At 64.8% G+C, this 55,960-nt stretch carries 53 protein-coding genes (2 of these 53 only partly in view); 32 read left to right on the top strand and 21 right to left on the bottom strand.

The features are described from left to right. From E3T51_RS08715 to E3T51_RS08705, 3 genes are all read left to right on the top strand, one after another. Positions 1-1,227, top strand: the 3' portion of a protein-coding gene (locus E3T51_RS08715; RefSeq protein WP_134529509.1) for an FAD-binding oxidoreductase. It extends 165 nt beyond the left edge of the window; only the last 1,227 of its 1,392 coding nucleotides appear in the window; its start codon lies beyond the left edge, outside the window; its stop codon occupies positions 1,225-1,227. A gap of 39 nt (positions 1,228-1,266) precedes the next feature. Then, positions 1,267-2,496 carry a PrsW family intramembrane metalloprotease gene (locus tag E3T51_RS08710; protein WP_134529508.1) on the top strand — a complete coding sequence of 410 codons (1,230 nt, stop codon included), beginning with the start codon at positions 1,267-1,269 and terminating at the stop codon, positions 2,494-2,496. Between the two features lie 197 nt (positions 2,497-2,693). After that, positions 2,694-3,065, top strand: coding sequence for an FKBP-type peptidyl-prolyl cis-trans isomerase (locus E3T51_RS08705; RefSeq protein ID WP_104192302.1), 372 nt, complete (start codon positions 2,694-2,696; stop codon positions 3,063-3,065). A gap of 83 nt (positions 3,066-3,148) precedes the next feature. On the opposite strand, the gene E3T51_RS08700 is transcribed toward E3T51_RS08705, so the two are convergent. Continuing rightward, a complete protein-coding gene (locus tag E3T51_RS08700) occupies positions 3,149-3,592 on the bottom strand; it encodes a pyridoxamine 5'-phosphate oxidase family protein (RefSeq protein ID WP_134529507.1) in 444 nt (147 codons plus the stop codon). 256 nt (positions 3,593-3,848) lie between these two features. On the opposite strand from E3T51_RS08700, the gene E3T51_RS08695 reads away from it, so the two are divergent. Beyond that, positions 3,849-5,600 (top strand): BCCT family transporter, encoded by a 1,752-nt coding sequence (locus E3T51_RS08695; protein ID WP_241989236.1) that lies wholly within the window; start codon positions 3,849-3,851, stop codon positions 5,598-5,600. Positions 5,601-5,622: 22 nt separating this feature from the next. Here E3T51_RS08695 and E3T51_RS08690 read toward each other — a convergent pair whose 3' ends face one another. Together E3T51_RS08690 and E3T51_RS08685 are read right to left on the bottom strand one after the other, a co-directional pair. Further along, the gene (locus tag E3T51_RS08690) at positions 5,623-5,889 is read right to left on the bottom strand and encodes a protealysin inhibitor emfourin (protein ID WP_104192305.1); all 267 of its coding nucleotides are present in this window, start codon (positions 5,887-5,889) and stop codon (positions 5,623-5,625) included. A 9-nt stretch (positions 5,890-5,898) separates the two neighbouring features. Further along, positions 5,899-7,053: a M4 family metallopeptidase gene (locus E3T51_RS08685; protein ID WP_134529506.1), complete on the bottom strand. Its 1,155-nt coding sequence runs from the start codon at positions 7,051-7,053 to the stop codon at positions 5,899-5,901. A gap of 68 nt (positions 7,054-7,121) precedes the next feature. Here E3T51_RS08685 and E3T51_RS08680 point away from each other — a divergent pair, with 68 nt between their 5' ends. From E3T51_RS08680 to E3T51_RS08670, 3 genes are read left to right on the top strand one after another with little or no spacing between them, the layout of a single operon-like run. Further along, positions 7,122-8,018: an LLM class flavin-dependent oxidoreductase gene (locus E3T51_RS08680; RefSeq protein WP_134529505.1), complete on the top strand. Its 897-nt coding sequence runs from the start codon at positions 7,122-7,124 to the stop codon at positions 8,016-8,018. 59 nt (positions 8,019-8,077) lie between these two features. Beyond that, positions 8,078-9,199, top strand: coding sequence for an AI-2E family transporter (locus tag E3T51_RS08675; RefSeq protein ID WP_134529504.1), 1,122 nt, complete (start codon positions 8,078-8,080; stop codon positions 9,197-9,199). Positions 9,200-9,245: 46 nt separating this feature from the next. After that, positions 9,246-12,131: an aminotransferase gene (locus E3T51_RS08670; protein WP_174844577.1), complete on the top strand. Its 2,886-nt coding sequence runs from the start codon at positions 9,246-9,248 to the stop codon at positions 12,129-12,131. Between the two features lie 37 nt (positions 12,132-12,168). Here the strand turns inward: E3T51_RS08670 and E3T51_RS08665 are convergent, their stop codons facing one another. Further along, complete coding sequence (locus tag E3T51_RS08665; protein ID WP_134529502.1) at positions 12,169-12,465, bottom strand: DUF7882 family protein; 297 nt, start codon at positions 12,463-12,465, stop codon at positions 12,169-12,171. A gap of 204 nt (positions 12,466-12,669) precedes the next feature. On the opposite strand from E3T51_RS08665, the gene rpsO reads away from it, so the two are divergent. Beyond that, positions 12,670-12,939 (top strand): 30S ribosomal protein S15, encoded by a 270-nt coding sequence (rpsO, locus tag E3T51_RS08660; RefSeq protein ID WP_092112143.1) that lies wholly within the window; start codon positions 12,670-12,672, stop codon positions 12,937-12,939. Positions 12,940-13,110: 171 nt separating this feature from the next. Further along, entirely contained in the window at positions 13,111-14,637 is a 1,527-nt protein-coding gene (locus E3T51_RS08655; RefSeq protein ID WP_134529501.1) for an amino acid permease, read from the top strand. A gap of 115 nt (positions 14,638-14,752) precedes the next feature. Here E3T51_RS08655 and E3T51_RS08650 read toward each other — a convergent pair whose 3' ends face one another. Beyond that, positions 14,753-16,513 (bottom strand): glycoside hydrolase family 88 protein, encoded by a 1,761-nt coding sequence (locus tag E3T51_RS08650; RefSeq protein ID WP_134529500.1) that lies wholly within the window; start codon positions 16,511-16,513, stop codon positions 14,753-14,755. A 155-nt stretch (positions 16,514-16,668) separates the two neighbouring features. On the opposite strand from E3T51_RS08650, the gene E3T51_RS08645 reads away from it, so the two are divergent. The 3 genes from E3T51_RS08645 (at position 16,669) to E3T51_RS08635 (ending at position 20,383) form a co-directional block, all read left to right on the top strand. Then, positions 16,669-18,957 carry a polyribonucleotide nucleotidyltransferase gene (locus E3T51_RS08645; RefSeq protein ID WP_134529499.1) on the top strand — a complete coding sequence of 763 codons (2,289 nt, stop codon included), beginning with the start codon at positions 16,669-16,671 and terminating at the stop codon, positions 18,955-18,957. Positions 18,958-19,126: 169 nt separating this feature from the next. Next, a complete protein-coding gene (locus E3T51_RS08640; RefSeq protein WP_166806421.1) occupies positions 19,127-19,966 on the top strand; it encodes an SGNH/GDSL hydrolase family protein in 840 nt (279 codons plus the stop codon). Between the two features lie 60 nt (positions 19,967-20,026). Then, a complete protein-coding gene (locus E3T51_RS08635; protein WP_134529497.1) occupies positions 20,027-20,383 on the top strand; it encodes an ArsR/SmtB family transcription factor in 357 nt (118 codons plus the stop codon). A gap of 15 nt (positions 20,384-20,398) precedes the next feature. Here the strand turns inward: E3T51_RS08635 and E3T51_RS08630 are convergent, their stop codons facing one another. From E3T51_RS08630 to E3T51_RS08600, 7 genes are all read right to left on the bottom strand, one after another. Continuing rightward, entirely contained in the window at positions 20,399-21,928 is a 1,530-nt protein-coding gene (locus E3T51_RS08630; RefSeq protein ID WP_134529496.1) for a hydrogenase large subunit, read from the bottom strand. Further along, entirely contained in the window at positions 21,928-23,376 is a 1,449-nt protein-coding gene (locus E3T51_RS08625; protein WP_134529495.1) for a proton-conducting transporter transmembrane domain-containing protein, read from the bottom strand. The genes E3T51_RS08630 and E3T51_RS08625 overlap by 1 nt, the downstream gene beginning before the upstream one ends. Beyond that, a complete protein-coding gene (locus tag E3T51_RS08620) occupies positions 23,376-24,035 on the bottom strand; it encodes a hypothetical protein (protein ID WP_134529494.1) in 660 nt (219 codons plus the stop codon). Before E3T51_RS08620 ends, E3T51_RS08625 begins: the two co-directional genes overlap by 1 nt. 9 nt (positions 24,036-24,044) lie before the next feature. Next, entirely contained in the window at positions 24,045-24,986 is a 942-nt protein-coding gene (locus E3T51_RS08615) for a respiratory chain complex I subunit 1 family protein (RefSeq protein WP_134529493.1), read from the bottom strand. Beyond that, a complete protein-coding gene (locus E3T51_RS08610; RefSeq protein WP_134529492.1) occupies positions 24,983-26,995 on the bottom strand; it encodes a proton-conducting transporter transmembrane domain-containing protein in 2,013 nt (670 codons plus the stop codon). The genes E3T51_RS08615 and E3T51_RS08610 overlap by 4 nt, the downstream gene beginning before the upstream one ends. Next, complete coding sequence (locus E3T51_RS08605) at positions 26,992-27,477, bottom strand: NADH-quinone oxidoreductase subunit B family protein (RefSeq protein ID WP_134529491.1); 486 nt, start codon at positions 27,475-27,477, stop codon at positions 26,992-26,994. Before E3T51_RS08605 ends, E3T51_RS08610 begins: the two co-directional genes overlap by 4 nt. 192 nt (positions 27,478-27,669) lie before the next feature. Next, complete coding sequence (locus E3T51_RS08600; RefSeq protein WP_134529490.1) at positions 27,670-28,134, bottom strand: Lrp/AsnC family transcriptional regulator; 465 nt, start codon at positions 28,132-28,134, stop codon at positions 27,670-27,672. A gap of 131 nt (positions 28,135-28,265) precedes the next feature. Between E3T51_RS08600 and pdhA the strand changes: the two genes are divergently transcribed. The 4 genes from pdhA to E3T51_RS08580 all read left to right on the top strand — a co-directional run bounded on the left by pdhA (position 28,266) and on the right by E3T51_RS08580 (position 32,676). Then, positions 28,266-29,378: a pyruvate dehydrogenase (acetyl-transferring) E1 component subunit alpha gene (gene pdhA / locus E3T51_RS08595; RefSeq protein WP_134529489.1), complete on the top strand. Its 1,113-nt coding sequence runs from the start codon at positions 28,266-28,268 to the stop codon at positions 29,376-29,378. Between the two features lie 98 nt (positions 29,379-29,476). Further along, positions 29,477-30,436 (top strand): alpha-ketoacid dehydrogenase subunit beta, encoded by a 960-nt coding sequence (locus E3T51_RS08590; protein WP_241989242.1) that lies wholly within the window; start codon positions 29,477-29,479, stop codon positions 30,434-30,436. Further along, on the top strand, positions 30,433-31,809 hold the full coding sequence (locus E3T51_RS08585; protein WP_134529488.1) for a dihydrolipoamide acetyltransferase family protein: 1,377 nt from the start codon (positions 30,433-30,435) through the stop codon (positions 31,807-31,809). Before E3T51_RS08590 ends, E3T51_RS08585 begins: the two co-directional genes overlap by 4 nt. Before the next feature lie 204 nt (positions 31,810-32,013). Beyond that, positions 32,014-32,676: a 4a-hydroxytetrahydrobiopterin dehydratase gene (locus E3T51_RS08580; protein WP_134529487.1), complete on the top strand. Its 663-nt coding sequence runs from the start codon at positions 32,014-32,016 to the stop codon at positions 32,674-32,676. A gap of 16 nt (positions 32,677-32,692) precedes the next feature. Here E3T51_RS08580 and E3T51_RS08575 read toward each other — a convergent pair whose 3' ends face one another. Next, on the bottom strand, positions 32,693-33,292 hold the full coding sequence (locus E3T51_RS08575) for an SACE_7040 family transcriptional regulator (protein WP_134529486.1): 600 nt from the start codon (positions 33,290-33,292) through the stop codon (positions 32,693-32,695). Positions 33,293-33,403: 111 nt separating this feature from the next. Between E3T51_RS08575 and E3T51_RS08570 the strand changes: the two genes are divergently transcribed. Genes E3T51_RS08570 through E3T51_RS08550 form a run of 5 tightly spaced genes read left to right on the top strand, consistent with a single transcriptional unit; the run spans position 33,404 to position 39,667 of the window. Continuing rightward, on the top strand, positions 33,404-35,011 hold the full coding sequence (locus E3T51_RS08570; protein ID WP_134529485.1) for a carboxyl transferase domain-containing protein: 1,608 nt from the start codon (positions 33,404-33,406) through the stop codon (positions 35,009-35,011). A 14-nt stretch (positions 35,012-35,025) separates the two neighbouring features. Continuing rightward, positions 35,026-37,065 (top strand): ATP-binding protein, encoded by a 2,040-nt coding sequence (locus E3T51_RS08565; RefSeq protein WP_134529484.1) that lies wholly within the window; start codon positions 35,026-35,028, stop codon positions 37,063-37,065. After that, the gene (locus E3T51_RS08560) at positions 37,062-38,228 is read left to right on the top strand and encodes an acyl-CoA dehydrogenase family protein (RefSeq protein ID WP_134529483.1); all 1,167 of its coding nucleotides are present in this window, start codon (positions 37,062-37,064) and stop codon (positions 38,226-38,228) included. Before E3T51_RS08565 ends, E3T51_RS08560 begins: the two co-directional genes overlap by 4 nt. Positions 38,229-38,249: 21 nt before the next feature. Further along, positions 38,250-38,747, top strand: a complete 498-nt coding sequence (locus E3T51_RS08555) for a MaoC family dehydratase (RefSeq protein ID WP_134529482.1) — start codon at positions 38,250-38,252, stop codon at positions 38,745-38,747. Further along, the gene (locus E3T51_RS08550; RefSeq protein ID WP_134529481.1) at positions 38,744-39,667 is read left to right on the top strand and encodes an HpcH/HpaI aldolase/citrate lyase family protein; all 924 of its coding nucleotides are present in this window, start codon (positions 38,744-38,746) and stop codon (positions 39,665-39,667) included. The genes E3T51_RS08555 and E3T51_RS08550 overlap by 4 nt, the downstream gene beginning before the upstream one ends. 102 nt (positions 39,668-39,769) lie before the next feature. Here E3T51_RS08550 and E3T51_RS08545 read toward each other — a convergent pair whose 3' ends face one another. Next, a complete protein-coding gene (locus E3T51_RS08545; RefSeq protein WP_134529480.1) occupies positions 39,770-40,270 on the bottom strand; it encodes a glutathione peroxidase in 501 nt (166 codons plus the stop codon). Between the two features lie 296 nt (positions 40,271-40,566). Here E3T51_RS08545 and E3T51_RS08540 point away from each other — a divergent pair, with 296 nt between their 5' ends. Then, a complete protein-coding gene (locus E3T51_RS08540) occupies positions 40,567-40,785 on the top strand; it encodes a hypothetical protein (RefSeq protein ID WP_134529479.1) in 219 nt (72 codons plus the stop codon). 275 nt (positions 40,786-41,060) lie between these two features. Further along, entirely contained in the window at positions 41,061-42,746 is a 1,686-nt protein-coding gene (locus tag E3T51_RS08535; protein ID WP_104192331.1) for a ribonuclease J, read from the top strand. 69 nt (positions 42,747-42,815) lie between these two features. Here the strand turns inward: E3T51_RS08535 and E3T51_RS08530 are convergent, their stop codons facing one another. After that, positions 42,816-44,429 (bottom strand): peptide chain release factor 3, encoded by a 1,614-nt coding sequence (locus tag E3T51_RS08530; RefSeq protein WP_134529478.1) that lies wholly within the window; start codon positions 44,427-44,429, stop codon positions 42,816-42,818. A 328-nt stretch (positions 44,430-44,757) separates the two neighbouring features. Between E3T51_RS08530 and E3T51_RS08525 the strand changes: the two genes are divergently transcribed. Beyond that, positions 44,758-45,777: an aldo/keto reductase gene (locus E3T51_RS08525; protein WP_241989235.1), complete on the top strand. Its 1,020-nt coding sequence runs from the start codon at positions 44,758-44,760 to the stop codon at positions 45,775-45,777. A 7-nt stretch (positions 45,778-45,784) separates the two neighbouring features. Here E3T51_RS08525 and E3T51_RS08520 read toward each other — a convergent pair whose 3' ends face one another. Beyond that, entirely contained in the window at positions 45,785-46,375 is a 591-nt protein-coding gene (locus tag E3T51_RS08520; protein WP_104192333.1) for a TetR/AcrR family transcriptional regulator, read from the bottom strand. A gap of 211 nt (positions 46,376-46,586) precedes the next feature. Between E3T51_RS08520 and E3T51_RS08515 the strand changes: the two genes are divergently transcribed. Together E3T51_RS08515 and E3T51_RS08510 are read left to right on the top strand one after the other, a co-directional pair. After that, a complete protein-coding gene (locus E3T51_RS08515; RefSeq protein WP_134529477.1) occupies positions 46,587-47,930 on the top strand; it encodes a M16 family metallopeptidase in 1,344 nt (447 codons plus the stop codon). Positions 47,931-47,997: 67 nt separating this feature from the next. After that, positions 47,998-48,600 carry a histidine phosphatase family protein gene (locus E3T51_RS08510; RefSeq protein WP_134529476.1) on the top strand — a complete coding sequence of 201 codons (603 nt, stop codon included), beginning with the start codon at positions 47,998-48,000 and terminating at the stop codon, positions 48,598-48,600. Here E3T51_RS08510 and E3T51_RS08505 read toward each other — a convergent pair. Then, positions 48,597-49,124 (bottom strand): GNAT family N-acetyltransferase, encoded by a 528-nt coding sequence (locus E3T51_RS08505; protein WP_134529475.1) that lies wholly within the window; start codon positions 49,122-49,124, stop codon positions 48,597-48,599. The two genes, E3T51_RS08510 and E3T51_RS08505, sit on opposite strands and share 4 nt — an antisense overlap. 56 nt (positions 49,125-49,180) lie before the next feature. Between E3T51_RS08505 and dapB the strand changes: the two genes are divergently transcribed. After that, a complete protein-coding gene (dapB, locus tag E3T51_RS08500) occupies positions 49,181-49,945 on the top strand; it encodes a 4-hydroxy-tetrahydrodipicolinate reductase (protein ID WP_134529474.1) in 765 nt (254 codons plus the stop codon). After that, positions 49,942-50,385 carry a tetratricopeptide repeat protein gene (locus E3T51_RS08495; protein ID WP_134529473.1) on the top strand — a complete coding sequence of 148 codons (444 nt, stop codon included), beginning with the start codon at positions 49,942-49,944 and terminating at the stop codon, positions 50,383-50,385. The genes dapB and E3T51_RS08495 overlap by 4 nt, the downstream gene beginning before the upstream one ends. A gap of 7 nt (positions 50,386-50,392) precedes the next feature. Here the strand turns inward: E3T51_RS08495 and E3T51_RS08490 are convergent, their stop codons facing one another. From E3T51_RS08490 to E3T51_RS08475, 4 genes are all read right to left on the bottom strand, one after another. Next, positions 50,393-51,283, bottom strand: a complete 891-nt coding sequence (locus E3T51_RS08490) for a TIGR01777 family oxidoreductase (RefSeq protein ID WP_134529472.1) — start codon at positions 51,281-51,283, stop codon at positions 50,393-50,395. A gap of 9 nt (positions 51,284-51,292) precedes the next feature. Beyond that, entirely contained in the window at positions 51,293-51,724 is a 432-nt protein-coding gene (locus E3T51_RS08485) for an OsmC family peroxiredoxin (protein ID WP_134529471.1), read from the bottom strand. A gap of 143 nt (positions 51,725-51,867) precedes the next feature. Beyond that, positions 51,868-52,347 carry a DUF4395 domain-containing protein gene (locus E3T51_RS08480; protein ID WP_134529470.1) on the bottom strand — a complete coding sequence of 160 codons (480 nt, stop codon included), beginning with the start codon at positions 52,345-52,347 and terminating at the stop codon, positions 51,868-51,870. Then, positions 52,340-52,801 carry a TlpA family protein disulfide reductase gene (locus E3T51_RS08475; protein WP_134529469.1) on the bottom strand — a complete coding sequence of 154 codons (462 nt, stop codon included), beginning with the start codon at positions 52,799-52,801 and terminating at the stop codon, positions 52,340-52,342. The genes E3T51_RS08480 and E3T51_RS08475 overlap by 8 nt, the downstream gene beginning before the upstream one ends. Before the next feature lie 128 nt (positions 52,802-52,929). Between E3T51_RS08475 and thyX the strand changes: the two genes are divergently transcribed. From thyX to E3T51_RS08455, 4 genes are all read left to right on the top strand, one after another. After that, the gene (thyX, locus tag E3T51_RS08470; RefSeq protein WP_233205892.1) at positions 52,930-53,640 is read left to right on the top strand and encodes an FAD-dependent thymidylate synthase; all 711 of its coding nucleotides are present in this window, start codon (positions 52,930-52,932) and stop codon (positions 53,638-53,640) included. A 35-nt stretch (positions 53,641-53,675) separates the two neighbouring features. After that, positions 53,676-54,653 (top strand): 4-hydroxy-tetrahydrodipicolinate synthase, encoded by a 978-nt coding sequence (gene dapA, locus E3T51_RS08465; RefSeq protein ID WP_104192343.1) that lies wholly within the window; start codon positions 53,676-53,678, stop codon positions 54,651-54,653. Positions 54,654-54,837: 184 nt separating this feature from the next. After that, entirely contained in the window at positions 54,838-55,902 is a 1,065-nt protein-coding gene (locus E3T51_RS08460; RefSeq protein ID WP_174844576.1) for a permuted SH3 domain-containing protein, read from the top strand. Continuing rightward, positions 55,899-55,960: the start of an ABC transporter ATP-binding protein gene (locus E3T51_RS08455; protein ID WP_104192344.1), read on the top strand. It continues 634 nt past the right edge of the window; 62 of the gene's 696 nt are visible here — the first part of the coding sequence; its start codon is at positions 55,899-55,901; its stop codon lies off the right edge, out of view. The genes E3T51_RS08460 and E3T51_RS08455 overlap by 4 nt, the downstream gene beginning before the upstream one ends.

Here is a 55,960-nt window from a genome sequence, read left to right as displayed (position 1 = left end):
ATTGCAACCGAATTCCGGGTGCCGGTGGTCACGCGCGGCGCGGGAACCGGCCTGTCGGGCGGAGCCTGCGGCACCGACGGGTCCATCGTGCTGAGCGTGGCTGGACTGTCCCGCATTGTCGAAATCAACCCCGACGACGAACTCGCTGTCGTCGAAGCCGGAGTGATCAATCAACACCTAAACGATGCGCTCTTCGACCACAACCTGTGGTTTGCGCCCGATCCGGCGAGCAAGGCCATCTCGACGATCGGCGGCAACATCGCCACCAACGCGGGCGGGCTGCTCTGTGCCAAGTACGGCGTTACCCGTGAGGCCGTACTCGGCTTGACCGTCGCTCTCGCCGACGGCAGCCTGCTGCGCACCGGCCATCGCACGGTAAAGGGGGTCACCGGGTACGACCTCACCGCCCTGCTGACCGGGTCAGAGGGCACACTCGGCGTCATCGTCGAGGCCACGGTGCGGGTGCGCGCACTGACCCCCGGCACGGTCGCCACGATCGGTGCGGTCTTTGACACGGTCATGGCGGCAGCTGCAGCCAGCGCGGCGATCACGGCCGCCCGCATTCGCCCAGCCGTCATGGAACTCATCGACCCGATCGCCCTTGGCCACATTGCGACCTACCTCGGCCCGGAGGGGGCGGCCGGGCTGCCGCTTCGCGGCGGCGCGTTCCTGCTCGTGCAGACCGACGGTCCGGCCGCGCTCGCCGAAGCCGAGGCCGCCCTCATCGTGCTGCGCGCGGCGGGCGGCGAAGCCACCCTCTCAACAGATGCCGTCTCCGGCGACCGTCTGCTGGCCATCCGCCGGGCCATGCACCCGGCCCTCGAGCAGCTGGGCCGGGTGCTCATTGAAGACGTGTCGGTGCCGCGCTCGCGCATGGCCGAGATGTTCGCCGCGATCGCCGAGATCAGTGCGCGTACGGGAATTCCCATACCCACCGTCGCCCACGCCGGCGACGGCAACCTGCACCCCAACTTCGTGATCGCCCGCAGACCCGGTGAAGCAGCGGATGCCCCGGTGCCAGACAACATCTGGGCGGCGGCCGATGAAATGTTCCGGGCAGCACTCCACCTCGGTGGCACCCTCACCGGCGAGCACGGCGTCGGCGTGCTCAAGCGCCGCTGGTTGCGGGACGAGATCGGCGACACCAGCCTCGACCTGCAGCGCCAGCTCAAGGCGGTGTTCGATCCGCTCGGCATCCTGAACCCGGGCATCATGTTCGACGCCTGAGACGAGCGTTCCCGGCGTACCGGCCGGTATTCTCGAGGAATGAGTCTCGACCAGCCGCCAGGCCAGCCGCCCCATCAGCAGCATCCCGTGCAGGCGAGCCCAACCCCGGTGGAACCGGTCTGGAGCGGCCAGGTGCGCCCATCCCGCACCGGCCCGATCGTTCTCGGTATCGTCGGGATCGTACTCGCCGGGCTGGCCCTGCTCGCCGTGTTTCTCTACCTGGCGACTTTACTCGGCACGGGGGCACTGCTGGTCGGGCTGCTCCTGGCCCTGCTGCCGCTCGCGGTCGTGCTGCTGTCGGTGCGCTGGATCGATCGCTGGGATCCGGAGCCGCGGCCGGCCCTCATCTTCGCGTTGCTCTGGGGCGCCGGAATTTCCATCGTCAGCGCCCTCATCGTCGACCTCGGGGTACAGATCACGATTGCGGCGAGCGCGGGCGCGCTGGCCGGAAGCGATTTCGCATCCGCTGTCATCCAGGCCCCCATCGTCGAAGAAGTCGCCAAGGGCTTCGGTGTGCTGGTGCTGTTCTGGGCGGTGCGCCGGCACTTCCACGGCCCGCTCGACGGTGTCGTCTACGCCGCAACGATCGCGGCTGGATTCGCGTTCTCCGAGAACATTCAGTATTTCGGCCTGGCCATGGCCGAGGGCAACGCCCAGACCCTCGGCATCACCTTTCTCCTGCGGGGGGTCTTCTCACCGTTTGCGCACGTGACCTTCACGATCTGCACCGGCCTCGCCCTCGGTCTGGCGGCACGGCGCAGCGCCACCAAAAGCGGTGCGGTCGCATTCTTCCTCCTTGGCCTCGTGCCGGCGATCGGACTGCACGCACTGTGGAACGGCGCCACTTTCCTGCTGGCCGGGGACGCATCCGTTCTCTTCTACTACGTCGTCGTGCAGGCGCCGCTGTTCATCGTCGCGATTCTTGTGGTCGTCTTTCTGCGCCGCCAAGAGGCCCGAATGACCCTGCGACGGCTGCACGAATACTCCCAGGCCGGCTGGTTCACCGCGGCCGAGGTCTCCATGCTCGGCACCGACTCGGGACGTAGGCAGGCCCTCGCCTGGGGTGCGCGTCAACCGCGTCCGAAGCAACTCGCCATGCGCCTGTTCATAGCGGATGCAACGCGCCTCGCCTTCGTGCGCGATCAGCTTGTGCGCGGCCAGAGCTCCCCGGCACTGAACGCCCGGGAGGCGCGATTGCTCACCCGGCTGATGCACCACCGGGCCGATGTGCTCGGGCAGGCGCTGCCGGGACCGACGCCAGCGGCGTAGTAGGGGTGCCGGGGTTGCGCAACCCGCCAGCGGCAACAGAAACTCGTCGCCTCGGTGGTGTGGCGGTGCCGACGACTCTCCCGATGCGACGAGTTACTGTGTAATCAGAGTGCACCCACTCGCGGCTAGACGCAAGCATTATTTTCTGAGGTTCCGCCCGGTGTGCATTCCGGCGCGGAATCCGGTTGGATGGGTCTATGACTGATTTGAATTCCAAGCCCGAAATCGATTTTCCAGAGGGCGCTGCGCCCGAACAACTCGAGATCACTGATGTCGTCGTCGGCGACGGTGTCGAGGCGACCGCCGGAGCGACCGTCGACGTGCATTACCTCGGCGTCGAGTTTGCGTCCGGCGATGAGTTCGACTCGTCCTGGAACCGCGGCCAGTCGATCAACTTTCCTCTGCGCTCACTCATCGCGGGTTGGCAGGAAGGCATCCCCGGTATGAAGGTCGGCGGACGTCGCAAGCTTGTAGTGCCCCCGCACCTCGCCTACGGACCGGCCGGCTCTGGCCACCGTCTCTCCGGACAGACCCTGATTTTCGTGATCGACCTGCTCGGCGTGAGCTAAGCCGGCGCCAAACCACACTGAACGGGATATGGCTGCTGCAGCTGTATCCCGTTTTGTTTGCGCGCTGACCTGATCAGGGACGATTAGATCAGGGCCGCCGTCGGCTCCGGGCCGAGTATGAACCGCCGTCCGGTGATCGACTCCGGCACGATCTCGACGAAGACCGGCTTGAACGTGGGAATCAGCGGCCGCAACGGTAAAGCGGCGGCGTCGTCGACGTCCCGCTGGGTGTCGAGCGCGCGAGCCGTTCCGTGCACGACGACACTCCACGCCTCGTCGCGACCCACGCCATCCGTTTCGAAAGCGACCCGGTTGTTGACCGTGAGCTCAATGAGCTTGGTGCCCGACGCGGTGCGAAACAGCAGGCGCCGGTCGGCGGCGACAAAATTGACCGGAAAAATGTCGGGGATGCCGCCGACGGAAACGGCCAGACGGCCCAGACTGGCCGAGAGCAAGGCGTTCCAGCATTCCTCTTCGCTGAGATTCTGCACGGCCGATGCAGCCTCGTTGACGTCGTTGAAGTTCATGGTCCATCGTCACACGCCCCGAGGTCGTGGGCGAATGGCGCCGATCTGAATTCTGTGCTGTACGGACCAATTGGACGTCGAGTTTTCGGCTGACGTCGAGTTTTTGGCTGATGTCGAAATTTTTGGCCTCGAAATAGGAGTGAGGCCTGTAAGCTGGAAATTTGCCTAGCGCGGAAGGCACCTGGCGGTGTACCGCGATCTACACCCCTGGTGGTTTCGCAAAGCGCCGCAATCTACTCTTCAAGAAGGTCTTAACGTGAGTGCACTACCCGAAGTACCGGCGAAAACGCCGAGCAGCAGTCCTCCCAAAACCCGCCGCTTCGCTGTTGCAGCACCTCGGGTGTTCTATCCGGCGCTTGGCATCATTCTGGCCGTCGTCATCATCGCCATCGCCTTTCCGGTTCGTACCGGCAGCGTGCTTGCCCTTCTCCAGGGCTGGGTGGTCGCCGGCCTCGGCCCGTACTACGTCATCGTAGTGGCGGCGTTCGTCGTGTTCGCCATCTGGATGGGCCTCAGCCGCTTCGGCGACATCAAGCTCGGCAAGGACGACGACGAACCTGAGTTCGGCATCATGAGCTGGTTCGCGATGCTCTTCGCCGCTGGCATGGGAATCGGCCTCGTCTTCTGGGGTGCCTCCGAGCCGCTGACCTTCTTCACCAACCCGAAGCCGGGCGTCGAGGGCGACAGCGCCGAGCTCGCCTCCGCGGCCATGTCGCAGACCTTCCTGCACTGGGGATTCCACGCCTGGGCGATCTACGCCGTCGTCGGTCTCTCGTTGGCCTACTCGATCCACCGCAAGGGCCGCCCGGTCTCCATCCGCTGGGCGCTCGAGCCGCTGCTCGGCACCCGCCGGGTGAAGGGACGACTCGGTGACGCGATCGACGTGATCGCCATCGTCGGTACCCTGTTCGGTGTAGCGACCTCGCTCGGCCTCGGTGTGCAGCAGATCGCCGCAGGCCTGAGCTATCTCGGAGTCGTCGGCGACGTCACCAACACGCTCCTGGTGATTCTCATCGTGGTCATCACCATCATCGCGACGGCCTCGGTCGTCAGCGGTGTCGGCAAGGGCATCAAGTGGCTCTCCAACATCAACCTCAGCATGGCCGGGCTGCTGCTCGTCGCTGTGCTGCTGCTCGGCCCGACGATGTACCTGCTGCGCGTTCTCGTGCAGTCCCTCGGCGGCTACTTCCAGGATGTCGTCGGTCTCACCTTCGCGACCAGCGCATACACCGGCCAGGCCGGTCTCGACTGGCAGGGCGGCTGGACCGTCTTCTACTGGGGCTGGTGGATCTCCTGGGCCCCGTTCGTGGGCGTGTTCATCGCACGAATCTCGCGTGGCCGCACCGTCCGACAGTTCATCGCCGGAGTGCTCCTCGTTCCCACGTTCGTGACCTTCGTCTGGTTCGCCGTGATGGGCGGCAGCGCCATCCGTCAGGCCTGGGAGGGCGACGGCGGCGGTCTCTTCGACCCCGAAGTCGGCATCGTGCCCGAGAACGTGCTGTTCAACCTGCTGGGCAACCTGCCGTTCGGCGTGATCCTCTCGGTGATCGCGGTCATCGTCATTGCGATCTTCTTCATCACATCAGCCGATTCGGGTTCGCTCGTCATTGACATGCTCGCCTCCGGCGGAGACACCAATCCACCCAAGTGGAGCCGCATCATGTGGGCCAGCCTCGGCGGGCTCGTCGCCATTGCCCTGCTGCTGGCCGGCGGACTGGCCGCCCTGCAGACGGGTGCCATTTTGACCGCTATCCCGGTGAGCGTCGTCATGATCGGTATGTGTATCGCCACCTACCGGGCCTTCCGCATCGAACACGAGGTTCTGGTGGCTGCCGAGCGGCGCCAGCGGCGTGAAGAGATGGCTCGTCGCATCGGCAAGAGTGTCACGGCGCACCTCGAGGAGAACTTCGACGACCACTTCGGTGAGCAGGTCGACGGACACATCGAAGCGGCCCTGACCGACGATCTGGACCGTCGGCCACGCTGGGGCCGTCGTCAAAAGAACTAACGGCTGAATCGGGTCAGGGTCGCTACATGCCGTTGGCGGCCCTGACCCGATTGACCAGATCGCGCCACGGACCGCTCACCTGGGGTTCGGCGAGTACCACCTCGTGTGGGGCGCACCGAATGCGGTAGGCGAATCGGTCGGGGGTGGCCTCGCTGTCGGTGACGTCATCCCAAGGTAGAGAATTCAAGAACTCCGCCCACGTGCTCGGGTCGGGCTGTTCTTCGACCCGAACTTCCCAGGTCAGGCGGATTCCCGCCATCCCGCCGCTGCGCGAGACGATGACTTTCATATCGTGATGCTACTCCGGTGGCAGCGGTGCCGTTGGCTGGGTCTGCGGTTTTGGCGGTGCCGGCTGGGTGGGGGGACGAGGGGCGGGAATCGCCGCCACCACGCCCACTGTCGCCCACGCTTGCAGTACCGCGTTGTGGGCGGCACCTCCGATGCCGTACAGTCGCGCCGCGGTGTCGGCCGTCGCCCGAGCGAAAGCAGCAAAGTCGCTCTGGCGGTTCAGCGCGGTACCCGTCAGTGTGTCGTACCAAATGTGGCCAGGGGTCTCCCAGGCGTTGCCGCCGAGAGTGTCAGCAACCAGGTAGAACGCGCGGTTGGGGATGCCGGAATTGAGGTGCACTCCGCCGTTATCGTCGTCGGTCTCGATGTACCCCGCCATATCGCCCGGCTGCGGGTCTTTACCGAGCACATCGTCATTGAATGCGGTGCCGGGCGCTTTCATTGAGCGCAGGGCAACGCCCTCGACCTGGTCCGTGAACAGGCCTTCGCCGATCAGCCAACTGGCTTCTGCCGTCGATTGCTTTTGGGCGTGCTGCTCGACCAGGGCGCCGAACACGTCGGAGATGGACTCGTTGAGGGCCCCCGACTGGCCCTGGTACTGAAGATTCGCCGTAAATTGGGTCACCCCGTGCGTGAGCTCATGACCGATCACACTGGGCGAAATCGTGAAGCGGTTAAAGATTTGGCCGTCGCCGTCGCCGAACACCATGCGCTCGCCATCCCAGAAGGCGTTGTCGTACTCTTTGCCGTAGTGCACGGTCGCCTCCATGGGAAGTCCATTCCCATCGATACTGTCCCGCCCGAACTGCGTCCAATACAGCATCTGCGTGGCACCAAGACTGTCATAGGCCTCATTGACGGCCGGGTCACCGCTGGCAGGATGGCCCTCGGCGCGCACAAGCCGACCGGGCAGTCGTTCCTGACCATCGGCATCCGAAATTGTGCGAGCTGACTCTCCCGGGGTACGCGCCGGCCGGGTACGAGCCCCGGAATAAGCAAACGGATGCACCCCGCCACGCAATTGCCGAATCTGCGAGTCCCGCAGCAAGGACGCTCGTGCGGCGGCCGCGGCCCGCGCGAATCGGGGATCGTCAAGCTTTGCCAGCCTGACCAACAGATAGGGCGGAACGATCGTACACAGGGTGTGGCGCTCGGGAGTGTCCATGTGCAGAGTCTGGCACCGGCCGCCGACATTGCAACTACGCGTTGAGCGCGACTGAATAGACTCGACGCATGCGCTTTGGAATCATCATCCTGCCGCAGGACCCGTGGTCGATTGCCCGCAGAAAATGGCTCGGCGCCGAGCAGTACGGCTTCGACCACGCCTTCACCTACGACCACCTTTCCTGGCGCTCGCTCGCCGATGAACCATGGAACGCGACTATCCCCACCTTGACTGCTGCTGCGGCCGTGACCGTGACCGAACGCATCATGCTCGGCACCTTTGTCTCGTCACCGAACTTTCGGCATCCGGTGACGTTCGCCAAAGATGTCGCCACGGTCGACGACGTGGCGGGAGGGCGGTTTCTACTGGGTATCGGATCGGGCGGCACCGGGTTTGACGCGAGCGTTCTCGGCCAGCCGGAGTACACACCCCGGCAGCGGCATGAACGGTTCGACGAATTCGTCACCGACCTCGACCTGTTGCTGCGCGGCGAAGAACCCGGCACCACCGATGGCATCAGTTTTGCCGGTGAGTGGTACACCGCCAACAGCGCCCGTATGGTCACCTATGCTGGCAGCGGCCCGACGCGCCACCGGGTTCCGTTCCTGATCGCCGCCAACGGGCCGAAGGGCCTCGGGCTGGTGAGTCGTTTCGGGCAGGGCTGGGTGACTACCGGGCAGGACGGTGTGGCGGGGGAGCGTTGGTGGGCCAGCGTGCGGGACCTCACCCACCGGCTCGACGACGTTGTCAGCGGCGGCGGACGCGACCCCCGTGCGATCGACCGCTATCTTTCGCTCGACAGCGGCGGAATATATTCCCTGCAGAGCATGAACGCGTTTGAGGATGCCGTCGGCCGGGCCGCCGAACTCGGCTTCACCGATGTGATCAGTCACTGGCCGCGCGAGCGCGGCATCTACGCCGGCGACGAATCCATCCTCGATACGGTCGCGGCCGCCCTCGAGTGAATCGGCCAAAGAGGCCGGTCGATCGAGGTTTCTCCGCAGCGGATGTCTAGGCTAAGTGCATGCGCGCACAAGACGACCCCACTTCCCTGGTTCCTCGCACCCCGCTGACCGACCGACTCGGCTGGCTCGGATTGCGTAGCGGACAGATTCTGCTCGTCATCCTCCTCTCCGCCGTGGTCATCTTCGGGCTGGTGCAGCTCAAGCTCGTCGTTATTCCCGTGCTGATCGCCATCATCCTCGCCGCGGCGCTGAGCCCGGTCATCAACGGCCTCCGTAAGCGCGGCGTCGCTGCGATCCTGGCCACCTGGATCACCCTGCTCGGTGGCATTGCCTTCTTCGGCGGCATCATCACGCTCATCGTCTTTGCGGTGCGCGACCAGTGGGACGAGCTATTCTCCTCGGCCTCCCAGGGCATCGATCGGCTACAACAGTTTCTCATCGAGGGGCCGATCCAGGTTGACGAGAAGCAGATCGACGACGCGCGTACCGCGGTGGTCGATTTTCTCACCAGCAGCCAGTTCGGCACCGGAGCGCTCGCCGGAGCCTCGGTGGTGTTCGAGCTGGTGACCGGAGCCGTGCTGCTCGTTGTCATACTGTTCTTCTTTCTCAAAGACGGCGGCCAGATCTGGAACTTCTTCCTGACGCCGTTCAAGGGCGAACGCCTCGCCCGCGGACGCCGCATCGGCCACACCTCACTGCGGGTACTCGGCGGTTACGTGCGCGGCACGGCAATCGTCGCCGCCGTCGACGCCACCGCGATCGGCATCGGCCTCGCAATCCTGCAGGTGCCGCTCGCCCTTCCACTGTCGGTCATCGTTTTCCTCGGTGCGTTCATTCCGCTGATCGGTGCGACCGCGGCCGGTGTGCTCGCAGCCCTGGTCGCCCTCGTGGCCAGTGGGCCGACCGTTGCACTCATCGTCATCATCATCGTGATCGCGGTCAACCAGCTCGAGGGCAACTTCCTGCAGCCGGTGGTCATGGCGCAGTCACTGAAGCTGCATCCGCTCGTCATCCTGGTCGGATTGACCGCCGGAACTATCCTTGGCGGTATCGTCGGCGCCGTACTCTCGGTACCGATCGCGGCCGTCGCCTGGGCCATCGCCAAAGCCTGGAACACACCGGATGCCCCGCGCCCGGTGGCCGCGCCAAACCAGTCGAAACGTCGCGTTCGCAAGCGCTAAACCGATCTGCCCGTCCCACCGCTGCAACGTGCGTGATTGGAGAACCATGACCGAGCAGAGCCCATTTCACCTGCCGCGCCCGCAGCTGACCCTCGAGCAGGCGATCGAGTTCGCCAGCGACCGGTTCGGCGTCACCGGCCCCGGCACCGAGCTCGGCAGCAATCAGGACCGTAACTTCCGAATGGAAACGGCCGCCGGCTCGGTCGTGCTGAAGGTCTCCAACCCGGGCATCGCCACTGTGGAATTGGAAGCCCAGAACGCGGCCCTGGCGCACCTGCGCAACCTGGGCCTCGACCTGCCGGCTGCGCTCGCCGGGATTGACGGTGCACAGATACAGCGCGTCACGATCGACGGGCAGAGCCTCGACCTGCGCTTGCTGAGCTTTGTTGAGGGAGATCCGTTGACCGACGTCCCACGCCTGTCGGTTGGGCAGATTCGCGCGCTCGGCAACGTTGCCGGTCGCATCGTTCGTGGCCTCGTCGATTTCGAGCACCCGGGAACCGATCGTTTTTTGCAGTGGGACCTGCGACGCGGCGGCGAAGTCATCGATGCCCTCCTGCCATACCTCGACGACGTGGCGCGCCGGGAGCGACTGCGTAGCGTCACCGACACCGCCCGGCAGCAAGTCGACCGGGTTGTATCAGACCTGCGGGTACAGACGATCCACGGTGACCTGACCGACGACAATGTGGTGAGTCGTGCTGACTCGACCGAGACGATCACCGGAGTGATCGACTTCGGCGACGTGGCCCAGGGCTGGCTCATCGCCGAGCTCGCTGCGACGTGCGCCTGCGTGCTGTACCGCAGCCCGCGGCATCCGCTCGCCATCCTCGACACGATCGAGGCTTTCGCCGCACAGGTGCCGCTCATCGACGCCGAAATCACCGCCCTCTGGCCGCTGATCGTGCTGCGCACGGCGGTGCTCGTCGTCAGCGGCGAACAGCAAGTGCACCTCGACGGTGACAACGACTACGCCGACGCCAACCGTGCCCGCGAGTGGCTCGCCTTCGACACGGCGGCAGATCAGGACGGCGCCGAACTCGAAGCACTGATCCGCTTCGCCGTGACCGGCGAGAAGACGCCCGATGTCTTCACCGAGCATCCTCTGGCCGGCCCGCTCGCCCCAGCAGCCCTCCTCGACCTATCGGTCACGAGCGCCGCCTTCGACGCCGGCAGCTGGCTCACGCCCGGCATTGACGAGCGGGTGGCAGTGGATGTCGCCGCTCGCCTCGGCCACGCCGTCACCCGCTACGGCGAGTATCGCCTATCGCAGACACGAATCGACACGGCCGAGGAATCGCTCACCCTGGCCCTCGGCGTGGAGCTGTACCTGCCCGCCGGGACTGCGATCACGGCGCCGATGGACAGCACCGTCGCGGTGATCGATACCGGCGCGGTGCGACTCGTGGGTGACCACTTTGACCTGTGGCTGACCGGACTTGACGTGCTTGCCGTCGACGGCCAGTTCATGCGAGCCGGAACCGCCCTCGGCACGGCCACTGCCCGTCTGACCGTTCAGACCAGCCGACTGAGAGGCATCCGCCCGCCGTTTTTCGTGGCGCCCTCTGGAGCAATGCTGTGGCAGAGGGTCTGCCCCGACCCCTCCGCTCTGATCGGGCTCGACACCGCCCGTCCCCTCGCCGATCCGGCCGTCGTGCTGCAGCGCCGTGATGCGTCGTTCGCCCGCGTACAGGAGCACTACTACGTGGCCCCGCCGCAGATCGAACGCGGCTGGAAGCACCACTTGATCGATATCTACGGGCAGAGCTACGTCGATATGGTCAACAACGTCACCACCGTCGGACATGGACACCCGCGCATTGCCGAGGCCGCTCGCAGCCAGTGGTCTTTGCTGAATACCAACTCCCGTTTTCACTACGAAGAGCTCGTCCGGTTCACCGAACGCCTCGCCGAACTCGCGCCCGACCCGCTCGACACGGTCTTTCTGGTCAATAGCGGCACCGAAGCCGTCGACCTCGCTCTGCGCCTTGCTTTCAGCTACACCGGCCATGACACCGTCCTGTCTGTGCGGGAGGCCTATCACGGCTGGTCGATGGCAGCGGATGCCGTCTCCTCCTCGGTCGCCGATAACCCACGGGCGCTCGATACCCGGCCGGACTGGGTGCACCTGATCGAGGCTCCAAACGCCGTGCGCGGCAAATACCGGGGCCCGCATTCTGCGCGGCGATACCTTGTTGATCTCGATGGTGACTTGCAAGCCCTCGAGGACGACGAGCGCACGGTCGCCGCTTTTATCGCCGAACCGGTGTTCGGCAATGCCGGCGGCGTGCTGCTGCCCGACGGGTACCTGGCCGGCGTCTATGACAGGGTGCGCGCCCGCGGCGGGCTCTGCATCGCCGATGAGGTGCAGGTGGGCTATGCGCGCCTCGGCCGATACTTCTGGGGCACGGAGCAGCAGAACGTGGTCCCCGATATCATCACCATCGCCAAGGCGATGGGCAACGGGCATCCGCTTGGCGCGGTGATCACCCGCCGCGAGGTGGCCGAACGCTTTGCCGACGCTGGACCGTTCTTCTCCTCTGCCGGTGGCAGCCCGCTGAGCTGCCGCATCGGCCTGACGGTGCTTGACATCATGCGTGACGAGGACCTGCAGAGCAACGCCGAGATCGTCGGACGGCACCTGAAGCACGGGCTTGAGCGGCTCGGCGAACGGTTCGACCTGGTCGGTGCGGTCTACGGTATGGGGCTCTATCTCGGCGTCGAACTGGTCAGTGACCGGGCGAAGTTCACGCCGGCAACAGTGGCAGCGGCCCGGCTGTGTGAGGAACTCCTACTGCGCGGCATCATCGTGCAACCTACCGGCGACTTTAAAAACGTACTCAAGATCAAGCCGCCGCTCTGCCTCAGCGTCGCCAGTGCCGACCATTTCTTGCACGCTCTCGGCGAGGTGCTTGGCGAACTCTCCGACTGAGCTAGCGACGTGTTTTCACGGGGGTGGCCGCCGTCGGCTAGGGTTCGGCGATGAAAACCAGGCCTCCGGTGCTATTGGCCGAAAGCATGAGCGTCTCGATCCATTCACGACTGATCGTCGGGATTCGGCTGCCGAAATACCGGAAGTAGAGCGTGCTCGTCGGGTCGAGCCAGATGGCACTGCGGCCGCTGCCCTCACCGACAGAATCCGTCCAGGTGAAGACGAAACTTTCGCGTCGACGCAGCTTGGTGCTGATCACGATCTGCAGGTGCATAAGGGCGCGATCGTCGAAGGTGATCACGACACCCGGATTGCCGTAAAGCAATGTACCCATACGTGCACCTCCTCGATTGTTCCACCACTGTAGCGGTAGCCGGGTGAGGTCAGTCCGGCTCGTTGCGGCGAATTCCCGCTGGGGGGCCGCGTCGGTCGCACACTCTGCTAAAGTATGAAGGTTGCCGTTCAACGGCCGCGGATAAAGAGAGCTCAGGCAATTGGCCAAGGGCACCGCGCAGTGAGAGAAAGGGGATCCCACTTTATGGCACTCGAACCAGATGCTAAGAAGGCGATCATCGAAAAGTACGCTACCCACCCAGGCGACACCGGGTCCCCGGAAGTTCAGATTGCAATGCTCACGCAGCGCATTCTTGACCTCACGGAACACCTGAAAGAGCACAAGCACGACCACCACTCACGTCGTGGCCTGCTTCTCATGGTTGGTCAGCGTCGCCGTCTGCTCGGTTACCTGTCGGACATCGACATCACTCGATACCGCACACTGATCGGCAGCCTCGGCCTGCGTCGCTAATCTACTTGTAGCGAAGGCAGCGTTGACAACGCGAACTTCTTCACAACGGGCTGTCACCTTTCGGGTGGCGGCCCGTTCTGCGTACCGGGTTATCTCGAGGGAGGCACTGAACGGGTGAGAACGGGGTTGCTAGCATGAGGGGTTGGCAATAACGAACGGATATCACTACGCATGAGTCTCTGGCGCACCAAGAGTATTGAAGATTCGATAGCAGACTCGCTGGAGAAGGGTCACAGCCTTAAACGCACCCTCGGTACCTGGGACCTCATGATCATGGGTGTCGCCGTGGCTGTAGGTGCGGGAATTTTTTCGGTAGGGGCAAAGGCTGCCGGCAGTTATGCCGGACCGTCGGTGACGCTTGCTTTTCTGCTGGCCGCTTTCACCTGCGCGCTCGCGATCATGTGCTACGCCGAGTTTGCCTCTGCCGTCCCCGTCGCTGGTTCTGCGTACACCTTCACCTATGCGACTCTCGGTGAGCTGCTGGCCTGGATCATCGGCTGGGACCTCATCCTCGAGATGCTGACCGCGTCCGCCGTGATCGCCAAATACTGGGGCATCTACCTCAGCACCGTCTTCGACCTGGCAGGCTGGAACGTTCCCGCCACCATCGAGGTGCTTGGCCTGGACGTCAGCTGGGGCGCCTTCGTCATCGTCGCCGTCTTCACCGCCCTGCTCGTGCTCGGCACCCAGCTCTCCGCCCGGGTCGCCAGCGTCTTCACGATCATCAAGGTCGCCATCGTCGTCTTCGTCATCGTCGTCGGGGCATTCTTCATCAGCCCGAAGAACTACACCCCGTTCATCCCCGCCGAGGTGCCCAGTGAGGGCGGAGACGGTGACGTCTGGATGCAGTCGCTGTTCTCCTTCATGACCGGTGCGGCCCCCGCACAGTACGGCTTGTTCGGTTTGCTAGCCGGCGCTTCTCTGGTGTTCTTCGCGTTCATCGGATTCGACGTCGTTGCTACGAGCGCCGAAGAGGTGAAAAACCCGCAAAAAACCCTGCCGCGTGGCATCTTTGCCGGGCTCGCGATCGTCACCGTGCTTTACCTCGGTGTGAGCCTGGTGCTCACCGGCATGGTGCCGTACACGGTGCTGGCCGATGACCCCAATGCCTCCCTCGCGACCGCATTTGTTGCCGTCGGTGCCGGGTGGGCAGCGCAGATAATCTCGATCGGAATTCTGGTCGGTCTCACGACCGTGATCATGGTGCTGCTGCTCGGCCTTTCCCGGGTGTTGTTCGCCATGAGTCGCGACGGCCTGCTGCCGCGCTGGTTGAGCGTCACGAGCGAGAAGCGCCGCACTCCAGCACGAATTCAGATCATCTCCGGTGCCGCCGTCGCTTTGCTGGCCGGCCTCACCGACGTTGGGGTGCTCGAAGAAATGATCAATATCGGCACCTTGTCGGCGTTCGTGCTCGTCAGTATCGCGGTCGTCGTGCTGCGTAAGAAACGCCCCGACCTGCCGCGAGCTTTCAAGGTGCCTTTCTCCCCAGTGCTGCCGATTCTCTCGGCTGTGCTGTGCATCTGGCTGATGTTGAACCTGACGACCCTCACCTGGGTGCGCTTCGCGGTATGGCTGGTCGTGGGCTTCATCGTCTACTTCGCCTATGGACGCCGACATTCCTTACTCGGCATCAAGCAGCGTGCCGCTGTCGCCGAAGCAGCCAGGGTCACTGCAGGCGGGTCGACACGCGTCGACTGAGGATCATTGGTCGCAAGTTCTCCGCTCGAGCGCGAGCTGGCGCAGCAGATCGGCATGGACCGGGCAGATCGGGGCACCGGTGCCCGAGCGATTTGAATGATCACTCGAACTTCGGCTATCGGGTGGATCCGGCCCAGAGCTCCTCGACGGATACGACGAGGGGCGCCGGAACCGAGTTGCTGCCGGAGTAGATCATCAGGCCGATGGAACCAACCGATTGCAGGCCGGCTGTCGAGTCGGTCTTGGTGACTTGCCAGGTGCTGGGTTCGGCCCTGCCGACCTTCCATACCTTGGCGCGAATCGTTGTGGGCGAGGCCCCCGTGACCTGCAATCGAAGTTGTAGTCGATTTCCGGGTGCGTAGGTGAGCCCGGGAACGATCAGATCCACCACGGTCGAGTTCGTGCGCCGAATCTGCAGCTTGACGCTTCCGCTCGGAGCCACGACGAGCCTGGCTCCGTAGGACGCGGTGCCGATACGCCGACCGATGACGGCGACATAGGCGGACCCGGTAGTCGGTCGCACGAGGTTGAGGGTTGTGCGTACCTCGGTGTCCTGACTGGACACCCCGTTCAGGTAAGCAGCCCGGGTGGTTCCCGGCGGCGTGGTCAACTGCGCGACTCCACGTGCCACGGAGAAGCCGGTGGCTGCGGTCCACGAACCTCCCAGCTCGGCTGATCCCAGGGCGCCGGTGACGGTGCGACCGAAGGTGTCGGAGGCCAGGACGCCGCTAAGTCGGGCGACCTCGGACGCTGCCAACGTGAACGCACCAACGCAGTAGGCAATGGATGTCGTCGTGCTGGGTTTGGCCGGGGCTTCCCCGACGCCCTGGCAGTTTGACAGGAAGCCCGAACTTTTCAGCGAAACCGTGCTGAGTCCGGCCCAAGCGCGCGTGATAACCGGAAGGTAGGTCGCCGAGTCGAGTAGGCCGGTGCGGATGCCGTATGCCATCGCGTAGACGAAGAGCGCCGTAGCGCTGGTTTCGGGCGCTGGAAAGAGTGACGGGCTGAGCAGGCTGCTGCGCCACATTCCGTCGGATCCCTGGAGCTGGGCCAGCCGGGCAGCCATCGTTTGGAGCATGGTTTTGTACTCGGTGTACTGCGGGTCTGCCGGAGGCAACACCATCAGCGTGCGCGCCATCGCCCCGATCACCCAGCCGTTACCTCGCGCCCACATAACCTTGTGGCCGAGCGAATCTCGCTGGCCGACGTACTTGCAATCCCGCCACCACAGCTGTTCGGCAGCATCAAACAGCCCGTCAGCGACGCAGCCGGGCCGCACAGACGTCGTGCCGTCATTCTTGAGAAAGTTATAGAACTGCGAATGCTTCATTTGATAGGCGGACTTGCCGGTTCGGGTAGCCCAGCGTGGCCACAGAGGCAGGCCCATGAACATCGAGTCGATCCACCAGTACCGATTGGCCGCGAGGCTGAGGTCCCCGGCCATGAACCCGTCGGATGGCGCAAGGTTCGCATTCACCCCGACATTCGCGGAGTCCTGCCAGACCTGGATTGCCGCACGGCTGTCGGGGTTGGATGTGGGGCTTGACGGTGCGTCGGCGATCCAGTTGTTCCGTGCGCCCCAGGACTGCAGCCACTGCCGGTAGATCGGATCGTTGGTTTCCTGAACGAGGGCCTCCACCCCCATGAAATAGGGGGCCCATTTCCAACCGGCGTCGGAAGTCGCTCCGCCATTGTGCGCATAGAAATAGTCGGTTGCGGTCCGCGCGGCCTGCACGATCGACGAACGAGATGGCAGCGCCGCAGGAGCAGCCTGCGCGGTCTGCGAGCTCTGCGCGGTTGGCAGGACAACGACGAGAACAGTTAAGAGCAAGGCAAGGACGGTTTTCATGGTGTCAAAGTACTCGCGGGTCGCCATTCCGGCAATGCTGACGCCGGTGGCTTCGAGCGGGTCTGTTAGGCTAATCGGGGCCGATTCTATGGAATCGACCTGTCCAACTCGCCTGTCATACGGGCACGCGAGCCTTCGTCGCCAGAATGGCGAGAAGCAAACTTAAAGGAGAAAACCCCCACATGGAGGGTCCAGAAATCACGTTCGCCGAAACCGTTATCGATAACGGCAAGTACGGCAAGCGCACCATCCGATTTGAAACCGGCCGTCTCGCCCAGCAGGCGCAGGGTTCTGCCGCTGCTTACATTGACGAAGAGACGATGTTGCTCTCCGCCACGAGCGTTAGCAAGCAGCCGAAGGATAACTTCGACTTCTTCCCGCTCACCATCGATGTCGAAGAGCGTATGTACGCTGCCGGGCGTATCCCGGGCAGCTTCTTCCGCCGCGAAGGTCGCCCCTCGACCGACGCGATCCTCACCTGCCGCCTGATCGACCGGCCGCTGCGCCCGTCGTTCGTCGACGGTCTCCGCAACGAGATCCAGGTCGTCATCACCGTCCTGGCCATCGAGCCCGACGAACTCTACGACGTGCTCGCGATCAACGCGGCCTCCATGTCGACCCAGCTCGCCGGCCTGCCGTTCTCCGGACCGATCGGTGGCGTTCGCGTCGCCCTCATCCCCGACGAGAACGGTGGCGGCCAGTGGGTTGCCTTCCCGAAGCACTCGCAATTGGACGACGCGGTGTTCAGCATGGTCGTCGCCGGTCGCGTTGTCACGGATGCCGCTGGCGCGCAGGACGTCGCGATCATGATGATCGAAGCCGAAGCCACCGATGCGGCCTGGAACCTGATCAAGGGTGGCGCTATCGCGCCGAACGAAGCAGTTGTTGCCCAGGGCATCGAGGCTTCCAAGCCGTTCATCAAGCAGCTCGTCTTCGCGCAGCAGCAGGTAGCCGACGCTGCCGCCAAGCCGACCGGCGAGTTCGCGCTGTTCCCGCCGTACCAGCCGGCCACCTACGACGCTGTCGCCGCCCTGTCCTACGACCAGCTCAAGACGGTCTACACGATCGCCGACAAGGTCGAACGTCAGAACGCAGACGACGCGCTCAAGGCATCCGTCAAGACCGCCATCGCGGCCAAGGTCGACGCCGGTGAGCTCGACGCGAGCGCCAACAACCAGGTGAACGCGGCCTACAAGTCGGTCACCAAGCTCGTCGTGCGATCCCGCGTGCTCAACGAGGGAATCCGCATCGACGGTCGTGGACTGGCCGACATCCGTCCGCTCGACGCCGAGGTTGCGGTCATCCCGCGCGTGCACGGCTCGGCCATTTTCCAGCGCGGCGAAACCCAGATCCTGGGCGTCACCACCCTGAACATGCTCAAGCTCGAGCAGTCGATCGACTCGTTGAACCCGGTCACCAAAAAGCGCTACATGCACAACTACAACTTCCCGCCCTACTCGACCGGTGAAACCGGTCGCGTCGGAACGCCGAAGCGCCGCGAGATCGGCCACGGAGCGCTCGCTGAGCGCGCCCTGGTTCCCGTGCTGCCCACGCGTGAGGAGTTCCCGTACGCCATCCGTCAGGTGTCAGAGGCGCTCAGCTCCAACGGATCCACCTCGATGGGTTCCGTTTGCGCCTCCACCCTGTCGCTGCTGAACGCCGGAGTGCCGCTGCGCGCCCCCGTCGCCGGCATCGCCATGGGCCTGATCAGCGATACCGTTGACGGCCAGACCCGCTATGCGGCCCTCACCGACATCCTCGGCGCCGAAGATGCTCTCGGCGACATGGACTTCAAGGTGGCCGGCACGAGCGAATTCATCACCGCGATCCAGCTCGACACCAAGCTCGATGGCATCCCCGCCTCCGTTTTGGCTGGCGCGCTGACGCAGGCGAAAGACGCCCGCACCACGATCCTCTCCGTGCTCAACGCGGCGATCGACGCTCCCGACGAGATGGCGCCCACCGCGCCCCGCGTCATCAGCGTGCAGATCCCCGTCGACAAGATCGGCGAGCTGATCGGCCCGAAGGGCAAGACCATCAACTCGATCCAGGACACCACCGGTGCCGACATCTCGATCGAGGAAGACGGCACCGTGTACATCGGCGCCGTTGACGGACCGTCGGCCGAGGCCGCTCGCGCCCAGGTCAACGCCATCGCGAACCCAACCAACCCCGAGGTCGGCGAACAGTTCCTCGGAACCGTCGTCAAGATCGCCGCGTTCGGTGCCTTCGTCTCGCTGCTTCCGGGCAAGGATGGTCTGCTGCACATCTCCGAGGTGCGTAAACTTGCTGGTGGCAAGCGCGTCGAGAACGTCGAAGACGTGCTCGGTGTTGGCCAGAAGGTTCTCGTGGAAATCACGAAGATCGATGACCGTGGCAAGCTGTCGCTCGCCCCGGTGCTCGAAGAGGCTGCTGACACCGAAGGTCGCGCTGCGGCTTCCGACAGCGCAGACGCCTCTACCGAGGTCTAGCCTGTCCTAAAGTTCTCCCGATCACCTCTCGCCAGGTCGGTCGGGTAGACGGAAGGCCCGCACTGCTTGCAGTGCGGGCCTTTTCGCTTCCCGAGCGCAAACCGCAGCGTGTGCACGCCTTGTCGCGCCCGATATCCGGGGCTACGTTCGCGGCATGATAAATAAACGGATGAATTCAGGATTCCTGCCACGCATTGGCGCGGTCGCCCTGGTCACTTCTGCCCTGCTGGCGGGCGCAGTGAGTGCCCCGGCACTCGCGCAGACGGACACAGCTCGCTCAGCCCCGGCCGCCGCATCCGCTGCCGGATACGTCGCCCTCGGCGACTCGTTCACTTCTGGCCAGGGTGCCCCGCCGTACATTCTCGACGGTACTAACTGCCTGCGCTCCAAGCGGGCCAGTTACCCTATCTTCTCCGACCTGGTCAGCTCCTATAAGCTCAAGTCGAACAATGCCTGTTCCGGCGCTAGCACTGCGGAAATCCCCCTTCAGCTTGCCGGGGTCAGCCCGAGTACTGCCCTGGTCACGATGACCGTCGGCGGAATTGACGCTGGCTCCAACATCGTCCTGGCTGCCTGTGCGCCGAACCCGGCCAGCGATGTCTGCCTCGGCGCCATCAACAACAGCGTTGCCCAGTTGAGCATTTTGGCCCCCAAGCTCGTCGGGACCTATGGGCTCGTGGCGGCGACGTTGCCGCAGGCGAAGATCGCGGTGCTCAGCTATCCGCGGCAGTTCAAGCCGGGATTCTCCCCGCTCGGCGACGTGCTCAATGGCGCGACCGACGCGCTGAACCTCGTTATAAAGGGCTCCGTCGAGGCGATGGACACTCCGCGTATCCGCTTTGTTGATGCGTCGCAGGAATTCGCCGGGCACGGCATCGGGTCACGCATACCGTTCTTCGCGTTTGATGCGCTGAACCCGTTTGCGCTGGCGAATTTTCACCCGAACGCGTTAGGTAACAGTCTCGGCTACGCGCGTGCCCTCCTCAACGATGGGCTGCTGCGCCGGTGAGCGCGACGGGTCACACGCTATCTAGTTGAAAGAATCATAAGGTAGCGATATACTAAACCCGTGCTCTCCTCTGGTCTATCCGTCGCCCAATTGAAGTCTGACTTGTTCAAGTCGCTCGGACATCCGTTGCGCGTGCAGGTTCTGGAACAGCTCGTGTCCGGTGAACGCTCGGTCGGCAGTTTAGCCGAGGCGCTCGGTTGCGAGCTGTCCAATCTGTCACAGCAGCTAGGCGTTCTGCGTCGGGCCGGAGTGGTGGTGACGCGCCGCGAAGGCAACTCCATTTTCTATGCCCTGCGAGATGCGAGCGCGATTGAGCTGCTGGCTGCGGCCAAGCGTATGGTGCTGGCCAACCTGACCGACTCGCACGCTCTGCTCCGCCACCTCGAAACGGAACAGTCCTCGCCCACGGCCGGCTAGGCGCCATCAGCCTGGCTACAGGTCGTTTCCCGCGTAGGAGAGGTTGAAACTCTTGTTTGCGAGCGGAAAGTCGGGAACGATCGTCTCCGACAGGGCATGCGGCACGGCGGGCCAGTTCAGAAACGACGGGTCGACGATTTTCACCCGGCTGAGTGTGCCGTCGGCGGCGAGTTCGACGCGGTGCGTCGTTGTACCCCGCCAGGCTTCCACGAGGGCCAGGCCGGTGCCGGTCGAGGTCGGGTTCACACTGAACGCGGTACCGGTGTGACCCCGCAGACGTAGCAGCAGGTCAAGCACGACGGCGGTCGACACCTCGAGTTCACGCGCGCGCACGGTGTACCGGGCCAGAACGTCGCCGCCCTCTTCAGTGACGACGTGAAAGACCTCGCCGAGGCTGACGAACGGATGCTCGGAGCGCGCGTCGGAAGTGATACCCGACGCGCGGGCGACATAGCCGAGTGTTCCAATCGTGGTGGCCTGGGCTTTGGACAACCGGGCTGTTCCGGTGAAGCGACCGCGAACGATGGCGTGGCCGAGAGTAATGCCGACCAGTTCGGCCATGGCCGCGCTCACTCTGGCGAGGTCGGCTGCAGCGGGGAGCGTGGTCACGCGCGTGCCACCGACGCTGAGGGCGCCGCGCAGCAGACGATGTCCGGTGACCGACTTGTTGATTCGCATCAGCTGCTCACGCAGGCCCTGCGCGTGCGCGTCGATGATGCCGAAGCCCACGTCATTGGCGAGCGAGCCGAGGTCGGTCACATGGTTGTAAAGACGTTCGAGTTCCAGCAGCAGCGCACGCAGTAACCGGTCGGGCTCAGAGACGTCTATACCGGCTGCCTGCTCGACCGCCATGACAAAGGCGAGGGAGTGGCCGACGGCGGTGTCACCGCTGATCTGTTCGGCCAAAAGCACGCCCTCGGCAGCGGTCTTACCCTCGAACACCTTCTCGACACCTCGGTGCAGGTACCACTGGCGGGCTTCCATGCGCACGATGGTCTCACCGACCACCGAGAACCGAAAGTGACCGGGCTCGATGATGCCGGCGTGGATCGGGCCGACCGCGATCTCGTAGACACCGGGGCCTTCCACCGGCACGAACGGAAACGACTCAACGTCAGGCTCGAACTCGGGCACGACGGCGTTGGCGTGCAGCATCGGGTACCAGCCGCGCGGCCAGTGGCCGTGGCGCACCAGCCGGTGGGGCTGCGGGTGATTGCGGGGGACGACACCGTAGAGGTCCCGAATTTCGCGTTCGAAGTTGCCTGCTGACAGGGATATTTCGGCGAGGCTGGGAATCCAGGCGTCGTTCCGCGGCACTCTGACCGAGAGGTCTGCGCGCAGTGACGGGGTGGCTCCGACGAAGGAATAAACGATGCGAAAGTCGTCGTCGGCCTCGTGGCAGGCGACGAGGGCCAGTCGGCTACCTGCATCCAGCAGTGCGGCGGCAGCGCTCGGTAGTTGGGAGCGGGCCAGTTTCCGCAGTTCGGTTCGATCAGACGCCAGGTTATCGGCGGCCAGGTCTTGCGGCGTTCGTTCATCATGCATTAGTTGCTACCTCCCAGAACGGCTGTGGCCTGCAGCAAAAGAGTGCTGACCGGTTCGGCGACGAACGCGACCGTCGCCGTTGCAACCAGGGCCAAAATGATCGGCAGGCGGGGGCCGTGGGCCGAGTAGTCGGGAGTGAACAGAGCGCCTTCCGCGGGACCGCCAAGGGTCATCTGAACGGTCAGGCGGGTAAATGCGGCGAAGATCACAAGCAGCAGCACCAGGGCCGCTCCGACTACGGCGCCGAGGCCCGCCGACCAGCCGGCCATGATGATGCCGACCTCGGAGAAGAAGATGCTGAACGGGGGAAAGCCGACGATGGCTGCCATCGCGATAAGCCACGGCACAGCGAGGCCGGGCCGTCGCACCAGCAGGGCGCGCACGTCGGAGATCACCGGGGTGCCCTCGATCTTAAGGATGCGCCCGGAGATCACGAACAGGGTCGCCTTGATCAGGCCGTGACCGAGAACGTACAACAGCACCGAGGGGAGCGCGGCCGGCCCGATGGCGACCCCGATGGCCATCAGGCCCATATGTTCGATGCTGGAGTAGGCGAGCATCCGTTTGTAGTCGCGTTGGCGGATGAGCAGCGACGCGGCCACGAGCAGCGAGAGCAGGCCGCCGATGCTGAGCATGGTGCGCAGAAACTCCGGGCCGATCACGAGGTTGGTGATCGACTGGATGCGCAGGATGGCGTAGAGAGCGACCGAGAGCAGAACTCCCGACATGAGGCCGGAGACCGGCGCCGGCGCCTGGCTGTGGGCGTCCGGCAGCCAGCTGTGCATCGGGGCGAGGCCGGCCTTGGTCGCGAAACCGAGCACCGCGAGGGCGCCGCCGGCGGTGATGAGTGCCGGGTCGAGGCCGAGGTTTGACTGACTGAGCAGCAGCCAGGACAGCGTAGGGGTGTCGGTGCCGACGGACGCGGCGTAGATGAAGCCGATGCCCAGCAGGGCGATGGCCACGCCGACCGAACCGAGGATGACGTACTTCCAGGCTGCCTCGAGGGAGCGACCGGTTCGGTGGTGACCCACGAGGAAGGCGGTGGCGATGGTGGTGGCCTCGACGGCGGCCCACATCAGGCCGATGCTGTCGGCGAGGACGGCGAGGGACATGGCCGCCAGGAACAGGGCGATGAGGGCCTCATAGCTGGCGGCGACTTTCGTGCGGCTCGATGCGGCGCTGCTGAGCCCGCCCCAGGTCGCAATGAGGCCGACCGCTCCGACGACGCTGATCATGTAGGCCGAGAGGGCGTCGGCGCGCAGCAAGCCTCCGCCGCTCTCGGGCACGGCACCGTTCAGCACGGCACTGACCAACAGCAGGCCGGAGATCAAGACAGCGCCAGACGCGGCGACGCCGACGAAACGGCGCGGCGCTGAGGGGCCGAGGAGCAGGCTGAGCCCGGCGAGGGCGAGCGGTGCGACCAACGGAATCCACAGTATTATCGACATCAATCGTGCAACTCCCTGAGCTGATCGACGGCCGTGCCGCCGAACTTGTTGCGCATGCGGCCCGCGAATACATGCAGAATAAGCACCACCAGCAAAACGTCGAGGGAGAAAGCGAATTCAAGCAGAATCGGTACCCCGCCGCTGGTCAGAAACGTAATGGTGGCGATGCCGTTGTCGAGCACGAGAAAACCAATGAGCTGTGATCGGGCACGGCGTCGACTGATGAGCAGCAGAAACCCGATGAGCACCATGGCGAGGCCGATCGGGGCGGCGTGACCGGTGCTGCTGTCGCCGAGACCGAAGACACGACTTACGACGACATAGCTCAGGATGGTCAGCAGGGTGACCGTCAGGAGCGCAGCGGTCGGGTTGAGCCGGGGCGATTCTTGAATTTGCTTGATTGCTGCCTTGGATTGGTGGGCGAGCACCCAGGGAAGGCCGAGGCCCTTGACCGAGAGAATGAGCAGGGACACGATGACCAGCTCAGACTCGCCCTCGGCAATCCCAATGACCGCCACGAGAGCTGCGAGGGCGATGCCCTGCAGCGCGAGTAGTCGAATCGATGCGAGCAGGGAGTGTCGCCAGACCATGAGCGCGCTCGTGAGTAGCAGGGCGCCAGCGCACAGGCCGATGAGTTGGGGGTAGATGTTCTCAAACACGGATGCTCCTCAGGCGACCAGATAGGAGGCGGTGACGGCGAGGAAGGCGAGGGCGAACGAGCCCGCGAGCAGCTCCGGCACCTGGAACAGACGCACCTTGGCCAGAAAGATCTCGCCGACACTCAGCAGCACGCCGAGTACGAGCACCTTGACGGTGATGCTGACGACGCCGACAGCCAGGCCGATGGCGCTGAAATCCGTCACGATGCCCCACGGCACCGCCAGGTTGCTGACCAGGCCGAGCAGGGCGGCCAGCTTCAGCCAGGAGCCGACTTCGAGCCAGGCCAGGTCGCGTCCGCTTGCTTCGAGGATCATCGCCTCGTGCAGCATGGTCACCTCAAGATGGGTGCCCGGATTATCGATGGGAAGGCGGGCGGTCTCGGCCATGATCGCGATCGACAGGGCGACGAGGGCCAGCACGCTGACCGGCGAAATGATGACCTCGGGGGAGAGTAGCCGCGTTTCAACGATGACCGACAGGGTGCTGGTTCCGGCCGGGATTGAAAAAGCGTAAATCGAGAGCAGCAGGGTTGGTTCAACGAGCGCCGCGACCGTCATGTGCCGACTGGAGCCCATACCGCCGAAGGCTGTTCCGCCGTCCAGGCCGACCAGCGCGAGGGCCACGACACCGATCAACATGACGGAAATGATGACGAACAGGTCACTGGGAACGAGTGCGAAGGGAATGGTGCCCACCAGGGGCAGCAGCACGCACAGCAGCAGGCTGGACACGACCAGGGCGACGGGGCCTGCCCGCAGTATCCAGCTGCTGTCGGTGGCTCGCACCGGGTTTTTTGCCAACAACTTGCGCACGTCGCGCCACGGCTGCCAGATTCCCACTCCGGCTCGGCCTTCGATCGTGGCCCGCACCTGGCGGATGACCCCGATCAACACCGGGGCGAGGAAGACGAACAGAACGACCTGCACGAAGGCGATGATGATGGCGTTCATAGCGAGACCACAATCAGCACGAAGAGAAGAGCAACGAAAGAATAGGACAGGTAGCGGTGGATGCTGCCGTTGGCGACGTGGCGCACGACGATTCCGTAGCGCTGGATTAGGTTGAGCACCGGTCGATATAGCCGGGTTTCGAAGACGTCCGAGACGCGCTGTTCCACCCGCACCCGCTCCACCAAATATCGGGACTCGGCCACGTGGGTGACCTGCACGTCGCGTGACGGCTTGAGCACGTCGTCGAAGACCCGCACGAGCGGCTCCGCGTAGGAGGTCGCCGTGTACTGCATACGCGGCCGTGCCCGGGAGCCGCCACCGCCCCAGGGCAGCTCGACCGTGCGATGTGGATACCGACGGGCCGACACGATGATCGAGACGATCACGGGAATGGCCACCAGTGCCGACAAAATGACGAGCATGATCGGGTCGAGTACCGCCCCGATGCCCGGAAGCGAGACGCCGCCGAGGCCGACGGACTGTACGGCGGCGTCCGGGTTCGGGGTGACGGTGTGCGCGACGAGCGCGGCAATCGGTCCGGGGAGCAGCCCGAGGGCGAGCACGAAGAGGGCGCCGAGGGCGAGCGAGAGTTGCATGAGCGGCGGCACCTCACGGGCATCCGCTGCTTCGATGCTGCGTGGTCGAGCCAGGAAGGCGATGCCATAGGCCTTGACGAAGGTGAGCAGGGCGAGGCCGGCGGTGAGAGCGACCACAGCGACGGCCAGGGGCATGGCGACGGATGCTGCGACCGAGACGACCGCCCCGTCAAGGCGACCGCCGTGAATGAGTGATTGGAGCAGCATCCACTCGGCGACGAAGCCGCTCGTGATCGGGATTGCGGCGGCGCCGAGGCTGGCAATGCCGAAAGCCGTGGCTGTGACGGGCATGCGGGCGCCGAGCCCGCCGAGCCGGTCGAGGTTGCGTTCGCCGGTGGCGTGGATGATGGCGCCGGCGCCGAGGAACAGTGTCGATTTGAACGCCGCGTGGCTGACGGCGAGGAGCAGGGCGGCCACGAGCGCGGCATCCGCTGCCGCTTGGGCGTCGTAACCGCGCAGCAGCATGCTCGCGCCGAGTCCGAGATAGACCAGGCCCATATTTTCGGTCGTCGAGTAGGCCAGCAGTACCTTGAGATCGCTCGACACGGACGCCTGCAGAATGCCATAGAGTGCGGATGCGCCACCGACGACCATGATCGCAATGCCCCACCAGGTGGGGCCGTCGGGCAACAGCCGAACGCACACCAGCAGACCGCCGTAAACGCCGATCTTGACCATCGCGCCACTCATCGCGGCCGAGACGTGGCTGGGAGCTTCGGGGAGCACCCTGGGTACCCAGACGTGCAGCGGCACCAGTTCGGCCTTGCCGCCGAAGCCGAGCAAAAGCAGCACGAAAGCCACGTTCGCGGGCCCCGGTTCGATCGCTTGCAGGTTGCTGAAGCTCGTTCCGCCCGAGGCTGCGGCGAGCACGGCAAAGCCAGCGAGAATGAAGAAGAAACTCAGCTGCGACATCGCCGAGTACCAGATTCCGGCCGAGGCGACCGTCGTGCGGCTGGCGTGGTCAGCCAGCAGCAGCAGGGTGGAGCCGAGGGTCATGATCTCCCAGGCCAGCAGAAACGAGACCGAGTCGGTCGCGGCCGGTACCAGCTGCATGCCTACGAGGAACATCGGCATGGCAACCCAGGCGGTGCGGCTCGCGTCGGGTCCGCGGGTGGAACTCATCGAGTAGAGCGACACGAGAATGCCCACACCCGAGACGATGAGCATGAACAGGCCGCCGAGGCGGTCGGGGGCCAATACGAGCGGATCCATCGGCAGGGCAATTGAAATGCGCAGGCTACCGGTGGCGCCGAGCATGGCCCCGAGGCCGGTCAGAAAGCCGGTGACCGCGATGAGGGTGCAGAGGATGCCGCCCGCCCGCGACCGCAGAGACGGTGCCGCCGTCAGAGCGGTCACCACGGCCAGTGCGCCGAGGCCGAGTTGCAGGAGCAATCCTGCTTCAATACCGGTCATCGGCCGGTCATCCGGCGCAGGGCGCGCACAATATCGGTCGGCTCTGGCGGGCTCCCCGGTACCTCGATATCAACGTGCACGAAATCGGAAACGGGCCCGATGATGCCGTAGCCATCGCGGAAGGCGCCGCCGTGCAGGGCGCAATCACCGACCGCGATCACGAACCGGGGCGTGGGGGTGGCCTCGATGGTGCGCAGCATCGGCTGGGCCATATTGCGGGTCACGCTGCCGACGATGAGCAGCACGTCGGCGTGCCGCGGCGAGGGAACCAGGCGCACGCCATAGCGTTCCACGTCGTAGACGGGACCAAATGCGGCGGCCACCTCGAGGGCGCAGTCGTTGCACCCGCCGGCATTGATGAAACGCACCTGCACGCTGCCGCCGAAGGCCGAAGCCCCTGCAAACAGCGGCGGGGCAGGCGGCGCCGGTTCGGCAATGCGTGAGCCGTGCCGAATGAGGGTGGCCAATCGCAGGAAACTCATACAAGTCCCCCGCGTGCATGCATGTTCACGACACTGGTGCCTTCTCTGGGGAACGCGAAAGTCGAAAGTGTTGGGCAGGCGACGGATTGTGCGGTGCGTCTGGTCGAGTGCAAGACTACCAGCGCAGTTAACTTCATTACTTCTTTATATAACTATATGAAGAATTTAGCAAATAGATCGGGTTCGGACCGCTTACCCGCGGCGGTCGAGCAGCGGTGTGAGGCGATACGGGATGACTTCACCCATGGCGAGCGAGGTCTCAGTGCGCTCAACACCGTCGCAGGCAAGGATCGTACCGTCGATGCGAAACAGGTCGGCGGCGTCCGTGCAGACCACCCGCACGAGCAGATCGGTCTGCCCGCTCATGCCGTGCGCCTGCACGATCTCGGGGATTAAAGCCAGGTCGAGCACAATCTGCGCGAGCCGTTTCTGCTGCACGTGCACCTCGATGAACGCGGTCAGGGGATAGCCGAGGGCGGCTGGATTGATGCGGCGATCGAAGCCGAGAAAGGCGCCAGAGTCTTCCAATCGCTTCATGCGTGCCTGCACGGTATTGCGGGAAAGTCCCAGCGTGTCGGCGAGCGCGACGAAGGTACTGCGCGGGTCGGCGGAGAGTGCTTGGAGGAGCTTTGTGTCGGTCTTGTCAAGGCTGTACATAGTGCAAAACATTAACATGCTCTGGCGAGCCTGGATAGGGCACTTTGCTCACTATTTTTGACGGTGGTTGTGCTCTCTGTCGGGTCGACATAGGCTCACGTCAACTTTAGCAATGACGCTCGGAGCGACCCATGATTGATTTTTCCCCTCAGCTCGTGCAGCTTCTCTCGATTGAAGGCGAGCGGATACCCCGCGGCGATTTCGACCCGTGGGTTGAAGACCTCGATGGCGCAGCTCTCCTGGCGCTCTACAGAGACATGGTCGTGGTGCGCCGCATTGACACCGAAGCGACAGCCCTGCAGCGCCAGGGCGAACTCGGCCTGTGGCCGCCGCTGCTCGGCCAGGAAGCTGCGCAGATCGGCTCGGCCCGCGCCCTGCGCCGTGACGACTTCATCTTTCCGAGCTACCGCGAGAACGCCGTCGCGTACTGCCGTGGCGTGGAACTTTCCGACATCGTCAAGGTCTGGCGCGGCAACGCCCAGTCCGGCTGGGATCCGTACACGGTCCAAATGGCCACCCCGGCCATCATTATTGGCGCGCAAACGCTGCACGCCACCGGGTGGGCGCTGGGCGCCCAGCGCGACGACGTCGATTCCGTCGCCATTACCTATTTTGGTGACGGTGCCACGAGCGAGGGCGATGTGAACGAGGCCATGGTCTTCGCGGCGAGCTTCCAGGCCCCGGTGGTCTTCTTCTGCCAGAACAACCAGTGGGCCATTTCCGAGCCGGTCGGGGTGCAGGCGCACCGCAATATCGCCGATCGCGCGCCGGGCTTTGGCATCCCCAGCCTGCGCATCGACGGAAACGACGTGATCGCGGTCACGGCTGCGACCCGTATAGCTCTCGACCGGGCTCGCACCGGTGGCGGCCCGACCTTCATCGAAGCCGTCACCTACCGCATGGGACCGCACACCACAGCGGATGACCCCACCCGCTATCGAGACCCGGCGGAACTGGCCGAGTGGAAGACGCGCGACCCCCTGCTGCGTCTGCACCGGCTGCTGACCAGCCTCGGTGAAATCACGCCCGAGGTTGAGGCGGCCACTGCTGCGCTGGCCGATGCCGCAGCCGCCGAATTACGCGCCGGCTGCATCGGCATGCCCGACCCCGAACCGCTGAGCGTGTTCGACCACGTCTATGTCACCCCCAACGCCACCCTCGAGCGCCAGCGCGCCGACTACGCCGGCTACCTCACGAGCTTTGGCGCCGAACACGATAGTGCCGAACAGAATCGAAAGGCGTGATGACCATGACCCCACTGATGACCCCGGCAACCGTGTCAACGGTTCCCGGCCTCAACGCGCCACAACCTATCCCGCTCAGCGAGACCAAAACCCTCACCATGGGCAAGGCCATCAACGAGGGTCTGCGCCAGGCCATGCTCGACGACCCCAGGGTGGTACTGCTGGGTGAGGATATCGGAGCCCTCGGCGGAGTCTTTCGGGTGACGAGCGACCTGCTCGCCCAGTTCGGGGCTCGCCGGGTCATCGACACCCCGCTCGCTGAATCCGCGATCATCGGCACCGCCGTCGGCCTCGCCTATCGCGGCTACCGCCCGGTCTGTGAGATTCAGTTCGACGGCTTCATCTTTCCCGGCTTCGACCAGATCGTCAGCCAGGTCGCCAAGTTCCACTACCGCACCCAGGGCGCCGTGCGCATGCCGATCACTATCCGGGTGCCGTTCGGCGGTGGAATCGGAGCGGCCGAACACCACTCCGAATCGCCAGAGGCTTACTTCACCCATACCTCCGGCCTTCGAGTCATCGCCGTCTCCAACGCCCAGGACGCCTACAGTCTTATTCGGCAGGCCATCGCGAGCGACGACCCGGTGCTCTACTTCGAGCCCAAGCGCCGCTACCACGTCAAGGGCGAGGTCGTGCCGGAGCTCGGGCTCTCGATGGAGCAGGCCGTCATCGTGCGCCCGGGAACGGACGTCACACTCCTTGCCTACGGAGCGCTCGTGACGACCGCGCGGGACGCGGCGCTCGCCGCTTTCGACGAGGGCATCTCGATCGAGGTCATCGACCTGCGGTCGCTGTCACCGGTGGATTATGCGGTGGTGGAGGCATCCGTTCGTAAAACCGGGCGACTTGTCGTGACGCACGAGGCGGCGCAGTCGGGCGGACTCGGCGGCGAGATCATCGCAACCGTCACCGAACGCTGCTTCAGCTACCTGGAGTCGGCCCCGGTGCGGGTCACCGGTTTTGATGTGCCGTACCCGCCAGCCAAGCTGGAAAGCTATCACCTGCCCGACCTCGACCGCATTCTCGACGGTGTCGACCGGGTCATGGGGCGCCGATGATCAAGGTATTCAAGCTGCCCGACCTCGGTGAGGGTCTCACCGAAAGCGAGATTGTGGCCTGGCTCGTCGCGCCGGGCGATGCGGTCACGCTCAACCAGCACATCGCGGACGTGGAAACGGCCAAGGCCGTCGTCGAGTTGCCAAGCCCGTTTGCCGGGGTCGTTCGCGTGTTGCACCAGCCGGCCGGGGTGGTCGTGCATGTCGGTGAACCGATTGTCTCCTTCGACATCGGCGGCGCCGATGAGCCCACAGTTTCGACGCCGAAAGCGGATGCTGTGGCTCCGGCCGAGCAGCGCGAGGCCAATCTGGTCGGCTATGGCCCCGCCGTCGAGCGCAACGGACACCCCCAGCGTCGTGCCCGAACGGGCGCCCGTGATGCGTCGGTGCCCGCAGCATCCGTCGAACCACCCGCCGCGCCCGCCGCAGCATCCGTCGAACCACCCGCCACGGCAGCCACCGGCGAGAGACCGCGCTCGACGCCGCCGGTCCGCGCCCTGGCCCGTGACCTCGGGATTGACCTCTATACGGTCACGGGAACCGGAAAGGACGGCCTGATCACGCGTGATGATGTTCGCGCTCGTATCACCGAGTCAGTGCCGGCACCCGACCGGCACGGGGCCAGGTTACCCGGTGTGACGACCACCCAGCCGGCCATGAGCCTCGGCGACGCTGTGCGCGAGACCCGCTCACCGATCAAGAGCCTGCGCAAACTCACGGCGGCCGCCATGGTGCAGAGCGCGTTCACCGCGCCACACGTAACCGAGTTTCTCACCATCGACGTCACCCCGACCGTCGAACTGCTCGATTCCCTCCGCGCCGACCGGCAGTTCGCCGACGCGGGCATCGGCATTCTCGCCGTGGTGGCCAAGGCACTCTGCCTGGCCGTGGGCCGCACGCCGTCGCTGAACACCCGGTGGGATGAGCCAGCCGGCGAGATCGTGCAGTTTCACCACGTGAACCTCGGCGTCGCTGCCGCAACCCCGCGCGGGCTGCTCGTGCCAAACATCGTCGACGCTGACCGACTCGACCTGCGCGGCCTCGCTGCGGCGCTCGCCGACCTCACGACGGCAGCGCGGGCCGGCACAACGACCCCGGCGGCACTGTCCGGCGGCACCATCACCATCACCAATATCGGAGTGTTCGGCATCGACGCCGGCACGCCCATTTTGAATCCGGGGGAGGCGGCGATTCTCGCGATGGGCGCCATCCGCTCTCGGCCGTGGGAGTATCGCGGCGAGGTCGCGCTGCGCAAGGTGCTCACGCTCAGCCTGTCGTTCGACCACCGACTGGTCGACGGCGAGCAGGGTTCGCGCTTTCTCGCCGACATCGGCACGATCCTCGCCGACCCGGCCCGCGTGCTGACCATGGTCTAGCCCCTCCTCACCATCCATAGGTCTGCCACCGGGCCAGCACCAGTCGTCCCCGCCCCCTTCTCGCGCATAACTCCTGCAATTTGTAAGACCGCCCAAAAAGTGCCGCGGAATTTTGCAGCAGCCAGGTTTTGGTTCTGCAGATTGCAGGAGTTGTGCACCAGACGGGCGATTGACCGGGGCGCGTAGGCGTAGCAGAGTTGAGGCATGAACCCTCAAGGCGCACTCCTCGCTCCCTTTGCGACGAAGAAACAGCTGGCGGGCACCGCTTTCGTGCATCTCGACGGATGCCTGCATGCCACGTTTCGCACCAAAGACTTCGCATCCGCCCTCGAACTGGTCAATCGTGTCGGCGAGGCCGCCGAGGCGCTGAATCACCATCCCGACGTGCGCCTGGGCTACGGGGCCGTGTCGCTCGTGCTGACCTCGCACGATGCCGGGGGAGTCACCGTGCGCGATCTCGAGCTCGCGGCCCGGGTGCAGCAGATCGCCGACACCCTCGGTGCCACTGCGCGTCCGGCGCGGCCCACGCGCTACGACATTGCGATCGACTGCACCGACGCGGATGCCGTGCGTCCATTCTGGCGGGTCGGGCTCGGCTACATCGAGATCACCGGCGACGATGGAGTAGAACTCGTCGACCCACGGGGCCTCGCCCCCAAGGTGTGGTTCCAGCACATGGAAATCGCCCGCGCCGATCGCAACCGCATTCACCTGGACGTCTACGTCCCCAGTGACGACGCCGAAGACCTGGTCGAGGCGGTGCTTGAGGTTGGCGGGGTGCTGCTCTCTGACGAGCACGCCCCCGACTGGTGGGTGCTCGCCGACGTAGAGGGCAACGAGCTCTGCGTCTGCACCGCCGCGTTCTGACCGTTCGCGCGGGCCATTACGCGGCCGGCAGGCCGAGAGCGGCGAGGGCCATCTCCTCGAGCAGGGTGCGCACGGCGGTGTGCGAGGATGCACGGGCGCTGTGCGGCGTTGAGTTGAGCAGCCCAAAGGTCGCGTGGGCTCGAATGCGGAGCAGCGCCTCGTTGACCGCAGGGTGCACCCGATGCAAAACCTCGACCCACAGTTCCACGTACTCGCGCTGCAGCAGCCGCACCCGATGCCGGTCCGACTCCGCGAGGCTGTCCAGGTCGCGGTCCTGTACGCGGATCACCTCGGGGTTCGACAGCGCGAAGTCAACGTGGAAGCGCACGAGGTCGCCCAGGGCGGCCGCGGCATCCGTTGTCTCCGTCACAACGGTTTGGCCACCGGCGACCAGATCCTCGCTCACATCGATGAGCAGCGCGGCGAGCACGGCCTGTTTGCCGTTGAAGTGACGGTAAACCGCCGGCCCGCTCACCCCAACGGCCGCGCCAAGATCTTCGATCGAGACCCCGTTGAATCCGGACTGGGCGAAGAGCGTAGCTGCGGCGCTGAGCAGGGCCGAGCGTCGCTCAGCTTTGGCTCGACTCCGCGGCGTCGCTTCGATCGGTGCGCTCATGCGAGCCTCCACTGGACATTTCAGTTAATCCTTACTAACCTGAATTTCAGTTAGTAAACATTAACTGTAGTTGATGCCGGGCCCTCCGGCATCGCCAAAGGGAAGATGTCGATGGAGACACTCGCGAGTCAGCTCGATTCCTCTGCTCAGACGTTCCGGAGCAATGATGCTGCCCAGCGACAGCTCGTCGCCGACCTGAAGCAGCGCCTCGCCACGGCCGCGCTCGGCGGGCCGGAGAAGTCCCGACAGCGCCACCTCGCCCGTGGCAAGCTGCTGCCCCGCGAGCGCATTGACCAATTGCTCGACGACGGCAGTCCGTTCCTCGAGATCGCACCGCTGGCCGCGACCGGTCTCTACAATGACGACAGTCCGGGAGCGGGCGTCATCGCCGGCATCGGCCTCGTGCACGGGCGCTTCGTGCTCGTGATCTCCAACGACGCCACCGTCAAGGGCGGCACCTATTACCCGATGACGGTGAGAAAGCACTTGCGAGCCCAGGAGATCGCCTTTGAGAACCGCCTGCCCTGCGTGTACCTCGTCGACTCCGGGGGAGCCTTTCTGCCCCTGCAGGACGAGGTCTTCCCCGACCGTGACCACTTCGGCCGCATCTTCTACAACCAGGCACGGATGTCCGCGGCCAAGATCCCGCAGATCGCCTCGGTAATGGGATCGTGCACCGCGGGCGGTGCCTACGTTCCCGCCATGAGCGACGAGACCGTGATCGTGCGGAACCAGGGCACCATCTTTCTCGGCGGCCCGCCCCTCGTAAAGGCCGCAATCGGCGAAATCATCACCGCCGAGGAGCTCGGCGGCGGTGAACTTCACGCCCGCGTCTCCGGCGTCACCGACCACCTCGCCGAAAACGATGAGCACGCCCTGCAAATCGTGCGCGACATCGTCTCGACCCTTCCTCGTGCCGACACCCCGGCGTGGAGTGTGATCCCGACTGTTGACCCGGTCGCCGACGAGAGCGAACTCTACGGAGCCGTCCCCGTCGACGTGCAGGGCCAGTACGACGTGCACGAGGTGATCGCGCGCATCACCGACGGCAGCGAATTCCACGAATTCAAGCGCGAATACGCCACCACGCTCGTGACCGGGTTCGCGCATATCCACGGCCACCCGGTGGGAATCGTCGCCAACAACGGCATCCTGTTCGCCGAATCTGCGCAGAAGGGCGCCCACTTCATCGAGCTCTGTGACCAGCGCGGAATTCCGCTCGTCTTTCTGCAGAACATCTCCGGTTTCATGGTAGGCCAGGCAGCTGAAGCCGGCGGCATCGCCAAGCACGGGGCCAAAATGGTCACCGCGGTCGCGACGGCCCGCGTGCCTAAACTCACGGTGGTGATCGGCGGCTCCTTTGGCGCCGGCAACTACTCCATGTGCGGCCGCGCCTATTCGCCCCGCTTCCTCTGGATGTGGCCGGGCAGCCGCATTTCCGTGATGGGTGGCCCGCAGGCGTCCTCCGTGCTCGCTACCGTCAAGCGCGAGCAGATCGAGGGGGGCGGAGACTCCTGGTCGGCCGCGGCCGAGACAGCCTTCAAAGACCCGATCCTCGAAAAGTACGAGCAGCAGGGCAGCCCCTACTATTCCACCGCTCGGCTGTGGGACGACGGCGTCATCGACCCCGCCGACACCCGCACGGTGCTCGGTCTTGCCCTCGCCGTGTGTGCCGCCGCGCCGCTCGGCAAGTCCGCCTTCGGCCTCTTCCGAATGTGAGTGAGACGATTTCCATGACATTTGACACCGTTCTGGTCGCCAATCGCGGCGAAATTGCCTGCCGCATCATCCGCACTCTGCGCGAGCGGGGCATCCGCTCTATCGCCGTGTATAGCGACGCAGACCGTGACGCTCGGCACGTGTCGCTGGCGGATACCGCGGTGCGCCTCGGCGGCGCCGCACCGGCGGACAGCTACCTCAATATCGAAGCCGTTCTGGCCGCTGCGGCCCGAACCGGTGCCCAGGCCATCCACCCCGGCTACGGATTTCTCAGCGAGAACCAGGTGTTCGCGCAGGCCTGCGCCGACGCCAAAATCGTGTTCATCGGCCCGAGTGTGCACGCGCTGAACACGATGGGCGACAAAATCCGCTCGAAGAACCACGTGGCCGGCTACGGGGTGCCGATCATCCCCGGGGTGGCGCAGCCCGGCCTCAGCAACGAGCAGCTCATCGCGGCAGCCGTCGACGTGGGGTATCCGATGCTCATCAAGCCCTCAGCCGGTGGCGGCGGCAAGGGCATGCACGTGGTGGAACGCTCTGAAGACCTGCCCGCCACCCTCGAAACCGCACGGCGCGTCGCTAAGAGCGCCTTCGGTGATGACACCCTGCTGCTCGAACGGCTCGTGGCCACCCCGCGGCACATTGAGGTGCAGATACTCGCCGACAATCACGGCGCCGTCATTCACCTCGGCGAGCGTGAATGCTCGCTGCAGCGTCGGCACCAGAAAGTCATCGAGGAGGCACCCTCCCCTTTGCTCGATGCGGCGACTCGCGCCCGCATCGGCGAGGCGGCCTGCGCCGCCGCCCGAAGCGTGGGCTACAGCGGCGCTGGAACCGTGGAATTTTTGGTCTCCGCAGCCGCTCCCGACGAATTCTTTTTCATGGAGATGAACACCCGCCTGCAGGTTGAACACCCGGTCACCGAGCTGGTCACCGGCCTCGACCTGGTGCACTGGCAGTTGCGCATCGCGGCGGGAGAGCCGCTCACGGTCAGTCAAGCGGATGTATGCCTCACAGGGCATGCAATCGAGGCGCGGGTCTACGCGGAGAACCCCGCGCGGGGCTTCCTGCCGACCAGCGGCACCGTGCTGCAGCTGCACGAGGCCAAGGGTGAGGGGGTGCGGGTTGACAGCTCGCTGACTCCCGGCCTCACGATCGCCTCCCACTACGACCCGATGCTGGCCAAGGTGATCGCCTGGGCTCCCACCCGGCTTGAGGCGTTGAACCGTCTCGACCGGGCACTCGCCGACACCGTCGTGCTCGGTGTGCACACCAACACCGAATATCTTCGGCTGCTGCTGGCGGATGCCGATGTGCGCGCCGGCCGCCTCGACACCGGTTTGATCGAACGCAAGCTCCCCGACCTCAGCTTTCGCGAAGCCGACGGGCACGTCCTCGCCGCCGCAGCGCTGTTCCTGCACCGACTCGCCGGGTCCATCGTCGCCGGCGCGAACGATGTGTGGACGCGGCCGAGCGGGTGGCGGCTGGGTTCGCCGCATCCCGTGCGCTACTCGCTGGGGCTGAGCGCGACCGAGGCCGTGGAGGTGCGGGTAGTCGGAAAGTCGCAGGCGGCATCCGTTTCGATCGGTGACAGCCCGGCCGTACCAGCCGGACTCACGCCGATCATCGGCCGCCGGGGCGCGTTTCGTGTCGATTACGACGGCGAGACCCGGGTGTTCGCCATCGAACAGTCCGGGGCGCGGGTATACATCGGCGCCGACGGATTCTCGTTCGACCTGCAACACCGTGCTCGGGCCGAACAGCTCGCGGAACACCTTGCGAGCCGGGGTCGCGTGCCAGGAATGGTCAGCCCAGACGTACGCTCGCCAATGCCCGGCACTGTCATCGCGGTGCACTCCGTCACCGGCGACGTGGTCGCGGCCGGCCAGACCATCCTCGTGGTCGAGGCCATGAAGATGGAGCACAAACTCGTGGCTGCCACGGCCGGCCGCGTCACCGTGAACCTCAAAACCGGTGACCTCGTGGCCCTCGACCAGATCGTCGCCACGATCAGTACCACCGCAACCATCTCAGAAAAGGAAGATTCAGAATGACCTACGAACTCAACCCCGAATACCAGGCCCTGAGCGACACGGTTCGAGCCTTCGCCGATAACGTTGTCGCACCGGCCGCCTACGAGTACGACACGAAGCGCAGCCTGCCCTATGGCATCATCGCCCAGATGGGGGAGATGGGCTTGTTCGGACTGCCGTTTCCCGTGGAGTACGGCGGCCAGGGCAAGGACTACTTCGCGCTCTGCCTCGCCGTGGAGCAGCTGGCCCGTGCCGACCAGAGCATCGCCGTCACCCTCGAGGCCGGAGTGGGCCTGGGCATAATGCCGGTGTTCCGCAGCGGCACCGAGGAGCAGAAGCAGGAGTGGGTTCCTCGCCTGGCGAGTGGCTCGGCGCTCGCCGCGTTCGGCCTGACCGAAGCGGATGCCGGCTCAGACGCCGCGGGCACCAAGACCACCGCCGAGCTCACGGGCGGCGAATGGGTGATCAACGGCACGAAGCAGTTCATCACCAACTCGGGGTCGGACATTACCCGCCTTGTGACGGTGACCGCGGTTACGGGGGAGTCCACTCGCCCAGACGGTTCCATCAAGAAAGAACTCACCGCCATTCTGGTGCCGACCCCGACCCCCGGCTTCACGGCCCTCCCGCCGTACGACAAGGTGGGCTGGCACACCTCAGACACCCATCCGCTCGTGTTCGACAACGTGCGCGTACCCGAGGCGAATCTGCTCGGCGAACGCGGCCGTGGCTTCGCCAACTTCGTACAGACCCTCGATGAGGGCCGCATCGCCTTCGCCGCGCTCTGCACCGGCGCGGCGCAGGGCTGCCTCGAAGAGTCGATCCGCTACGCGAACAGCCGCAATGTCTTCGGCCGCTCGATCGGCTCCAACCAGCACATCGCGTTCAAGATCGCCCGGATGCAGGCACGCGTTCACACCGCGCGCCTCGCCTACTACGACGCTGCATTGAAAATGATCAACGGCAAATCCTTCAAAATGGAGGCCTCGATCGCCAAGATGGTCGGCAGTGAAGCGGCTATGGACAATGCCCGCGATGCCACGCAGATCTTTGGCGGATACGGCTTTCTGAACGAGAATCCGGTCGCGCGGCACTATCGTGATTCCAAGGTGCTCGAGCTTGGCGAGGGCACAACCGAGGTACAGCTCATGGTCATCTCGCGGGCCCTGGGATTCGCCGGCTGACCAGTGATTGAGGAGAAGCGGATGACCGACCCCGGTACGCCCGACCGCCACCCGGTGCGCCAGCGCGGTCTCTACTTCGAGGAGTTTGACCTCGATGCGCTCTATCAACACCGCCCCGGTCGCACCGTGACCGAGGCCGACAACGTGCTGTTCACGACGATGACCATGAACACGCAGGCGTTGCATCTCGACGCAGCCTGGTCAGCCACCCAGCCGTTCGGCGAACGTCTGGTCAATTCCATGTTCACCCTCTCGACCATGGTCGGCAGCTCGGTCGCGCAATTGACCCAGGGCACGATCGTGGCGAACCTGGGATTTGCGGCCGTGACGTTTCCGCATCCGCTGCACCACGGGGACACCCTCTACTCGGAGAGCATCGTCACCGACAAACGGCTGTCGAAAAGCCGCCCCGGTCAGGGCATCATCACGCTCGAACACACCGGACGCAACCAGGACGGTGTCGTGGTGGGCACGGCCGTGCGCACCGTGCTGGTCTGGTGCCGGGACGCCGCGCAATGAGCGGCACGTTCGACGGCGACCCGTTCGGTGGGGAAGCGTACGACTCGGACTTCGACCCGGCCGGCCCCGATCCGTTCGACGAGAGTCCTGCCGGGCTCAGCCCCTTCACCCCGGCGCCGTTCACGCTCGGTCCGGCCCTGCTGTTCTGCCCGGCCGACCGGCCAGAACGCTATGCGAAGGCGGTCGAGCGCGCCGACGCCGTCATCCTCGACCTGGAAGACGCCGTCGCGCCCGAGGATCGGGCCGCTGCGCGGCGCGCGCTGATCGAGCATCCGCTTGAGGCGGCCCGCACGATCGTGCGCATCAATTCGGCCGACACGACCGATTTCGCACTCGACCTGGCCGCGCTCGAGCGCACAGAATACCGCGACATCATGCTCGCTAAAACTGTCAGCTCCGGCCAAGTCGAACGCCTCGCACAGTTCCGGGTGATCGCCCTGTGCGAAACCGCCGCCGGCGTCGTCTCAGCGACGGAGATTGCCGCCGCCCGTAATGTTGTCGCGCTCATGTGGGGCGCCGAAGATCTCGTCGCCTCGCTCGGTGGTACCTCGAGCCGGTTTGCCGACGGTCGCTACCGTGATGTTGCCCGCTATGCACGTTCCCAGGTGTTGTTGGCCGCGCGAGCCCACGACAAGGCCGCGATCGATGCCGTACATTTGGACATCACCGACACGGCCGGCCTGAGTAATGAGGCAGCGGATGCCGTCGCGAGCGGCTTTAGCGCCACCGCATGCATCCACCCCAGCCAGGTTGAGGTCATTCGCACCGCTTACCAGCCGACCGCCGCCGAAGTGGACTATGCCCTCGGACTGCTCGAGGCCGCAGCGAGTGCCCGGGGTGTCTTCCAGCATGAAGGTCGCATGATCGATGGCCCGGTTCTGCGCCACGCCGAGGCCGTGCTGCGCCGGGCCGCCCGCTGAAATACCGGGCCGCCCGCTGAAGTTCTCCGGGCCATGTTATGAACGCGGGCCCAGTTTACAAACTGGGCCCACAGACGGGGCCCCGTCCAAGAAATGTGCGAATCAGGCGGCCTTGGCGGCCAGCACCTTTTTGATCGCGGCGACGATCTCGGTCGATTCCGGCTCTACCGCGGAGGCGAAGCGGTCCACGATCTCGCCGGTCGGTGTCACCAGAAACTTCTCGAAGTTCCACTTGATCAAACCGGGCAGCAGGCCCCGCTTGAACTTGGTTAACTGGGCGTAGAGCGGATGCTGGTGCTTGCCCCGCACATCGACCTTGGCCGTCATCGGAAAGGTCACCCCGTAGGTCATGCCGCAAAATTGCGCGATGTCTGTTTCAGTGCCGGGTTCCTGGCCCATGAACTGGTTGCTCGGTAATCCGAGCACGACCAGCCCGTCGTTCGCGTAACGCTGATAGAGGGCTTCCAAACCGGCGTACTGCGGGGTGAAACCGCACTTTGATGCCACGTTGACGACGAGAACCGTTTTTCCTTCAAAGGCGCCGAAGGTGGTGTCCGTTCCATCAATGAGGGTGAGGGGAATGTCGTACAGCGCAGAAGTCATTCGAAAACAGTATCGATGCTGAATCCAAGCTGCCTGCACAGTCCCTGTGTAGATCGTGCGTTTCCCCCACCGAGTGACACGGTCACGTAGTCTTATACAATCTGAGAAGTCATGGCGGTCCACTATCGGACCCGGATTTCTCAGCTCGCGCGGCGCAGCGCATACTTCCCGCCGAACGGGCCAACACCCCAGCTTCACTCGAACCAGTTCCCCCAGAACGAGTTGGAGTGATCTGTGACGAGTCATTGCTCTGGATCCCTGTCGGCATCCGTCATATAGATCGCACCAGGAGCACCATGAATTCTTACGTATCGCACACCAGCGACAGCACGATCCGTCCCAACGAGTACATTTCCCAGAGCGTTGGTCGAGCGGCCACGGGGAGCGGGTACGTCAGCGGAACGGCGGAGCACCGTGACGCCGGCGAGTACGTGTCGCACCCCACGGCAACCGCGCCGGCACGCGTCGCACAGCCGCAGATGGCTGGCAGTAGGCACATGGCCGCGGCGGCGTAACGCGCCGCGGTTCGGTTGCTACCGAAATCGACAAAAGGGACTCCGCTTAGCGGAGTCCCTTTTGTCGTATTCGGTGCCGGCACCGGTGGCATCGAAATGCTGTTGTCGACGCGCCGGTAGACTACACACGTGCCCGGCCGGTATTTTGCTTGCCCGCCAGACACGACACGAGGTACGCGTATGCGCAAAAGCCCCTCAACGCTGGCTTTCCGCATGTCCGATCTCGGTCCCCACACACCTGGACATGCATTACCGCAGACAACGAAATGAGATTCATGAATAACCACTACCTCGACCTGAGCACTCCGCCGGCACTGCCGGCTCGCGGCATGCGTATCATCCCGCTTGGTGGCCTCGGCGAGATCGGCCGCAACATGACCGTCTTCGAGCACAAGGGAAAGCTGCTCATCATCGACTGCGGCGTACTCTTCCCCGAAGACAACCAGCCCGGCATCAACGTCATCCTGCCCGACTTCACGGCCATCCGGGATCGCCTGCAGGACATCGAGGCCATCGTGCTCACGCACGGCCACGAAGACCACATTGGCGCCGTCCCCTACCTGCTCAAGGAACGCGGCGACATTCCCGTCATCGGCTCCAAGCTCACCCTGGCCTTCCTCGCCGCCAAGCTGCAGGAGCACCGCCTCAGCCAGAACTTCATTGAGGTGAAGGAAGGCGAACGTCGCACCGTTGGCCAATTCGACCTCGAATTCATCGCCGTCAACCACTCCATCCCCGACGGCCTGGCCATCGCGATCCGCACCGAAGCCGGCCTCGTGCTTGCCACCGGTGACTTCAAGATGGACCAGTTCCCGCTCGACAAGCGCCTCACCGACCTCGGTGCCTTCGCACGCCTCGCCGAAGAGGGCGTCGACCTGTTCATGACGGACTCGACCAACGCCGAGGTTCCCGGCTTCACCACCGCCGAGAAGGACATTGGACCGGCGATCGACACCGTGTTCCGTACCTCCCCGCGCCGCATCATCGTGTCGAGCTTCGCAAGCCACGTACACCGCATCCAGCAGGTCATCGACGCTGCCGTCAAGCACAACCGCAAGGTGGCCTTCGTCGGCCGTTCGATGGTGCGCAACATGGGAATCGCGAGTGAACTCGGCTACCTCAACATTCCCAAGAATCTGCTCGTGGACATGAAGGCGCTCGAACGCATGAAGGACGACAAGGTCGTTCTCATCTGCACCGGTTCGCAGGGCGAGCCGATGGCCGCACTCTCGCGCATGGCCAACCGTGAGCACGTCATCAAGATCGGTGAGGGCGACACCGTGCTGCTTGCGAGCTCGCTGATCCCCGGTAATGAGAACTCCATCTATCGCGTCATCAACGGCCTGATCCGTTGGGGCGCCAACGTCGTGCACAAGGGCAACGCCAAGGTGCACGTCTCCGGCCACGCCAGCGCCGGCGAGCTCGTCTACTGCTACAACATCGTCAAGCCCGTCAACGTCATGCCGATCCACGGCGAATGGCGTCACCTCACGGCTAACGCCGACCTCGCGATCGCGACCGGCGTACCTTCGGACAACGTCATCGTCGTCGAAGACGGCGTCGTTGTGGACCTCATCGACGGCCACGCCAAGGTCACCGGCCGGGTCGTCGCCGACTACATCTTCGTCGACGGCATGACTGTCGGCGGGGCATCCACTGCCGCGATGGAAGACCGTCGCAAGCTCGCCGAGGACGGTACCATCACCATCCTCGGAATCCTCAACGCCAAGACCGGCACGCTCTCCGAGCCCGTCGAATTCCTGGCCCGCGGATTCGTGCACGACGACGAGTGGGTCAAGGGCGCGACCAAGGTCATCGATGAGGCTATGAAGGCCGCGAACCGTATCAAGATCGTCGATGGCGCCGAGCTCGAAGACCTGTTCACGCAGTCGGTGAGCCGCTGGATGAACCGCAAGTACCGTCGCAGCCCGGTCATCACCTCCGTGGTCGTCGACGCGTAACCAGCACCGACAGAACGAGAAAGGCCGCATCCTCCACGAGGATGCGGCCTTTCTTTTTCATCGAAGAAGTTACATGAAGTCCTCGGCTGTGGCGTTTGCGATGTCGATCAGCACGAGCTTCGGGTTCTCCTTGATAATCGCCTGCAGGCGCCACGGCGTGCTGAACAGGGCGAGCAGCGTGCCGTCGGAGCGGGTGAACACTTCCACCTGGCGGGTTCCAGCAAGCACGAGTGCGCTCTCCTTGTCGGTCTTGCGGGCCACCTGGTAGGGAAGCGCCTCCATGCGAATGTCGGCATGAAAATCGTGCACCATGCGGTCCTCGACGACCTCGAACTGCATCGGTCCGACGGCTCCGAGCACCGGTGCCTGCTCGCCGCGCACCTCGGAGCGCATCACCTGGATGATGCCCTCATGGTCGAGCTGGTCGATGCCACGGCGAAACTGCTTGTGCTTGCTGCTGTCGACCGGGCGAATGGCCCGAAAGTGTTCGGGGGAGAACAACGGGAGCGGCGGAAACTCCACGCGCTCGTCTTCGAAGATCGAGTCGCCCACGCGCAGCGCCGACGCGTTCACCAGCCCGACGATGTCGCCCGGCCAGGCCTGGTCGGTGACGGTGCGCTCCTTGCCGAAGAGCTGCTGGGCGTATTTGGTGGCAAAGGGGCGACCGGTTGCCGCGTGGGTGACGACCATGCCACGTCGAAATTCGCCGGAGCAGACGCGCACGAAGGCCACGTGGTCGCGGTGCGCCGAGTTCATCCCGGACTGCACCTTGAAGACGAAACCGGAGAACGGCGACGTGACCTTGCGCGGGTTGCCGTCGATGTCGATGCGGGCTTCGGCGGGCGGTGCGAACTCGACCAGGGTGTCGAGCAGCTGCTGCACCCCAAAGTTTGCTACGGCGGCGCAGAACAGCACCGGGGTGGTCTGCCCGTCGAGGAACAGCTCGGAGTCGTGATTCTGGGACTCCGCGTCGAGTAGTTCAGATTCTTCGACAGCGGATGCCCAGGCCGGGCCCTCCTCGAGCGCCGCGTCGGCCGCGTCCAGCCGTACCGATTCGGCCACGGTCGCCCCGCCCGCGGTGCGGGTATAGCGCAGAAAATCGCCCGAGCGGCGGTCGAGCACGCCGCGCAGGTCGCCGGCTTCGCCGACCGGCCAGTTCAGCGGGGTCGGCAGCAGTCCGGTGCGGGTTTGGATCTCATCCATCAGGGCCAGGGGAGTGTCGCCGGGGCGGTCCCATTTGTTGATGACGGTAATGACGGGAAGCCCGCGCTGCTTGCAGACCGCGAACAGCTTCATCGTCTGCGGCTCGAGGCCCTTGGCCGCGTCGACGAGCATGACTGCGGCATCCACCGCGGACAGCACTCGAAACGTGTCTTCGGAGAAGTCGGCGTGGCCGGGGGTATCAACCAGATTGATCACGGCGTCGTGGTATTCGAACTGGATCGCCGCGCTCGTGACCGAAATTCCCCGGGCCTTCTCCATCTCCATCCAGTCCGAGACGGTGCCGCTGCGACCGGCCTTGCCGTGCGTGGCGCCGGCCGAGGTGATCGCGCGGGCGTGCAACAGCAAAGCTTCGGTCAGGGTGGACTTGCCGGCGTCGGGGTGGGAGATCACGGCGAAGGTGCGGCGACGCAGAGCCTCGCGGGGAACCTGGGGGTTGGGCACGTCGGCGACGGTGGTCATAGCTGCTTTCCTGCGGCTGATTCGGGCAGGATACCTCGCCGACCGACCGATTGATCTATTCGATGGAAGGCGGCCCAGGGCGGATGTGCACCTGCACAGGCAGCCCAGTTTTCGCGCAACCGCCAGTCTAACAAATCGAGAACGTGTCAGCTGGCAACCGACAGCCAGTGCCCCCTATTCGGCCGCCACCGACGTACATTTTGGTAACGGTTTAGCGTGCCGCCGAGAAAATGTCAGTGGCCTCGCCTAAGGTCAGGCACAGAGCAATTTATCAAGAAAAAACCCGGCAGAGACAAATGGTCGGGCGAGCACCCCGGAGGAGAACGCAATGCCCCGACAGGTTGTCTCGTCTTCGCTCGACGCGATGTCAGTCGCCCTTTCGCGGCCAGCCGAAACCGACCAGGCAGAGACCACGGTCGGTGCGGACCCGGTTCGGCGGCAAATTGCGGGAACAGAGCTGCGCGTGCATCCACTGGCCCTCGGCTGCAACGCCTTCGGCTGGACAGCGACGGGTGAAGCGTCCAAAGCCATTCTCGACGCGCACCGCGATTTCGGCGGCAACTTTCTCGACACCGCCGACAGTTTCGCGGCCGGGCGCAGCGAAGTGATTATCGGTTCGTGGCTGCGGTCTCGAGGTGCTCGGGCCGAGACTGTTCTGGCCACCAAAATCGGCCGAAATCTTGACAATCCCGGGCTGACGCAGCGCAGCATCGTCGCCGCCGTCGAAGCCAGCCTCGTGCGGCTCGGCACCGACTACCTCGACCTGCTCTACTTTCACTTCGACGACAAAACCGTCGCCCTCGAAGAGAGCCTCGTTGCGGTGGATGTTCTCATGCGCGCCGGCAAGGTGCGCTACCTCGGTGCAAGCAACTTCTCCGCGGAACGCCTCATGGAAGCCCGGGTGCTGTCCGCCCTCGGCCTGCCCAAGTTCGTCGCCGCCGAAACGCCGTACAACCTCGTGCATCGCGCCGAACTCGAAAAAGACGTCGCGGTCGTCGCCCGCGCCCAACATCTCGCGCTGATGCCCGGTTTTGCCCTGGCCCACGGTTTTCTAGCCGGTGCTTTTCGCACGAAGGCGGATGTCGCCGGTACCGCCCGCGGACAACTCGCCAAGGTGTACCTCAACCGTCGCTCGCTGCGCGTACTGGCCGTTGTCGATCGTATTGCCGCCGCGCAGGGCGCAGCGCCGGCGTCGATCGCCTTGGCCTGGCTGCTCGCCCGGCCCGACGTGGTGGCACCGGTTGCCGGAGCAGGGGAGGCCGATCAGGTGCAGTCCCTGGTCGCGGCGGCGGGCATCCGTCTTGGCCGCAATGACCTGCTCGATCTCGACCGGGTATCGGCCGACTAGGAGCTGGTTAGGCGCCGGACTCGTCGAGCACACGCTGGATCGCGCGCAGTAGGGCGGTGTGGGCGCCGATCGGGTCGCCGAGGTTCGCGCCGGCAAAGGCGCCGTCGCGGGCGAGGAAGAAATCATCGGCGGCGTCTCCGGGCCGGGCATGGCCCATCCCGCGGAACATGTCCTCGATCGACCGGCCGTACCAGTCGCGATGCGCAGAAACGGCCTGGCGCACGGGGTGGGCCGGGTCGGTGAACTGAGCGGCCGCGTTGATAAACGGACAGCCGTGGAAGCCTCCGCGAATGACCTGGGCGGAGATCTCATTCACGACGCCGCGCAGCCGCTGTTCCGGGGTGTCACAATTTGTGTCGAGGCTGGCGAGAAAATCGCGTGCCATACGGTCCCGGCCCTGAAGGTAGACAACGATGAGAGCGTCCTTCGAGCGGTAGTACTTGTAAAAGGTTGCTTTGGTGACCTTCGACTCGCTGATGATGCGGTCCACACCCACGGTGTGTACACCCTCGGTGTAGAACAAACGGTCGGCAGTGGCGAGGATACGCAGCTTGGCGTGCGTCGCCGGCCGAACAGCGTCAGGTGTCAGCGTTGTCATGCGTCACTCCTTCAGTAGGGGTCCGCGAGCGGTCCCGCATGAGCGCAGATCCGGCGTATTCCCGGAGGGCTCCCAGACTGTAACACACCGTAGACAGACCAGTCTGGTGTAATCGGCCGCACGGACCGTTCCGGTCGAACTGGGGGTAGGTTGGCGAGTTGGCACACGGGCGCCAGCAGCCCTGATCGCGTCTTGTAAGCTTGCTGTTGATATGAACGGTGCCGTCGACTTTCCCCTAGACCAGGCCGAACTCTCGTTTCGGGCCGCCGGTGATGCACTGGTGCGTCGCACCGTACTGCCGAGCGGCGTGCGCATCCTGAGCGAGCAGGTGCCGGGTGCCCGCAGCCTCACCATCGGATATTGGGTAGCAGTCGGTTCCCGCGACGAACAACCGGGTCACTTCGGCTCCACTCATTTTCTCGAACACCTGTTGTTCAAGGGCACGTCAACGCGATCCGCTCTTGACATTGCCATCTCTTTTGACGCGGTTGGCGGCGAGCACAACGCTATGACCGCCAAGGAATACACCTGCTACTACGCCAAGGTGCAAGACCGCGACCTCGGTATGGCCATTGACGTTCTCACCGACATGCTGACCTCCTCAAAACTGGATGCCGGTGAATTCGAAACCGAACGCGGCGTCATTCTCGAGGAACTCGCCATGGCTGATGACGACCCGGCCGACGTTGCCAATGAACGATTCTTCGAAGCGGTGCTGGGGAAGCATCCGCTGGGCCGTCCCATCGGCGGCAGCGCAGACGACATTCGTGGTGCCTCCCGCACGGCCGTGTGGGAGCACTACCAGGCCAACTATCGCCCGCAAGACCTTGTCGTCACGGTCGCCGGCGCCGTCGACCACGACTCGCTGGTCGCCGCCGTTACCCGCGCCCTCGAACGTTCCGGCTGGGACCTTAGTATTCCCCAGATTCCGGTCAGCCGTCGGGGTGGCGTACCAGCCGAGATTCACCAGGGCCAGGCCCTGACCATCGTTAAACGTCCGCTGGAACAGGCGAACCTGCTGCTCGGCATGCCCGGTCTGCTGGCGACCGACGACCGCCGCGTCACGATGAGCGTGCTCACCTCGATATTTGGTGGGGGAATGTCGAGCCGGCTTTTTCAGGAAGTGCGGGAGAAGCGCGGACTGGCCTATTCGGTCTACTCGTTCGCGCCCGGCTACTCGGATGCGGGACTGTTCGGTATGTATGCCGGATGCACGCCGGCCAAGGCCGGCCAGGTCGCCGAACTCATGCTCAGCGAACTGCACCGCCTCGCTGATGGCGGTGTCACCGACGACGAGATGAGGCGGGCGTCTGGCCAGCTGAGTGGAGCGTCGGCCCTCGCGTTGGAAGACTCGGACACCCGAATGTCTCGGCTGGGCCGCTCCGAGATAACCCTCGGCGAGTTCGCTGATCTCGATGAAGCGCTGCGCCGCCTTGCGCGGGTCACGCCGGTCGACGTGCAGGAGCTCGCCGCCGAACTCGTGAGCGGCCCCGTGTCAATCTCCGCTGTCGGTGCCCTTGATGACGACGCGTTCACGGCTATTCTTCCGAGCTGACCGGCCGCGACCCAGTCTCCTGCACGTTCCGGCCCGGCCGGATTCCCGCACTGTGAAATGGACAATGATGCCCCAGTACATCTACCTGGTACGCCACGGCGAACAACAGGATGCCGAACACGGCCTGCACGACGGCCCGTTGTCACCGCGCGGCAAACGCCAGGCGCTGTTGATCGCCGATCGTTTGAGTGGAGTTCCGTTTACCGGGGCGTGGCACTCGCCGCTGCAGCGGGCCGCCGAAACCGCCACCATTATGGCGGAACGGCTTCCGGCGCTGCACAGCGAGTCGTCGGCATTGCTGTTCGACTGCATTCCCTCTGGTCGGGCGGCTGAGACACCGTCGGCCTACGACCCGTTTTTCGGCTCTGTCACCGAAGACGAGATCGCGGCGGGCCGTGCACAGATGGAAGATGCCGTCGCTGAATTTCTGCAACCCCGCCGCAGCCAGCGGCACGACCTGCTGATCACCCACAATTTTGTAATCGCGTGGTTTGTTCGAGAGGTGCTCGGTGCTCCCGACTGGCGCTGGGTTGGAATCAACCAGGCCAATTGTGGTCTCACCGTGCTGCAGCAAAAAACAGGCCGACCGTGGACGCTCGTCACGCACAACGACCTGGGCCACTTGCCGGTGGAGCTACGTACCGGGCTGCCGGAACCGCTGATGTTCTAAGGTCGCACTGGCGGGCTGTAGCTATTTGTGCTGAGCCGTTTGCGATACCAGTGCGTCGCATTGGGGTTGTCGTTGTACGAGGGAATGCTCGTATACCCGCTGCTGTGATAGAGCGCCTCGGCGGTGGAGAGGCTTGCGTTCGTGTCGAGCACCGTTTCGGCGACGCCGAGGTCCCGCGCCCTGCTCTCCAGCTCGGCCAGCAGCATCCGCCCCCAGCCGCGCCCGCGGGCGCGCGGCTGGATCCATAAATGCTTGACCTCGAAGCAGACCGGTTCGCTTTCGGCGGTGTCCAGCCGACGGATGCCTCCGCACCCGACATACGCGCCGCCAGAGTCGTCTCCCGCCTGGCCATCGAGTACCACGAGGAACACGCCCCGTGGCGGCACGAATTGCTCCGCGACTGGATAGGTCGGGTGGTAGGTGCCGTGGGATTGTCGAAACGCCAGTTCAGGGCTGCAGAAGTATTCGGTGAGCAGAGCGTGGGCGGCGGCATCCGCTAGCGACACGGAGTGAAACTGGGGCATCTGCCTAGGCTATTGCGCGAGCGCGTGCTGACGCGATCAATTGGTAGATTGGTTTTATGACAACGACGGTGGCCATTATCGGAGCGACAGGCAAGATGGGCCGTCTGGTTTCCGACCTGATAGACCGAACCGAGGGCTTCGACGTCGTCGCCCGCCTCGATTCCCACAGTCAGCTGAAAGAGATGCTTGGCGCGCAGATCGCCGTCGACCTGACCCGGCCTGATGTGAGCCGTAGCGTCGTCGATTTTGCGACCGAGCACGGTTTGCGAGTACTCGTCGGCACGTCAGGCTGGACCCAGGACGGAATTGATTCTCTCGCCCGACGCCTAGCCGGCCGGGACGACACCGGCGTCATCATCATTCCGAACTTTTCGATCGGATCGGTGCTTGCCACGGCCTTCGCCGCCCTGGCCGCGCGGTTCTACGACTCCATTGAGATTGTCGAAGCTCACCAGCCGTCCAAGGTTGATTCACCCTCTGGCACGGCGGTGCGAACCGCCGAATTAATCGGCCGGGCGCGCGCCGAACTCGGTCCGGTCTCCGCGCCGCACACGGATCAGCGTGCCCGCGGCCAGCAGGTAGCGAGCGTGCCCGTGCATAGCCTGCGCTTGTCCGGCCTACTTGCCCGGCAAGACGTCCTTCTCGGCGGCACCGGCGAAACCCTCACCATCAGCCACAACACCCTGTCACCGAGCGCCTATGAGAGTGGCATCCTGCTCGCGCTCCAAGCCGCGCGAACCATTGAAGGTGTGGCGGTCGGCCTCGACCAGATCGTCGATCTGGGATTCAGTACGGCTGCCAGCGAAGGAGCCTCCAAATGAGGGGCAAGCTCGCTGTTGTTGTCATGGCGGCTCTGCTCGTCTTCTACCTGGTACTGGTGGGCGTACGCGCGGTGCTCTTCATCCAGAGCGGGGAACCGGTCGGCATCGCCATCGGCCTTGCCCTTCTCATCCTGCCGCTGATTGGTTTCTGGGCGCTGGCGCGCGAAGTGGCCTTCGGCATCCGCTCGGAACGCTTGGTGCGTGAACTCGATGAGCTGGGTGGCCTCCCCGCCGCCGACTTGCCGGTGCGACCGAGCGGTCGGCCTTACCGGGACGCTGCCGACGAACAGTTTCCGGCCGCGCAGGCCGCGGTAGAAGCCGAGCCAGAGAACTGGCACGCCTGGCTGCGCCTCGGTCTCGCCTACGACGCCTCCGGCGATCGCAAGCGCGCTCGCGGGGCGATCCGTACCGCGATCAGCCTCGAGCGCGCCCCGAAGTAGCCGCAGGCTACGGCTGCCGGAGCATCCAGGCGATCGCGGTGGCTGGCGTACGCTGAGCAAACTCGAACCCGTCGTCCAAGAGTTTCTGGGCGCTGACCTGCTGGTCGGCGAGCAGCAGCTGGCGCGCGGCGTCCTGCAGCAGCAGCGTCAAGACCTGCTGGGGAACCGGCAGGAAAAACGGTCGGTGCAGCGCAGTGGTGAGCGCCTTGATGATGTCGTTCGACGTAGCCGCTGATGGCCCGACGAGGTTGACCGGGCCGGAGAGCGTAGAGGTGAGCAGATGAAGGATGGCCGCAGCCTCATCGTGCAGGCTCACCCAGGCCCAGTGCTGATTCCCGCTGCCGAGTGGTCCCGCGAGACCGAGTTTGGCCAGGGGCAGCAGCGGTTTCAGTGCGCCGCCCTTGGCGAGAACGAGCCCGGTGCGCAACGTGACAACCCGGGTCGGTTCCGGAGCGAGCTGGGCTGCAGCCTCCCATTGCGTAACGACATCGGCGAGAAAATCGGTTCCGACCGTGGACGTCTCGCTCAGGATTTCCCCGGGCCGATTGCCGTACACGCCTACGGCGGAACCGTTGAGCAAAACCGTTGGGGGAGTGGCGGCCCGCCCGAGAGCGTCGGTGATCGTGCGGGTGGCGCCAAGGCGTGACGTCAGGATTTCCTTGCGATAGCCCGAGGTCCACGGCAGTCGCGCCAGTGAGGCGCCCGAGAGGTTGACGACAGCGTCGATATCGTCCATAACGTGAGCGTCCAGGGAATGGGCAGCTGGGTCCCACCGAACCTCGTTCTTGCCCAGGGCCTCCCGCCGCACCAATCGCACGGGACTGTGGCCGGCCGCGGCCAGCTGCCGGCTGAGTTCCCGGCCGATGAGGCCGGACGCGCCGGCGATCAGAACGCGCACGTCGGTACCCTAGGCCAGTTCTGCCTCGATGGTGATGGGAATGCCCGCAAGTGCTTTAGAGATCGGGCAGTTGTCCTTGGCGTCCTGAGCGAACACCTCGAACTCGGCTTCGGTCAGGCCGGGAATCTTGGCACTGACCAGTAAGTGGCTTCCGATGACCCCGGTGCCGGCCGCAAAAGTCACGGCGGCGGTGGCCTGGATGCTCTCCGGAGTGTGGCCGGCCGAACCGAGCGCGTTGGCGAGTGCCATCGAGAAACAGGCCGCGTGGGCGGCACCAAGCAGTTCCTCCGGGTTGGTGGTGTTCGACACGCCCTCAGCGCGGGCCTTCCAATTCACCGAGAACTCGGCGGCGTGCGAGGAATCGAGGGTGACGGTGCCGGTACCGGTCGGAAGATCGCCGGTCCATACTGAGGTTGCTTCACTCGTGAGTGTCGTGGGCATGGTGTTACCTCCAGGTGATTGGCTTCCACCCTAACCGCCCGACCTGCACCGTGAACGCCTCTCGTCTGGGAATTACCTGAGAGCCAGCCGACACGTGCAGGCAGCGCGAGATCCGATGTACAGGTCAGGTCGCAGCGAGCTGATCAGACGTTCTCGATGGTTCGGCCACTCCGGTTGAGCACGCCGAAGCGCAGGAGAAGCAGGTAGAACTGGCAGCCGAGGCAGTAGTCGAAGACCGCATTGAGAAAGGCCGCGACGAGCGCGGCCGCCGCAGCGATTCCGACCGCGCCCGGTACACCGACCAGGCCCAGAATGAGTCCGACCAAGGTCACGGCCAGGCCAACGCCCTGCGCGAAGGTGGGCGGAGCCGCGTCTTCGAGTTCGGTCGCAGGGGCGAGACGCGGCCGTACGAATTTCTTGAACAGGGCGCCGTACGGATGCCGGCCGGCGCCGGCCAGTGCACCCCACGCGAACAGCGCGGTGATCACTGCGAGCAGGGCCAGCGCGGCAGCGGATGCCCCGGTCAATGACAGGAACACCACGATGAGCAAGAGTGCGGCCGTCAGCCCTGCACCGAATCGGGGTCCGCGCGGATCGAGCCGGGCGCGAGGTGTTTTAGACATGAGAACTCCCGAGTGTGGTGCTGAGTGTGGTGTTCTGCGTGATCGCATCAAGGGTCGCGCCGATATCGGCCCGGGTAGGCGCGCCCCCCACGCGGGCCCGCACCCGACCGGACTCGTCCAGGATCAGGGTCGTCGGGGTTTGTAGAACCGCGTACCGGTTGGCGAGATCGGGGCGGTGGGTGAGATCCACTTCCACGTGGACCACCCCCGGGCGTTGCGCGGCCACAGCGCCCAGTAGACGGCGGGTGCCCGGGCAGCGAGCGCACAATTCGGTCGAAAATTGCAGCAGGGTGGCGGCGGGGCCGAACGCGACCGTGGCGGCAACCTCCGCTGGAGTGATGACGTCGCCGGAAACAGGGGCCACTCGTCCCTGACGGGCTCGCCACACAAGGCCAAGAACGGTCGTGGCGGCCAGCAGGGCGAACAAAAGTCCGATCGCTTCTAGTGGAGTCATGATAACGACGATACGTGGGCGCAGCCCCGTTCGGGGGACTGTGACGACACGTTACGACTGCGCGCGGGCGCGCCGCCCGACAGACCGGCTAGCCTGAAGCGGTGTCTGAAATTGAGTTTCGATCTGAAATGACCGTGGAGCTGGTGCGTGCCAGCGCTCACGATTCCGACGTGCTGTTTGCCGCCCGGGTGTCGACTTTGGGGGAGCAGACTCTCGAGCAGAGCCAGCTTGACGGTTCAGAGAGCGAGGTCGACGAAAAGCGTGACCGCGGTCTGATCAACTACCTCATGCGCGACCGGCACGGCTCGCCGTTTGAACACAACTCGATGACGTTCTACGTGCGTGCCCCCATTTTTGTTTTCCGCGAATTCATGCGGCACCGCATCGCCAGTTACAACGAAGAGTCCGGCCGCTACCGGGAGCTGGGCCCGGTGTTCTACGTGCCGTCCGCCGAACGTAACCTCGTTCAGGTGGGCAAGCCGGGCGCCTACGACTTTCTGCCCGGCACCGTCGAGCAGATCGCGCTCGTGCAGCAGCAGACCCGCGCCGCCGCCGTCCACGCCTATGAGGCCTACCAGCGGATGCTCGAAGCCGGCGTCGCGCGCGAAGTCGCCCGCATCGTGCTGCCGCTAAACATCTACTCCTCGATGTACGTCACGCTCAACGCCCGCTCACTGATGAACTTTCTCAGCCTGCGCACCAAGCGGGAGGGCTCGTCATTTCCGTCGTTCCCCCAGCGCGAGATCGAAATGTGCGCCGAGCAGATGGAAACCCACTTCGAAAAGCTCATGCCCTTGACCTACGCCGCCTTCAATGTGAACGGTCGAGTGGCCCCGTAGTGGACCGCGCAGGGGGAGACGATAGCCTGTAGATCGTGTCTACCTCTACGAATCCCTTTGGCCAGGTGCTGGTCGCCCTGGTCACCCCGTTTACTTTTGATGGCGAAGTGGACTGGGCCGGTGTGGAGAAGCACATCGACGACGTCATCAATGCCGGCGCTGACGGCATCGTCGTCACCGGAACAACCGGCGAGACCAGCACCCTGACCGACCCAGAGAAGATCCGCCTCGTCGAGGTCGGTAAGTCCGTCGCTAACGGCCGTGCCAAGATCATCACCGGCGGTGGCTCCAACGAAACCGCGCACGCCATGCAGCTCGCCCGTCAGAGCGAGAAAGCCGGCGCCGACGGCAACATGATCGTCACCCCGTATTACAACAAGCCGACTCAGGCTGGCATCCTCACCCACTTCCGCATGATCGCCGATGCCACCGACCTCCCGGTCATCCTCTACGACATCCCCGGCCGCACCGGCGTCGCTATCGCTTACGAGACCATCCTGCGCGCGGCGAAGCATCCCAACATTCTCGCCATGAAAGACGCTAAGGGCGACTTCGCCCAGGTCAGTCGGGTGCTCAACCAGACCGACCTCATGTACTTCTCCGGCGACGACCCCAACGTGCTGGCCCACCTGTCGATCGGTGCGACCGGACTGATCGGCGTCACCGGAAACATCACTGCGACCCCTTACCGGCACATGGTCGACGCGGTCAACCGGGGCGACCTCAAAGTCGCCACCGCCGCCCATCAGCAGCTTGAACCGCTCGTGCGCGCCGTGATGACCCACGTACCCGGCACCGTTGCTGTGAAGTACATCCTGCACGGCCTCGGTCGCATCGGCAGCCCGCGGGTGCGCCTGCCCCTGGTCGGCCCCGAAGACTCTGAAGCCGCTCAGATCGAAGACGAACTGTCGCTGGTCAGGGACATTCCCGGCGTGGACTTTTCCAACTTCCGCCCGGACCGCAACGCGGCCGCAGGCGGATCGCTGCCCAAGGTCGCCGGCACCACCCGCTAGAGCTCGCGCCGGACGGCTTTGTGGTCGCGGCACCCACTAACGTTCGTGGCACTCGATCCTGCGGGTGCCACGAGCTTCAACGGGTGCCGCGACGCGTCTGGTGGACGGAGACACGCAGGCCCACGTAACGCTAGGCTCAGCCCATCGAGCTTGACCACGTCGGGTCGGCTGTGTGGGGAGTGTTGTGAACATTGCACGCAAATGGGTCTTTCCGATCCTTCGACTCATCGTCATCGCGGCCATTGCTGTGGCCCTGGTGAAGCTCGCGTTCTACCCCGACACTGCGGTCGAGCGCAACCCCGCCGAACCGACCGGCGTCATCGTCGAACCGCAGGTTCCAGCGGCCCTCGGCACCATCAGCAATGACGTCACCCTGCCCGGCACGGTCAGTGCCGATCCGGCCGTCGCCGTGAAGGCAACCGCCATCGGCACGGTCGACGAGATCTTCATGGCGGCCGGCCAGGCCGTGAACAAAGATGACAAAATCTACGACATCCGGATCGAAACGATCAAAGACCCCGTCGAAACAACGGATGCCGACGGCAACATCACCGTCACCCAGCCGAAACCGGTGGTCACCTTCGTCAAGGTGCTGGCCCCCATCAGCGGCGTCCTGAGCTCGCTCACGGTGATCCACGGCCAGAGCGTGGCCGTGGGGGATGCCACCGGCCAGGTGGCGCCTCCGAGCTTCTCGGTGAGCGGAGCGCTCAACCCCGAGCAGCAGTACCGGCTATTGAGCAAGCCGACCGAGGCATCCGTTGCCATCACTAATGGGCCGGCGCCATTCACCTGCATCGGCCTGACCATCACCACGCCGCTCGCTGGTGCCCAGGCCGGCGGTGACGGCGGGGCCGGTGGAGAGACCGGCGCGAGCGGCACCACCGTCACCTGCGCCGTTCCGGCTGAGGTGACTGTCTTCTCCGGTCTGGCCGCTCAGATCACCATCGCTGCTGGCCTGGCCGAAAACGTGCTCGTCGTTCCGACCACCGCCGTGAAGGGCTCCGCCCAAACCGGCGTCGTCTGGTTCGTGCTGCCCGACGGCGGCACCGAAGAACGCCCGGTGACGCTTGGCATGACCGACGGAATCAACGTGCAGGTCATCGACGGACTCGTGGAGGGCGACCTGATCAACCAGTTCGTACCGGGTGCCACCGCAGTCAGCCCCGGCGGCGAGGGCTGCCAACTGCAACCCGACGGTAGTGAAGTCTGCTTTGGGCCGAGCATCTCCAGCAGCGGGATCTCCCATTGACCCTCTTACATCTTGAGGGTGTCACTCGCACCGTGCAGCTCATCGATGCGCCGCCGCT

The organism is Cryobacterium serini, from assembly GCF_004404025.1.
Lineage (GTDB): Bacteria > Actinomycetota > Actinomycetes > Actinomycetales > Microbacteriaceae > Cryobacterium > Cryobacterium serini.
Note: the sequence above shows the minus strand (reverse complement) of the source record. Positions and strands in the feature narration are given on the sequence as shown.

Bases quoted from the DNA above. Each gene is read 5' to 3' on its own strand.
- E3T51_RS08710 (WP_134529508.1), top strand. From the start codon at position 1,267: ATGAGTCTCGACCAGCCGCCAGGCCAGCCGCCCCATCAGCAGCATCCC.
- E3T51_RS08705 (WP_104192302.1), top strand. From the start codon at position 2,694: ATGACTGATTTGAATTCCAAGCCCGAAATCGATTTTCCAGAGGGCGCT.
- E3T51_RS08700 (WP_134529507.1), bottom strand. From the start codon at position 3,592: ATGAACTTCAACGACGTCAACGAGGCTGCATCGGCCGTGCAGAATCTC.
- E3T51_RS08690 (WP_104192305.1), bottom strand. From the start codon at position 5,889: ATGAAAGTCATCGTCTCGCGCAGCGGCGGGATGGCGGGAATCCGCCTG.
- E3T51_RS08685 (WP_134529506.1), bottom strand. From the start codon at position 7,053: ATGGACACTCCCGAGCGCCACACCCTGTGTACGATCGTTCCGCCCTAT.
- E3T51_RS08680 (WP_134529505.1), top strand. From the start codon at position 7,122: ATGCGCTTTGGAATCATCATCCTGCCGCAGGACCCGTGGTCGATTGCC.
- E3T51_RS08675 (WP_134529504.1), top strand. From the start codon at position 8,078: ATGCGCGCACAAGACGACCCCACTTCCCTGGTTCCTCGCACCCCGCTG.
- E3T51_RS08670 (WP_174844577.1), top strand. From the start codon at position 9,246: ATGACCGAGCAGAGCCCATTTCACCTGCCGCGCCCGCAGCTGACCCTC.
- E3T51_RS08665 (WP_134529502.1), bottom strand. From the start codon at position 12,465: ATGGGTACATTGCTTTACGGCAATCCGGGTGTCGTGATCACCTTCGAC.
- rpsO (WP_092112143.1), top strand. From the start codon at position 12,670: ATGGCACTCGAACCAGATGCTAAGAAGGCGATCATCGAAAAGTACGCT.
- E3T51_RS08655 (WP_134529501.1), top strand. From the start codon at position 13,111: ATGAGTCTCTGGCGCACCAAGAGTATTGAAGATTCGATAGCAGACTCG.
- E3T51_RS08650 (WP_134529500.1), bottom strand. From the start codon at position 16,513: ATGGCGACCCGCGAGTACTTTGACACCATGAAAACCGTCCTTGCCTTG.
- E3T51_RS08645 (WP_134529499.1), top strand. From the start codon at position 16,669: ATGGAGGGTCCAGAAATCACGTTCGCCGAAACCGTTATCGATAACGGC.
- E3T51_RS08640 (WP_166806421.1), top strand. From the start codon at position 19,127: ATGAATTCAGGATTCCTGCCACGCATTGGCGCGGTCGCCCTGGTCACT.
- E3T51_RS08630 (WP_134529496.1), bottom strand. From the start codon at position 21,928: ATGCATGATGAACGAACGCCGCAAGACCTGGCCGCCGATAACCTGGCG.
- E3T51_RS08625 (WP_134529495.1), bottom strand. From the start codon at position 23,376: ATGTCGATAATACTGTGGATTCCGTTGGTCGCACCGCTCGCCCTCGCC.
- E3T51_RS08615 (WP_134529493.1), bottom strand. From the start codon at position 24,986: ATGAACGCCATCATCATCGCCTTCGTGCAGGTCGTTCTGTTCGTCTTC.
- E3T51_RS08610 (WP_134529492.1), bottom strand. From the start codon at position 26,995: ATGACCGGTATTGAAGCAGGATTGCTCCTGCAACTCGGCCTCGGCGCA.
- E3T51_RS08605 (WP_134529491.1), bottom strand. From the start codon at position 27,477: ATGAGTTTCCTGCGATTGGCCACCCTCATTCGGCACGGCTCACGCATT.
- E3T51_RS08600 (WP_134529490.1), bottom strand. From the start codon at position 28,134: ATGTACAGCCTTGACAAGACCGACACAAAGCTCCTCCAAGCACTCTCC.
- pdhA (WP_134529489.1), top strand. From the start codon at position 28,266: ATGATTGATTTTTCCCCTCAGCTCGTGCAGCTTCTCTCGATTGAAGGC.
- E3T51_RS08590 (WP_241989242.1), top strand. From the start codon at position 29,477: ATGGGCAAGGCCATCAACGAGGGTCTGCGCCAGGCCATGCTCGACGAC.
- E3T51_RS08585 (WP_134529488.1), top strand. From the start codon at position 30,433: ATGATCAAGGTATTCAAGCTGCCCGACCTCGGTGAGGGTCTCACCGAA.
- E3T51_RS08580 (WP_134529487.1), top strand. From the start codon at position 32,014: ATGAACCCTCAAGGCGCACTCCTCGCTCCCTTTGCGACGAAGAAACAG.
- E3T51_RS08575 (WP_134529486.1), bottom strand. From the start codon at position 33,292: ATGAGCGCACCGATCGAAGCGACGCCGCGGAGTCGAGCCAAAGCTGAG.
- E3T51_RS08570 (WP_134529485.1), top strand. From the start codon at position 33,404: ATGGAGACACTCGCGAGTCAGCTCGATTCCTCTGCTCAGACGTTCCGG.
- E3T51_RS08565 (WP_134529484.1), top strand. From the start codon at position 35,026: ATGACATTTGACACCGTTCTGGTCGCCAATCGCGGCGAAATTGCCTGC.
- E3T51_RS08560 (WP_134529483.1), top strand. From the start codon at position 37,062: ATGACCTACGAACTCAACCCCGAATACCAGGCCCTGAGCGACACGGTT.
- E3T51_RS08555 (WP_134529482.1), top strand. From the start codon at position 38,250: ATGACCGACCCCGGTACGCCCGACCGCCACCCGGTGCGCCAGCGCGGT.
- E3T51_RS08550 (WP_134529481.1), top strand. From the start codon at position 38,744: ATGAGCGGCACGTTCGACGGCGACCCGTTCGGTGGGGAAGCGTACGAC.
- E3T51_RS08545 (WP_134529480.1), bottom strand. From the start codon at position 40,270: ATGACTTCTGCGCTGTACGACATTCCCCTCACCCTCATTGATGGAACG.
- E3T51_RS08540 (WP_134529479.1), top strand. From the start codon at position 40,567: ATGAATTCTTACGTATCGCACACCAGCGACAGCACGATCCGTCCCAAC.
- E3T51_RS08535 (WP_104192331.1), top strand. From the start codon at position 41,061: ATGAATAACCACTACCTCGACCTGAGCACTCCGCCGGCACTGCCGGCT.
- E3T51_RS08530 (WP_134529478.1), bottom strand. From the start codon at position 44,429: ATGACCACCGTCGCCGACGTGCCCAACCCCCAGGTTCCCCGCGAGGCT.
- E3T51_RS08525 (WP_241989235.1), top strand. From the start codon at position 44,758: ATGCCCCGACAGGTTGTCTCGTCTTCGCTCGACGCGATGTCAGTCGCC.
- E3T51_RS08520 (WP_104192333.1), bottom strand. From the start codon at position 46,375: ATGACAACGCTGACACCTGACGCTGTTCGGCCGGCGACGCACGCCAAG.
- E3T51_RS08515 (WP_134529477.1), top strand. From the start codon at position 46,587: ATGAACGGTGCCGTCGACTTTCCCCTAGACCAGGCCGAACTCTCGTTT.
- E3T51_RS08510 (WP_134529476.1), top strand. From the start codon at position 47,998: ATGCCCCAGTACATCTACCTGGTACGCCACGGCGAACAACAGGATGCC.
- E3T51_RS08505 (WP_134529475.1), bottom strand. From the start codon at position 49,124: ATGCCCCAGTTTCACTCCGTGTCGCTAGCGGATGCCGCCGCCCACGCT.
- dapB (WP_134529474.1), top strand. From the start codon at position 49,181: ATGACAACGACGGTGGCCATTATCGGAGCGACAGGCAAGATGGGCCGT.
- E3T51_RS08495 (WP_134529473.1), top strand. From the start codon at position 49,942: ATGAGGGGCAAGCTCGCTGTTGTTGTCATGGCGGCTCTGCTCGTCTTC.
- E3T51_RS08485 (WP_134529471.1), bottom strand. From the start codon at position 51,724: ATGCCCACGACACTCACGAGTGAAGCAACCTCAGTATGGACCGGCGAT.
- E3T51_RS08480 (WP_134529470.1), bottom strand. From the start codon at position 52,347: ATGTCTAAAACACCTCGCGCCCGGCTCGATCCGCGCGGACCCCGATTC.
- E3T51_RS08475 (WP_134529469.1), bottom strand. From the start codon at position 52,801: ATGACTCCACTAGAAGCGATCGGACTTTTGTTCGCCCTGCTGGCCGCC.
- thyX (WP_233205892.1), top strand. From the start codon at position 52,930: ATGACCGTGGAGCTGGTGCGTGCCAGCGCTCACGATTCCGACGTGCTG.